A 56,786-nucleotide genomic window follows, 5' to 3' on the forward strand; every position below is an offset into this window, starting at 1 on the left:
CACATCAAGGTCAGCCTCACGCTGACCTTCTTCCGGCTCCTTCACGACATGATCCGTTAAATGTCCCTGGATAACCTGCATCATCATGCCGTTTACCGCACCGCGAATGGCAGCCAGCTGCTGTAGAACCTCTGCGCATTCATGCTCGCGGTTAAGCATTTTTTCCAGCGCGGCGCTTTGCCCCTGAATTTTCTTCAATCGGGTCAATAACATCTTCTTGTGACGAACGGTATGTGACATTTCGCGATCCACTATTTGATTAATCGATCGTTTCCACTAACGACCCTTGTATGCAATCAGAACAGCATAACATGCCCTACTCCCCCGGAGTATTTTTCTACTGGGGGGTAGTATTTATGTACTGGGGGGGAGTAGCATACAAGCACTTTTTAGTTAGGGATCACGTTATGAACGATTTCGCTTCACTCCTGCAGCAGGGCAACGCCTGGCTATTTATTCCCAGCGCGATTCTGCTGGGCGCGCTGCACGGCCTTGAGCCCGGGCACTCAAAAACCATGATGGCGGCATTTATCGTGGCGGTGCGGGGAACATTAAAGCAGGCGGTGCTGCTGGGGCTGGCGGCGACGGTATCGCATACCGCGGTGGTCTGGCTGGTGGCCATGGCAGGTCTGTGGCTCGGCCGCGGCTGGAATGCACAAACGTCGGAACCCTGGTTTCAGCTGATCTCAGGGGGCCTTATCGTACTGATTGCCTGCTGGATGCTGGCGCGTACCTGGCGCGAATCGCGTTCACATACCCATACCCATGACCATACCCATGACCATACCCATGAACATGAACATGAACATGAACATGAACATGAACATGAACATGAACATCATCACGATCGCCACCTTGCGCATCAACATCATCCTCACGCTCACCAACCTTCGCGGGTTGCCGCCGATGACTGGCAGGACGCCCATCAGCGCGCGCATGCGCAAGCGATCAATCGCCGCTTTAACGGCCAGCGGGTCACCACCGGGCAGATCGTCTTGTTCGGACTGACGGGGGGACTCATTCCCTGCCCGGCATCCATTACCGTACTGCTCATTTGCCTGCAGTTGAAAAAGTTCTCGCTGGGGGCAACCCTGGTACTGGGGTTTAGCGTTGGGCTGGCGATCACCCTGGTGGCTTCCGGCGCAATTGCCGCCCTCAGCCTGAAGCACGTGGCAAACCGCTGGCCCGGGCTGAACGATCTCTCGCGCAAAGCGCCGTGGATTTCCGGCACCCTGATTATGGTGGTGGGTTTTTATATGCTGCTGCATGGCTGGAGTCATCTGTAGCGCGTCTATCGCCATCCCCAAAAGCTATGGGGATGGCAAAGATGAATTACTCATCCAGAAGCGGGGCAAAGCCGCCGTATATCATTCGTTTTCCATCAAAGGGCATCGATTCGCCAAACTCTTTCATCCGCGGGTCGGCCATCATTTTGGCATTCGCGGCATCGCGAACCTCTTTAGAGGGATACTCAATCCAGCTGAACACCACCTCTTCATTCTCCTCCGCTTTCACCGCCAGGCGAAAATCGGTCAGCTTGCCATCCGGGACATCATCCGCCCAGCACTCGACCACGCGGAGTGCGCCAAACTCTTTAAATAATGGCGCGGCCTTTGCTGCCATCTCGCGGTATGCCTCCTTATTTTCCGCCGGTACGGCAACGACAAAACCATCAACGTACTTCATGAGTCTGCTCTCCGAAGTGAACAGTACGGCCGGAGAATCCGGCCGTATCTGAATTGATAAGTTTAGTCTCCAGGTCTGATGGCAGCGTAAAATCAGGAGATAGCCTCACCGGGTTTCGCCAGAGCCTTCCGCGCGGCTGGCTGATGAAACCACGGCAGACACAGCTGGATTAGCGGGCCGATAGTTAACGCATAGAGTACGGTTCCCACGCCAAACTTGCCGCCCATCATCCAGCCAATCAGCAGGACCGAAACTTCAATCGCGGTGCGGATACCGCGCAGCGACCACCCCGTACGAGCATGCAGACCGGTCATCAGCCCATCGCGCGGCCCGGGACCAAAGCCCGCGCCAATATACATCCCCGTCGCCAGCGCATTCAGTACGATAGCGCCCGCCAGCAGCAGGCTACGCGCCACCAGCGAATCCAACGGCGGCAGCACGGCTAAGGTCGCGTTTGCCGCCAGCCCCAGCACAATCACGTTGCTCACCGTACCCAGCCCCGGCATTTGCCGTAGCGGGATCCACAGCAGCAGCACTGCCGCTCCCGTCAGGATCATGACCGTACCAAAATCCAGATTAAACTGCTTACCGATCCCCAGATGAAAAACATCCCACGGATCGGCCCCCAGATTGGCATGCACAAATAACGCGGTCGACACGCCGTACAGGACCAGACCAATGTAAAGTTGCAGCAAGCGACGTACCATTTTTCACCTCAGGGCAATTGCGATTTCCCTTATCATCAGTAAAAATGGATTGATAATTAATGGCCAGTTTTTAAAAAGTGGATTGCTATGTTATCTCGTCGCTTTGGTGCACAATCGCTGGTACGGCTGCTCGGTCACTGGCAGGAGTCCACTTCTCGCACGCCTATCTGGCGTCAGCTTGCAGAAGCGCTGCGCCTGCTCATTCTCGATGGCCGCCTGGCGCTGGAAACGCGACTGCCCGGGGAACGTGAACTGGCGGCGGCCCTGAATATCAGCCGCACCACGGTTGCCAGCGCGCTCGGTCAGCTTCGGGAAGAAGGCTATCTCTACAGCCGTCAGGGAAGCGGTTCGCGGATCGCCTTGCCGGAGCGTCCGGTAGAGGCGGCGGCCAAACAAACGGACCCGCTATCGGTGAATCTGGCCGTTGCCGCCCTTAGCGCCGGCCCCGAGATCCATCAGGCCTACAGCCAGGCCTTAAAGATCATGCCTGAACATTTATCCAACACCGGTTACGATCAACAAGGGCTCCCGCTTCTGCGCGAAGCCATCGCCCGCCGCTATAGCGAACGCGGGCTGCCAACCCGCAGCGATGAAGTGATGATCGTCAACGGGGCGCTTAGCGGCTTTGCGCTGGTACTGCGTTTATTCACCGGGCCCGGCGATCGGGTGGTGGTGGATGCGCCAACTTACCCCATGGCGCTTAGCGCGATACAGGGCGCATCATGTCGTCCGGTTAGCGTGGCGTTACCGCAGCAGGGATGGGATTGCGATGGTCTGGCGGCAACGATTGCCCAAACGGCTCCGCGTCTGGCCTGGCTGATGCCGGATTTTCATAATCCCACCGGCCGCTGTATGGATAGCGCAACGCGCCAGCGGGTAGCGGACATCGCCGCACAAACCCGCACCACGCTGGTGGCAGACGAAACGATGGTGGATTTATGGTATGACGCCCCGCCGCCGCCGCCTTTAGCGGCATTTAATCCTGATGCCCCGGTGATAACCATCGGTTCAGCGGGAAAAAGCTTCTGGGGCGGCCTGCGAATAGGTTGGATCCGCGCTTCTTCGCGAACCATTGCTTCGCTGGTTCAGGCCCGCGACTCTCTCGATCTCGGCTCCCCGCTGCTGGAACAGCTGGCCTGCTGCTGGTTGCTTGAGAATGAGAACAGGCTGCTACCGTCACGGCGCGCCATGCTGGCGACTCGCCGGGATATGTGCGGCGCGCTGATGGCGGAATATTTTCCCCACTGGCACTTCACGCCGCCGGAAGGAGGACTCTCTTTTTGGGTGGAATTACCGGGAATGCTGGCGACGCTCTTTTCCGTTCGCGCTGAAAGCCGGGGAATTCACATCGGGACGGGAACTCGCTTTGGCCTGGCCGGCGCGTTTGATCGCTATTTGCGTTTGCCCTTTACCCTTTCGGATGACGAACTGCGCAGCGCGTTTACGACATTGCAGCCGTTGTGGCATAGTCTGACTGAGCAGAAAGAGAGTTTCCGCCTGAGGAAAATCATTTAAGAAAATATCGACGGGCTGGAGCCAGCCCGTCAAAAACCATCATCCATGACGCATATGAGATGTTTTTATAAAATTGCGCTTCAATTTTGTCTTTCTGACGTGTCAGCCCGATGACAAAATTGCAATAGTTTCATTAATGCTGACGCGGGATCGGAAACCCTTTCAGAGAAATAATAAAGCCGTCTTCATCTTTTTTTATTTTTGCCCCTGTGTCACACCAGTCGGAGGCAATGCGAAAGAACTCATCGCTACCGATATTCCAGTTCAGGCGTACGTGCTTAACGTATCCGGAACGCAGCATATCGCAGGCTTCGCTATAGTTGCTGGCTGTAGAGAGTTGTTGTTTCATTTTTTCTTCTTCAGAATTTTACGTAATGCTTTGATTTCTTTAGGGGTTAATGGAGACGCTTCCTCTTCGGTATGCTGGCTATCGATATCTTCTTCCGAAACCCCCGCCTCGTCTGCTGATTCCGCTACCTGAAAGGCCAGCAGCAGCAGTTTCTCCGTAGCTGTTCCTAAATTTTCGTTATTTTCTTCCGCATACTGACGCAGCTTTTCTTTTAACTCGCCATCAATTTTTACGTTCAGAACCACAGTGGTCATAGTCACGCTTCCCGTGAAATAAAATCATCATATAATTAATACACGAAGTTAACATGCTGATCCAGAGATATATTTTTAGCTTATATCAAACAACATTTTCCCATGAATAATCTGCACGTTATATATGACATAAAGATGACAATAATATTTCAGTTAAATTTCAAATTTATGACGTAGTGAATTTTTTGGCATAAAAAATAGAGGGTTTAGAAACCAAAAATACTCACAATATATTTGTGGATATTAAATATGAAGGCTGAGGGAAACCATGGAATGAATGCGAATAGCGAGAGGGTACCCTGAAATGGGTGGGGGCCCTGCCAGCTACATCCCGGCACACACGTCGTCTGCTCTGGCTGCTTCCTTCCGGACCTGACCTGGTAAACAGAGTAGCGTTGCGGGAGAACCAACAGAGCCCCCATTGAGAGCGTTAGTTACCTAACGCGCTGGCGCATTATCCCTGCTGAACCCCTGAATTGCAAGCCGCCGGCGATTGGGTGCTGGTTTATTGCGCAAAGTCGCGTCTACAGCGGCTTCTCACCGTAAAATGGCCCCGATCCCCTTATGAGATTGCGAGCACACTCTCAGCGGAAATCCTCGCCAGCGGCCATAATGAGGCTTATCTACCGTCTTTTTTAATCAACGCACTGTCTCAATGGTATATGAATGAGTGAATCACCGCGTTTAATCACTACCCTGGCGATGCCGGCCATCGCCGAAGTGACCGTTTCCTTCCACGGTTTAAACTTTCTGCGTCCGGAGGTCATCCTCGATTTTGTGACGATTAGCAATAATCAGCTGCTCGCCGTCACCCCGGTCGCGCTGCTCTACTCTACCGTCGGCGTCCTTCAGCACATTGAATTACGTAAACTCCCCATCGACGTCAGCGGTCGCATGGTGTATCCGATATCAACGCTTAAGCTTCCGGCAATGCGCGCAAAGCTGGTGATTAACGCCCAGTCAAAACGCCTGAAGTTTCTTGAAACACTGCTGAGCAATACGGCGAATGAAAATGTTCATGGCATGCAGGTGCTGGGTCTGGCGCTGGAATTTACCATCGTTAAATCGGCCTGACCCGCTATCTGTACAGCCCGTCATACAACGCTTATCCTGAGCCTTTTCCGGCAACAGGACGTACTATGGATTCTCACGATACTTTTCCGCAGCGGGTCTGGCAGATAGTCGCCTCGATTCCAGAGGGATACGTTGCCACCTACGGCGACATTGCTCAGCTGGCGGGTTCACCGCGAGCGGCTCGCCAGGTGGGCGGAGTATTAAAGCGCCTGCCGGAAGGATCGACTCTCCCCTGGCATCGGGTCGTCAACCGCCACGGCGATATCTCCCTTACCGGACCAGATCTGCAGCGCCAACGCCAGGCGCTACTGGCGGAGGGCGTCCAGGTTTCAGGCAGCGGACATATTGATCTGCAGCACTACCGCTGGATTTATTGAAGGCAAAAAAATGCCCCTGTAAAGGGGCATGGTGGGGAGTTACTGGGCAGCAGGGGCGCTGTTGTTCGCCACCGGCACCGCCGTTTGCTGAACCGGCACCAGCACCAGATCGGCCCGGTTACCGCCCTGGTTAATCACCGTCTGCACGGTATCGGTAATAAACATCAGCTGACCGTTAACGGTAATCGCCGCGCTGAGAAGAATGCGGGCATTAGGCTGAATTTGCGCCTGGTTATAGGGCAGGACAAAGTTAAACGGCGCCTGCTTCCCTTCGGTCCTTACCGCTTTTTGCGACAGCACGTGCGCTGGCGCATCGGCCAGAGACGCATCCGACAGGGTTACGGTCAATACCGCGTCCGGCGGTAACGCCACGCGCTGTCGAATATTGATGGTCCCGGATACGTTAGGCTGCTGCTGCGAGGAGCTTAGTGAGGCAATGCCATAAGGATCGGGCGCCGCCTGGTTCGCTGCATTGCTGTTGTGGTTGTTCGCACAGGCAGACAGCGTAGCCGCTACGGCTAAAGCACTTAACATATAGGCAAATTTCATTCTTTTCTCCTTTTCATCCCTTCTTTAACAGGAGTACATCCAGCCACAATCGGGGACAGGACATTAGTATCGTGAATAAGTGTGGCACAGATCTCAGATCTCTTCCTGGAAAAGAGCCCATATTCAGATTATTGAACCCATCGGACCACTTGCGATTCCAGGTTATACTTTGCCTCAATAACGCGCTGCGCCAGGCAGTCATCATTGATTGAGGATAACTATGAGTCAGGCACTAACCCATTTGCTGGCATTGTTAAATCTGGAAAAAATTGAAGAGGGATTGTTCCGCGGACAGAGCGAAGATCTGGGATTGCGACAGGTCTTTGGCGGCCAGGTAGTGGGTCAGGCGCTGTATGCGGCAAAAGAGACGGTGCCCACAGAACGCCTGATTCACTCGTTTCACAGCTACTTCCTGCGTCCCGGCGATAGCCTGAAACCTATCATCTATGATGTTGAAGTCCTGCGCGATGGCAATAGCTTCAGCGCCCGCCGGGTGGCGGCGATTCAAAACGGGAAGCCCATTTTCTATATGACCGCCTCTTTCCAGGCGCCAGAACCCGGCTATGAACATCAGAAAACCATGCCAGCGGCACCCGCTCCGGACGCGCTTCCCTCCGAAACGGATATTGCCCGCAAGCTGGCCCACCTGCTGCCGCCGCAGGTCAAAGAGAAATTTCTCTGCGATAAACCGCTGGAGATTCGCCCGGTCGAATTCCATAACCCTCTGAAAGGACACGTTGCAGAACCAACGCGTCAGGTCTGGATCCGCGCCAACGGCGCAGTGCCGGAAGATCTCCGCACCCATCAGTCTCTGCTGGGCTACGCTTCGGATTTTAACTTCCTGCCCGTTGCCCTGCAGCCTCACGGCGTCGGTTTTCTGGAGCCGGGCATGCAGGTTGCCACCATCGATCACTCAATGTGGTTCCACCGCCCGTTCAACATCAACGACTGGCTGCTGTACAGCGTTGAGAGCACCTCCGCCTCCAGCGCGCGCGGTTTTGTCCGCGGCGAGTTCTACACTCAGGACGGTACGCTGGTGGCTTCCACGGTGCAGGAAGGCGTCATGCGTAATCGCAACGCATAAAAAAGCAGAGCCTCCCCGAGGGGAGGCTCTGCAGCTTCAGGAGATAACTCGTTTTATCAGGCGTTGTAGGCGTTTTCGCCGTGGCTGTTTACGTCCAGCCCTTCACGCTCTTGATCTTCCGGTACGCGCAGGCCAACGGTCATATCGGCAACCTTGTAACCGATAAAGGCGACGACGCCTGACCAGACGATGGTGATACCGATGCTTTCCAGCTGTACCAGAACCTGATGGCCCATGGTGACGCCTTCCGCGTAGCCCACACCGCCCAGAGAAGTCGCGGCGAAGATACCGGTCAGGATGCAACCTACGATACCGCAGACTCCGTGGACGCCAAACACATCGCACGGGTCATCAACGCGCAGCCAGCGTTTCAGAACGGTGACGCCCCACAGACCCGCAAGGCCCGCAGCGATACCCACAATCAGCGAGCCGCCGACGCCAATATAGCCACAGGCCGGAGTGATGCCGACCAGACCGGCAATCGCCCCTGAACAGGCGCCCAGCAGTGACGGCTTGCCGCGGGTTGCCCACTCGCCGAAGGTCCATGCCAGGATAGCCGCCGCCGTTGCAACCACGGTGTTAACGAACGCCAGACCGGCAATTTCGTTCGCCGCGCTTGCTGAACCGGCGTTAAAGCCAAACCAGCCAACGTAGAGGATGGCGGTACCGGTGAAAACCATCGGCAGGTTATGCGGTTTGAACGCTTCTTTACCAAAGCCGACGCGTTTGCCCATCATGTAGGCGCCCACCAGCCCCGCGACCGCGGCGTTGATGTGAACAACCGTACCGCCGGCGAAATCAAGCGCGCCGTGCGTAGCCAACAGACCGCCGCCCCATACCATGTGCGCAATCGGCACATAAGAGAGCGTCATCCATACCACAACGAATATCAGTACCGCCGAGAAGCGAATACGTTCCGCCAGCGCACCGACGATCAGGCCAACGGTAATACAGGCAAAGGAGCCCTGGAAAGCAACGTGGATGTACTGATAGAAGCTCCCCATCAGCGCTTTCAGTTCAATATTTTTCAGCAGTACCCAGTCGAAGTTGCCGAAGAAGCTGCCGCCAGCGCCGAAGGCCAGCGTGTAGCCATAAACCACCCACAGTACGCAGACCAGCGCAAACGTCACGATGACCTGCGTCAGCATGGAGAGAACGTTTTTACCGCGGATCAGCCCGCCGTAGAACAGCGCGATGCCCGGAATCGTCATAAACAGCACCAGCGCGGTGCAAATCATCATAAAAGCGTTGTCGGCTTTGTCCGCGACCGCCGGTGCGGCCATCGCCAGCCCCGGAAGAAGAGCCAACGCTCCCAGACCTGTTTTCATTGTTGCTATCTTCATTGTTTCGTTCCCCATCACTGTGTGGTCTGAAAGTTACAGTGCCGCTTCGTCTGATTCGCCGGTACGGATGCGAATCACGCGCTGCAGCTCGGCGACAAAGATTTTGCCGTCGCCAATCTTTCCGGTGTAAGCCGCTTTACTGATGACATCGACGACTTCGTCCAGCTGATCGTCGGCAATCGCGACGTCAATCTTCACTTTCGGCAGAAAATTGACGCTATATTCCGCGCCGCGATAGAGCTCCGCGTGGCCTTTCTGACGGCCGAACCCTTTAACTTCAGTGACCGTCAGGCCCTGAATACCCATTGAAGATAATGCTTCACGCACGTCTTCCAGTTTGAATGGTTTGATTACCACGGTAACCAGCTTCATAAGTCCCCTCCAGTCAGAATTCGGTAATGGCCGCAGCTAACACGTTTCTAATAAAGCAAGGGCTATGCCAGAAATGAAAAAGGACCGCCAGGCGGCCCTTTTTGAGGAGGAAGGAGAATAATTCGGCGGAAACGAAGCGGCAAAATGCCTCTTTTGCCTGAAACTGCACCATTTCAGTGCGCAGCTTGTGACGATTTTGCACCACCTCAGGCCGCGGCGGCGCCGCTGCCTGTTTATGGTGCATCAGGCGATAAGCGACTCTTCCTGCGCGCTGGCCGCCAGCTCTTCGCCAGCCAGCTGCAGCTGATACATCTGCCAGTAGCGGCCTCTGGCCGCCAGCAACTGCTGGTGACTTCCGCGCTCAACGGCCTGACCGCGGTGCAGTACCAGGATCGTATCGGCCTCGACGATGGTCGATAAGCGGTGCGCAATCACCACCAGCGTGGTGTGCTCGCGCACCCGAGCCAGAGCCTGCTGAATCGCCTGCTCGGTACCGGAATCGATATTGGCCGTCGCCTCATCAAGAATCAGCACCTGCGGCGTATCGACCAGCACCCGCGCCAGCGCCAGCAGCTGTTTCTGGCCAACGGAGAGATTATTCCCCTGCTCGCCCAGCAGCGTATAAATACCGTTTTCCATTTCACGGGCCAGCGCCGCCAGCTGTACCGCTTCCAGCGCTTCCCAGACCTGCTCTTCGCTGATGTCGCGACCGAGGGTGACGTTGGCATAGAAGGTGTCAGCCAGCACCACCGGATCCTGCTGCACCATTGCAATCCCCTGACGCAGCGCGCTGTGGCTTAAGGAAGAAAGCGGACGACCGTCGATGCGAATCTCTCCCTGGGTTAACGGGTAGTAGCCCATCATCAGGCTGGCCAGGGTGCTTTTACCGCTCCCGGTATGACCAACCAGCGCCACAAAGCTGCGGGACGGGATATCGAGATTAATATCCTGCAACACCAGTCTATCGTCGCGGTAGGCAAAAGAGACATGATCGATACTCATCGCCCCGCTGCGCAGCGGCTCGCTATCTTCACCCCACGCCTGACGCGGTTTGTCCATGAGCTCGAAGACGCGCTCGCCCGCCACGACCGCCTGCTGCAGCATTGACTGCTGGGTGGTCAGCTCGATCAGCGGCTCGTTCAGTCGCCCAAGATAGCTAATAAAGGCGTATAGCACCCCGACTTCGATCGTTCCGCTGCTGCTGAAACCAAACAGCATCAGCAGGCCGCAGAGAATTAATGAAGAGAACAGGCTCAGCAGTGGGCGCAGCAGGAAGCCATCAAGACGCAGGGTTTGCATACGCGCCAGATAGTGGGCGTAGCTGGCCTCGCGCATCCGCTCGCCGAACCGCGCCTGCTGGCGGAACTGCTGGATGACGCCCATGCCGTTAATCACTTCATTAAAACCGTCGTTGATGTCCGCCAGCCAGGCGCGAACCCGCCTGACGATGGGCGTGCTGTAGCGCTGATAAATCATCATCACGATCAGCACCGCCGGGAAAATAGCGATAGCCACCAGCGCCATCCGCCAGTCAAGGCTGAACATCGCCACCAGCATCGCGCCAATCAAAGCGGCGCTACGCAGCACGGTCGCCACCACGGTCACGTAGAGATCGCGAATCACTTCGGTATCGTTGGTAACCCGCGAGATGAGCTGCCCGACCGGCTGCGTATCAAACTCGCTGAGCGGCTGACGCAGCGCGGCGTCCATCACATCGCTGCGCAGCTGCTGCACCACGCCGACCGCCGCGCGATTAAACAGCAGCGCCTGGCAATAATGCAGGCCAGCGGCAAGAAGTTGCAGGCCGATATAGGCCACGGCGAGACCGCAGACCAGCTTCAACGGCAGCGAGTGCTTCGCCACCATATTGTCGATAAAGTAGCTGATCAGCAGCGGGCCGCTGACTTCCGCCACCGCCGCAACCCACATCATGGCAACCGCTATCATCAGTGGTTTACGCCACGGGGAGCCGTAGGCCAGCAGGCGCTTTAAGGTCGGCCAGAGTTCAGTGAAACTACGCACCGGCGACCTCCTTATCTTCCTGCGGGACATCATCCAGCGCCGCTTCCAGCTGCTGATAACGGTACATATCCCGATACCAGCCCGGCTGCGCCGCCAGCGCCTCATGGCGACCGCGCTGGGAAATATGCCCGTGCTGCATCACCAGAATTTCGCTGGCCTCGGTCAACGCCGACAGGCGATGGGCGCTAATGATCACCGTCCGCCCCTCTCCCCACTGCCGCAGGTTATGCAAAATCTGGTGCTCCGTTCTGCCGTCCACCGCCGACAGCGCATCATCAAGGATCAGGATCTCCGCCTCCAGCAGCAGCGCGCGGGCGATGGAAATACGCTGTTTTTGCCCACCGGAAAGCATAACGCCGCGCTCGCCGACTTCGGTGTTATACCCCTGCGGCAGGCGCAGGATATCCTCATGCACGCTGGCAAGCCGCGCAACGTGCTCGATTTGCTCCTGCGTGGCGTCCGGTTTACCGAGGGCAATGTTGCTGGCGACGGTATCAGAGAACAGGAACGGTGTCTGATTGACGACCGCCAGACGTGCGCGCCAGCTATCCAGCTGTAGCCGGGTCAGGGGAACGTCGTGGAAGCGGATATCGCCTTCAGTCACGTCAAAGTGGCGCTGAATCAGCGCCAGAATGGTGCTCTTGCCGGAGCCGGTCGGCCCGCAAATCCCCAGCATCTGCCCGGGCTGGAGCGTAAAGTTGACCTTTTCCAGCGAGACCTTGTTCGCCTGCGGGTAGATAAACTCGCGCACGGCGACGCTAAGCGTGCCGCGCCCTTCCGGCGTCGGCTCGCTGCCGTCGTTCACCACCGGCGCCTCCTCCAGCATGGTGCGAATGCGCGCATAGGCCGCGCTACCGCGCTCCACGATGTTAAACATCCACGCCAGCGCCAGCATTGGCCAGATCATCAGGCCGAGGTACATCACAAAGCTGGTGAGCTGACCCAGAGTCAGGCTGCCCTGGATCACCATCCAGCTGCCGCCGCCGATGGCCAGCAGGTTAGCGGTCCCGATAGCGATATAAATCGTCGGGTCAAAGCGGGCGTCGATACGCGCCACGCGCATGTTTTTCGCCCCGGTATCCGCGGCGTCGGCGGCAAACAGCGCCGACTGTCGGTCTTCGAGACCAAAGGCTTTGATCATGCGGATGCTGGTCAGGCTCTCCTGGGTGCGGTCGTTGAGGCTGGAGAAGGCCGCCTGCGCGACGCGAAAGCGTTCGTGTAATGCATCGCCGTTACGCTTAATCGCCAGCGCCATCAGCGGCATGGGCAGCAGCGCCAGCAGGGTTAACTGCCAGCTGATTTGCGTCGACATGACAATCAGCACCGCGCAGCCCATGACCAGCGAGTCAACCAGGGTTAATACCCCCTCGCCGGCGGCGAACACCACCCGATCCACATCGTTGGTGGCGCGAGCGATCAGATCGCCGGTACGGTGGCGCAGGTAAAAGGCCGGATGCTGGCGGCTGAGCTGGCGATAGAAATCCTCGCGCAGTTCGACGGCCAGCTGATAAGAGGCGCCGAAAAGCAATACGCGCCAGACGTAGCGCAGCAAATAGACCATCACCGCAATAACGACCAGCAGGCCGATCCACATCCACACCTTTTCCGCGGTGTAATGTTGTTTTGTTACGCCGTCAACCACGATACCCACCACCTTTGGCGGCACCAGTTGCAGAATGGCAATCACGATCAGCAGAGCAATAGCGCCGAGGTAACGACGCCACTCCCGGCGGAAATACCAGCTAAGTTGGGCAAATAATCGCAAGCAGTTAAATCCTGAGTGTGTAATTCGTAGCGGCTGATGCCGTTAATCAATCGGCAAGGCAGTGGTGTATTTTATCTGTTCCATGGCAAAACTCGAAGTGACATCCGAGAGCCCCGGCACGCTGTTAACCAGGCGTTTATAAAAATCATCGTAGTTCTTCATATCCGCCACCTGGACCCGCAGCAGATAATCATACTCCCCCGCCATACGCCAGAAACCGAGAACCTCCGCCATCTGCGTGACTTCGCTGACGAAGCGGCAATACCAGTCGCTACTGTGATGCTGAGTCTTAATCAGCACAAACGCCGTCAGCCCAAGCCCGACCTTTTCCGCATCCAGCAGCGCGACGCGCCCACGCAGAATACCTTCGTCTTCCAGCCGCTTCAGGCGCTTCCAGCAGGGCGTGGTGGTCAGATTAACGGCATCGGCCAGCGCCTGCAAAGAGAGGGTGCAGTCGGTTTGCAGTAAAGAAAGCAGCTTACGGTCAATTTTATCTAACATAGGGCACCTTGGGAGAAAAATTTACTCCATTCATTGTAATTGAAAGGCTAAATGGCAACAATTTTTCCTTCGATTTCCGCTAAGCTGGGCACAAAATGACAAACAGGAATTTAAGATGAACAGCGCCTGGGTTAAACACGCGATTAGTGAAATTAATGCCGATTATCAGCGTTCCGCCGACACGCACCTTATTCGTCTGGCGCTTCCGGGGTTCCCGGGGATCCAGCTCTACCTGAAGGATGAAAGCACCCATCCAACCGGTAGCCTGAAGCACCGCCTGGCCCGCTCGCTGTTTCTCTATGGTCTGTGCAACGGCTGGATTAAAGAAGGGACAACGATTATCGAATCCTCTTCCGGTTCGACCGCCGTCTCTGAAGCCTACTTCGCCCGTCTCTTAGGCCTGCCGTTTATCGCCGTGATGCCTTCCTGTACGGCAAAACGTAAAATTGAACAAATTGAGTTCTACGGCGGCCGCTGCCACTTCGTCGATAGCGCCTGCGAAATCTATGCCGCCTCCGAAACCCTGGCCCGCGAGCTGAACGGCCATTATATGGATCAGTTTACCTATGCCGAACGGGCGACCGACTGGCGGGGAAACAATAATATCGCCGACAGTATCTTCCGTCAGATGAACCATGAGCCGCATCCGCAGCCGTCGTATATCGTGATGAGCGCGGGCACCGGAGGCACCTCTGCCACCATCGGACGCTACATTCGTAGTCAGGGCTACGATACGCAGCTGCTGGTGGTTGACCCACAAAACTCGGTGTTTATGGACTACTGGCAGAGCCGCGACGCCAGCCTGCGCAGCCCGGTCGGCAGTAAAATTGAGGGCATCGGCCGCCCGCGCGTCGAACCGTCGTTTATTCCCGACGTGGTCGATGAGATGCTGCGGGTACCGGATGCCGCCAGCGTCGCCACCGCGCTATGGCTGGAAACGCTGCTCGGACGTAAGGTCGGCGCCTCCACCGGCACCAACATGTGGGGCGTACTGCAGCTGGCCGTGCGGATGCGCGAAGAGGGGCGCACCGGCTCTCTCGTCACGCTGCTGTGCGACAGCGGTGAACGTTATCTGGAAACCTACTACAACCCGCAGTGGGTAGCGGCCAATATTGGCGATATCTCCTCATGGCAGGCACAAATCGCCGACCTGCTGCAGGCAAAATAAAAGAAGCCAGATATCACAGCATATCTGGCTTGCTGGCAGGGTCTCTTTATTCGGGGGAATAAGGAAGATCGGGATTATCCAGCCAATGAGTCAAAAAGTGGGAGACGGCCTGATGACGGCAGTCGCCAATAACCGGTAGATGTGGGAGTTCCGCTTTCAGCTGATTCATCGCATTGCCCATAATCACGCCGCGCCCGACGCTGCCGAGCATTTCCAGGTCGTTCATGGCGTCACCGAACGCCATACAATCCTGCATCGTCAGCCCCAGATGCTGGCTTAATACCGCCAGCGCCGCGCCTTTGTTACAGCCGCCAGGCAACACTTCAAGGCAATCCATCGCCGAAAAACAGAGATCCGCTCGGCCGCCCAGCGCTTCACTCAGTTGAAGCCTTAGCCGCCGCAAATCGTCATGATCGCCGCAGAAGCAGATTTTAGTGACCTGATGCGCCGGCATTCGCTTTGGATCGTACAGCTGATAACGAAAACCGCTAAAGACGTGCGCTTTCAGTAATTCCGGGATCGCCTGCCCGGTGTACCAGCCGCCGTCGTTAAAGAAATGCATACTGGCCGTGGTTTCCCAGGCGCTGTGCAGCACCTCTTCCGCCACATCGGGAGCCAGATCGCGGCGATACAGCTCCTCACCTTCCAGAGAGTGAATGCGCGTCCCGTTGCCGGTGATTAAAAACGCATCCAGAGAGAACTCGCCGATAACGTGGCGCATTTCCAGAGCATGACGACCGGTGGCGAAAGTCAGGGTGATATCGCGATCGCGCAGACGTTTGAGCGTCGAAAGCGTTTTTTCTCCCAGACGATGGTCCGGCATCAGTAGCGTACCGTCCATATCGAATGCAGCCAGTCTTGCCATCTTCTGCTCCCCAAATCGTGGTGGATTTTGCTTGTGTTGCAGTATTGCCTGAGATATACGGAAGTAATAGTGAATAGATAAATTTTATTGTTCCGGGTTTACCAATCTACGCAGGATTACACAGCGATGAGGCTATTAAACCGTCTGCATCAGTACCAGCGACTCTGGCAGCCCTCCGCCGGAGAGCCGCAGCAGGTAACCGTCGGCGAGCTGGCCGAACGCTGCTTTTGCAGCGAACGCCACATTCGAACCCTGCTGCGCCAGGCGCAAGAGTCAGGCTGGCTAAGCTGGCAGGCCAGCTCCGGTCGCGGAAAGCGCGGGCTACTCCAGTTTTATAAAGCGCCGGAAGCGCTGCGCAATGAGATGATGGAGCAGGCGCTGAATAAAGGGCAGCAGCAAAATGCCCTCGAACTGGCCCAGCTGGCGCCGGTGGAGCTTAAAGCGCTGCTTTCCCCCTTTCTCGGCGGCCAATGGCAGAACAATACGCCGACCCTGCGTATTCCTTACTACCGTCCGCTGGAGCCGCTGCGCCCGGGTTTTATGCCGGGACGCGCGGAGCAGCACCTGGCCGGGGAGATATTTTCCGGTCTGACCCGATTTGATGCGCAGAGTACCTGTCCGATAGGCGATTTAGCCCATCACTGGGAGGTGTCGCCTGACGGCCTGCGCTGGCACTTTTATATTCGTTCTACCCTGTTCTGGCACAACGGCGATCCGATTAAAACCTCACAGCTGCAGCAGCGGCTCCTGATGCTGCTGCAGCTGCCCGCGCTGCGCACGCTGTTCGCCAGTATCAGCGAAATTAGCGTAACCCACTCCCAGTGTCTGACTATCACCCTGCATCGCGCCGATTACTGGCTGCCGTTCCGCCTTGCCAGCTACTGCAGCGTGCTGGCGCATCCTGACGATCCGGCGATCGGCAGCGGACCGTTTCGCCTGAAGCGATTTACTGCGGACCTGGTGCGGCTGGAAAACCATCAGCGCTATCATCTCACTCACCCGCTGCTGCAGGCCGTGGAGTACTGGATCACGCCGCAGTTGTTCGAGCAGGATCTGGGCACCAGCTGTCGTCATCCGGTACAGATAACCATTGGCGATCCTGACGAACTGACCAGACTACGTCAGGTCAGCAACAGTATTAGCCTCGGCTTTTGCTATCTGACGCTGCGCCAGAGCCCTCGTCTTAACAAAGCGCAGGCGCAAAGGCTGGTCTCGCTGATTCATCGCTCCACCCTGTTAGAAACCCTGCCGCTGGATGAGGATCTGATCGCGCCCAGCAACGAAGTATTGCCGGGCTGGTCTATTCCGCAGTGGCCTGAAAATCATAGTACCCCTCTGCCCGAACGGCTTACGCTGCTCTATCACCTCCCCGTAGAGCTACACGCCATGGCGGATCGGCTTCGTCAACGGCTGGCGGAACTGGGCTGTGAGCTGACGATTATTTTCCATGATGCGAAAAACTGGGATGGCTGCCAGCAGTTTGCACAGGCGGACCTGATGATGGGCGACCGCCTGATTGGCGAAGCGCCGGTCTATGCGCTGGAGCAGTGGCTACGCTGCGACGTGCTGTGGCCTAATTTGCTGACCGGGGCGCAATATGCGCATCTCCAGGCGACGCTGGATGCCGTTCAGGCCTTACCGGACGAACGCAGCCGTAGCGAAGCGTTGCGCAACGTCTTTAACAGCCTGATGGACGATGCCATCATGACGCCGCTGTTCAATTATAATTATCGCATCAGCGCGCCGCCGGGGGTCAACGGACTACGGCTAAACGCGCGCGGCTGGTTTGATTTCGCCAGCGCCTGGCTACCGGCCTCTACGCCGTGACGGGGCTGGTGGTCACGTTCATCAGGCGCTACCATATGCGCCTCACTTCGATTGTCAGGAATTACCATGAAACGCGCCGTAGTTGTCTTCAGCGGAGGACAAGATTCGACGACCTGCCTGGTGCAGGCTCTGCAACAGTATGATGAAGTGCATTGCGTCACTTTTGATTATGGCCAACGTCATCGCGCGGAGATTGACGTTGCTCGCGAACTGGCGCTAAAGCTGGGGGCCGTGGCCCATAAAGTCCTTGATGTCACCCTGCTTAACGAACTGGCGGTCAGCAGCCTGACCCGCGATAGCATTCCGGTTCCGGATTATGAACCGGACGCCAGCGGCATTCCGAATACCTTCGTACCCGGGCGCAACATTCTGTTTTTAACCCTGACGGCCATTTACGCGTATCAGGTGAAGGCGGAAGCTATTATCACCGGCGTTTGCGAGACCGACTTTTCGGGCTACCCGGACTGCCGCGACGAGTTCGTGAAAGCGCTGCACCATGCCGTCAGCCTCGGTATGGCGAAAGATATTCGCTTTGAGACGCCGCTAATGTGGCTTAACAAAGCCGAAACGTGGGCCCTGGCCGATTACTGGGGCCAGCTCGACCTGGTGCGCCATGAAACCCTCACCTGCTATAACGGCATTAAAGGCGACGGCTGCGGGCAGTGCGCCGCCTGTAACCTCCGCGCCAACGGGCTGAGCCAGTATCTGGGCGATAAGGTTGGGGTGATGACGGTGATGAAGCAGAAAACCGGGCTCCAGTAACCGGTTACTTCCCGGCGGCGTGGCGGGATCGCAGGCGGCTCACGATGCATAGCCCGGTCAGATACGCAGAAGCGCTTTCGGGGAAGTTCTGCCACTTTCTGTGCGCTTGCTCACGGGGGCGGCGCGATGCGCCTGCCCGCGCTACCGGATCGCAGACAGCTAAGGAAACGTAGCCCGGACAGGTGCGCAGCACCGCCTCCGGGACATCCCCCTCCGGCTGGCCTGTTAGCGAGGCTCAAGCTGCTCCAGCTTCTCCCGCAATTCGCCCTCAAGCGGCAGCGCTTTCTGCGTTTTTAGATCGATACAGACAAAAGTGATAAGCGCATCGGCGACCACTTCGCCATTAGGGTTGAGGGTGACCACCTGGCTTAACGTCCCGCTTTTTCCGTTCAGCTGTTCGAGCTTGCTGGTGACGGTTAACACATCGCTTAGTACCGCCGGTCGGCGGTAGTTGATATTGATATTGACCACCACAAAGGCGATGTTGCGAGCGGTCATCCAGTGGAAGGCCGGGCTGCTTTCCAGGCCATCCCAACGCGCTTCTTCGAGAAACTCCAGATAACGCGCATTGTTAACGTGCTGATAGACATCCAGATGATAGCCGCGAACTTTGATTTGTGTCTGCATAGCGCAAATGCCTTATCTTTAATTGTTGTTTTGAGGTCAGAGGTCACACCACTAGTGTGACCTCTTCAGTCTGGCAAATAATGACGACTGTGCAAACTTTCGCTGAAAATTTACAGCTTCAGATGTGACAGATTTCTCTCTACCAGCGAGTTGCCCATTCCGGGCACCTGCTTAAGATCGTCAACGGTTTTAAATGGCCCGTACTCTTCGCGATAGCTCACTATAGCCTGCGCTTTCTTCAGGCCGACGCCATTCAGCGCCTTAGCCAGCTCTTCCGCGCTGGCGTTATTGATACTCACCCTGGTGCCTTCACTATCCGGCGCATTTAACGCATCCGGCGCTTTTGCCTGCGGCGACTGCACGCTTTCCTTTACCGGCGCCGACGCTTTGCCGGCAGAAGGCGCCGCCTGCGCTATCTGACTCCCCGCCGCGCAAACCAGTACGGCGGCAATAAGCGTTTTCATTCCTCGTTTCATGCTGTTATCTCCTTGTTTGTAGACAGCAAGGTCACGATAGCGACGAAGGAAAAAGAGTACAAAAGGCAAAATGCAGAAATGGAAAAGGCCGCGAAAGCGGCCTTTGAGAATGACATCACGTTACTTGCTTTTGCGAAGCAGCACGTAATTATTGTTGCTGATCGATAATGTCGCCGAGCTTAATTTTCGCCGCTTTACGCAGGTTGCTCATCAGCGCTTCGAAAGCGATCTGGGCGTTATTCTGGGTGATCCCCTGAATCATCGCTTTTTTCTGCTCTTCCGGCATCGTACCCGCTTTCACTTCGTCCAGCGCCAGCAGCACCACGTTGCCCTGCAGATCGGAGCCCACGCCGTAGCTTGGCTTACCCGCCTGCGGCAGCGGAAGTGCAAAGACGGACTGGCTCAGCGCTTCCTGACCGGTGCGTGACAGCGTCTGCGGCGCACCAAAGCTCAGGCCTGCGGCTTTCATCGCTTCATCGCCTTTGCCCTCTTTCAGGGCCGTCAGCAGCTTGTCGGCATCCAGCTTCGCCTGCTGTTCCGCTTTCGTGTGCTTCACAATATCGCTCACCTGCGCTTTCACATCCGCCAGCGGTTTCACCGCTTCCGGTTTATGCTCGCTGATGCGCAGAACAAACGCACGATCGCCGTCGACGGTGATGATATCGGAGTTGCTGCCCGGCGTGCCGTTTTCGCCCACCAGGCCGCCGTTGAAGATAGCTTCAGAGACCGGCTTGAAATTCAGCTCTTGCGGCAGGCTGTCGCGGCCAAACCAGCCGGTTTCAACCACTTTAAGACCGGCAACCTGGGCTGCGCCCGCCAGCGACTCGTTATCGTTGCTCGCCGCGTCGCTCACTTTCTGCTGCAGGGCATAGTACGCATCCAGGGCTTTTTCCTGCTTCACTTTCGCCGCAATATCGTCGCGAACCTCAGCCAGTGGTTTAACCTGTGCTGCCTGAACATCGTCCAGGCGGGCAACCAGGAACCCAACGGAGGATTTAATTACGCCAGAAAGCTGGCCTTTTTCTTTCAGACCGGCCTCTTTCAGCTCTGGCACAGTCGCCGCATCTTCCAGCCACCCCATATCACCGCCGCTGCGGGCAGAGATAATATCGGTTGATTTTTCTTTGGCCAGCGTGGCGAAGTCAGCGCCTTTCTTCAGCTCATCAAGCACCGCCTGCGCATCCGCTTCGGTTTTGGTCTGGATGATGCTGTAGCGGTTACGCTGCGGCTGAGTGAACTGATCCTGATGCTGGTCGTACCATGACTGAATTTCTTCGTCAGAGACGTTTTCCTGCATGCTGGCAGCGTCCAGCTTGATGTAGCTGACGCGGAACTGCTCAGGCGCCATAAAACGCGCCTGGTTCTGCTGGTAGAACGCGTTGATTTCATCGTCGGTAGCGGTTTGCTTTGCCGCCAGCGCGTTCACGTCGAGAGTGGCTTCACGGACGACGCGCTGTTGAGAAACCAGCGCCGCCAGCTGGTCGGATTCGCCCGGCAGCATAAAGTCGGTACCGGCTACGGCGTTGATCAGCTGCTGAGTCGTCAGCTGATTACGAAGCGCCTGCGCGTACTGATCCGTCGTCATCCCCATCTGATTAACAATACGGCTGAAGCGCTCGTTATCAAATTTGCCATCCGCCTGGAAAGCCTGGGTCTGGAAGATAGCCTGCTTCACCTGGTCGTCGCTGATGTTGAGACCCAGCTCACGGGCATACTGATCGAGCAGCGCCTCGTCAATCAGACGGTTCAGCACCTGCTGACGCATGGTCTTCATGTAATTTTCATTGGCCGCCAGTTCTGAGAACTGGTCGCCAAGCTGCTGCTGCATGCGATTACGCTCGCTGGCAACGGCATTTTCAAACTGTGCGCGACCAATCTCCTGGTCATTAACTTTTGCGGCATAGTTGTTACCACCGCCAATCAGGTAACCACTCACCCCGGTCAAAATGAACGAGACGATAATGATACCGAAAATAATCTTGAGCACGACGCTGTTGGCGGCCGTGCGTAGGTTGTCCATCATGGTGTAACAACGCTCCGCTGTAGATGACTTTAGCTCGCGCAGCATAGCATGTGATGGCCGCCGCGCGTGAGGACGTATTTTGACAAGAAAACGGGGTGATTGTCAGCCCACAAGTGCGTATAAAGTCACATTAAGTCTCATTCTGGCAAATAAAAAAGGCACATCTTACGATGCGCCCTTGTACTTCGTCACAGACCCCAGTGGGGAAGTCGATCAGTTTACCGCGTCTTTCAGCGCTTTACCTGCACGGAAACCCGGTACTTTAGCAGCAGCAATGGTGATTTCTTTGCCTGTTTGCGGATTGCGACCGGTACGGGCAGCGCGCTCTTTAACAGCAAAAGTACCAAACCCTACCAGCGCAACGTCATCCCCAGCCTGCAGAGATTCAGTAACAGAAGCGATTAAAGCATCTAACGCACGTCCAGCTGCGGCTTTAGAAATGTCCGCACCGGCAGCAATTTTGTCAATCAGTTGAGATTTATTCACTGTTCTCTTCCTCTCTTTATAATTTATATCGCACCAGAATCCTTCGTGGCGCGACCGCGCAGCAGTTATATCAGGACTGTCATGCCCTTACAACAGAGTTGTAATTGACCCCCCTGCCAGCGATCTAAGTTAGCTACACAAAAAAAGGCTGGCAAGTACGAATTTACTTACCAGCCCTATTTTTCTTAGCGCAATTTGCGCGAAATCACTATTTTGCCGTGACGACTTCCATACCAAACGGCTCGTTCTGCAGTGCAAGTGCCAGAACTTCCTCGATTCGTTTCACCGGATGGATATCTAAATCGGCGATAACGTTATCTGGAATTTCTTCAAGGTCACGTTTGTTTTCATCAGGAATCAGAACAGTCTTAATGCCGCCGCGGTGCGCGGCCAGCAGTTTTTCCTTCAGACCACCGATTGGCAACACCTGGCCACGGAGGGTAATTTCCCCGGTCATCGCCACATCGGCGCGCACCGGATTGCCCGTCAGACAGGAAACCAGCGCGGTACACATCGCGATACCTGCGCTTGGGCCATCTTTCGGCGTAGCGCCTTCCGGTACGTGCACGTGAATATCGCGTTTTTCGTAAAAGTCTGAGTTGATACCCAGCTTATCCGCACGCGAACGCACCACGGTCAGCGCAGCCTGGATGGACTCCTGCATCACCTCACCCAGTGAACCGGTATAGGTCAGCTTACCTTTGCCCGGAACGCAGGCGGTTTCAATGGTCAGCAGATCGCCGCCCACTTCCGTCCATGCCAGACCCGTCACCTGACCCACGCGGTTTTCGCTATCCGCCCGGCCATAGTCATAGCGCTGCACGCCAAGGAAGTCATGCAGGTTGTCGCCGTTAATCTCGATGTGCTTCAGCGATTTATCCAGCAGCAGCTGTTTTACCGCCTTACGGCACAGTTTCGAGATTTCGCGCTCCAGACCACGCACGCCCGCTTCACGCGTGTAGTAGCGGATAATGCCGATAATCGCGCTGTCATCCACCGTCAGCTCGCCTTTTTTGAGCGCGTTACGCTCAATCTGTTTTGACAGCAGGTGGCGTTTGGCGATGTTCAGCTTCTCATCTTCGGTGTAGCCGGAGAGACGGATCACTTCCATACGATCCAGCAGCGGCGCCGGAATGTTCATGGAGTTGGAGGTCGCGACAAACATCACGTCGCTGAGATCGTAATCCACTTCCAGATAGTGATCGTTAAAGGCCACGTTCTGTTCCGGATCCAACACCTCCAGCAGCGCCGAGGCCGGATCGCCGCGCATGTCCGAAGACATCTTGTCGATCTCATCCAGTAAGAACAGCGGGTTTTTAACGCCCACTTTGGCCATTTTCTGGATCAGTTTGCCCGGCATTGAGCCAATATAGGTACGACGGTGACCGCGGATTTCCGCTTCATCGCGCACGCCGCCCAGCGCCATACGCACGTACTTACGTCCGGTGGCTTTGGCGATGGACTGGCCGAGAGAGGTTTTACCGACCCCCGGAGGCCCAACCAGGCACAGGATCGGCCCTTTGAGCTTGTTAACACGGCTCTGCACCGCGAGGTACTCAAGAATACGATCCTTCACGCGCTCGAGGCCGTAGTGGTCGGTGTCGAGGATCTCCTGAGCCTGACGCAGGTCTTTTTTGACCTTGCTGCGGGCGTTCCACGGTACCTGCACCATCCAGTCGATGTAGCCGCGAACGACGGTTGCTTCCGCCGACATCGGGGACATCATTTTCAGCTTCTGCAGTTCCGCTTCGGTTTTCTCTTTTGCCTCTTTCGGCATTTTCGCCGCGTCGATCTTACGCTTCAGCGCTTCGTTCTCGTCCGGGGCGTCGTCCATCTCGCCGAGCTCTTTTTGAATGGCTTTCATTTGCTCATTCAGATAGTACTCGCGCTGAGATTTCTCCATCTGTTTTTTCACGCGGTTGCGAATGCGCTTCTCAACCTGCAGCAGATCGATTTCCGACTCCATCATCGCCATCAGATATTCCAGACGTTCGTTAACGTCGGACATCTCCAGCACGGACTGTTTGTCCGCCAGCTTCAGCGGCATATGCGCAGCGATGGTATCCGCCAGGCGCGCCGGATCGTCAATGCTATTCAGCGACGTCAGCACTTCCGGTGGGATTTTCTTGTTCAGCTTGATGTAGCCTTCAAACTGGCTGATGGCCGTACGAACCAGCACTTCCTGCTCGCGTTCGTCAATGGCCGGCGATTCAAGATATTCAGCCTTCGCCGAAAAATGCTCGCCATTATCTGACAGCGCAGAGATGCGCGCGCGCTGCAAACCTTCGACCAGCACTTTGACAGTACCGTCCGGTAGCTTCAGCATTTGCAAAATAGACGCCACGGTCCCGACGGTGAAAAGATCGTTTACACCCGGCTCATCCGTCGAGGCTTCTTTCTGCGCAACCAGCATGATTTTTTTATCATGATCCATGGCTGCTTCGAGGCAACGGATAGATTTTTCCCGCCCTACAAACAGGGGTATGACCATGTGCGGATAAACCACCACATCGCGCAACGGCAATACGGGGATTTCAATGCGTTCAGAACGCTCAGGATTCATAGAGCTCTCTCTTAGTTTAAAGTCCGCCAGGTAGCCGACGACGCAACTCAACGACGCGTCGCCGTTAATATGTAAACCAGTATATGGGGATGTATTCCATACATTCAACGGCGGGAATGCAGGAAAAATAAAAGGGGAGATAAAATCCCCCCTTTTTGTTAACTGCTTGAGCAAAATGGCTAATTATTCACCAGATGCCTGCTGCGCTTCCGGTTTGCCGTAAATCAGCAGCGGCTTGCTCTGGCCATCGATAACCGAAGCGTCGATGACCACTTTTTCCACGTCTTCCATTGACGGAAGATCGTACATGGTATCGAGCAGCGCGGCTTCAACGATAGAACGCAGACCGCGAGCCCCGGTTTTACGCGCCATCGCTTTCTTAGCGATAGCGTCCAGCGCTTCGTCGCGGAATTCCAGCTCAGCGCCTTCCAGGCTGAACAGCGCCTGATACTGCTTGGTCAGGGCGTTTTTCGGCTCTTTGAGGATCTGAATCAGCGCTTCTTCGCTCAGCTCGCTCAGGGTCGCCACAACCGGCAGACGACCGATGAACTCAGGAATCAGGCCAAACTTGATCAGATCTTCCGGCTCAACCTGAGACAGCAGCTCGCCTTCGCTGGCTTTGTCAGACTTCGCCTTGACCGTCGCGCCGAAACCAATACCTGAACCGGTTTCAACACGGTGGGAAATGACCTTATCCAGACCGGCAAAGGCGCCGCCGCAGATGAACAGGATCTTAGAGGTATCAACCTGCAGGAACTCCTGCTGCGGATGCTTACGCCCGCCCTGCGGCGGAACCGCGGCAACGGTACCTTCAATAAGCTTCAGCAGCGCCTGCTGCACGCCTTCGCCGGAAACATCGCGAGTGATCGACGGGTTATCCGATTTACGGGAAATTTTGTCGATTTCATCAATGTAGACGATACCGCGCTGGGCTTTCTGTACGTCGTAGTCGCACTTCTGCAGCAGCTTCTGGATGATGTTCTCAACGTCTTCACCCACGTAGCCGGCTTCGGTCAGGGTGGTGGCATCCGCCATGGTGAAAGGCACATCCAGCAGGCGCGCGAGCGTTTCCGCCAGCAGCGTTTTACCGGAACCGGTCGGCCCGATCAGCAGAATGTTACTTTTGCCCAGCTCAACGCCGTTGCTGGTGTCGCCATTGCGCAGACGTTTGTAGTGATTGTATACCGCCACCGCCAGCACTTTTTTCGCCGGCTCCTGGCCGATAACGTAATCGTCCAGATGGTGGCGAATTTCGTGCGGCGTCGGCAGCGCGCTGCGCTCGCGATGCGGCGCGACTTCTTTAATTTCTTCGCGAATGATGTCGTTACATAAATCAACGCATTCGTCGCAGATATACACGGATGGCCCGGCGATTAGCTTACGCACTTCATGCTGGCTTTTGCCGCAAAAAGAGCAGTACAACAGTTTGCCCGAACCATCTTTGCGTTTATCTGTCATGAGTCCAAACCTCTTATTAAGTTCTTTGTGCCGCACACGACGACGCAAATGCCATTCTCAGGCGCAAACCGCTGTGAAGCGTTGTGCCGCCCTCTTTCAAACAAGTATAGCGGCACCCTTGCGCCTGGGGCATCAATTACGATGAGTCAAAATAGAGTCAACGAGGCCGTATTCCACTGCTTCTGAGGCAGACAGGAAGCGATCGCGCTCGGTATCGCGCTCGATCTGCTCAAGGGATTGACCCGTATGATGTGCCATCAGTTCATTCATGCGACCTTTCACTTTCAGGATTTCGCGGGCGTGGATTTCGATATCCGTCGCCTGGCCCTGGTAGCCGCCCAGCGGCTGGTGAATCATCACGCGGGAGTTCGGCAGGCAGAAACGCTTGCCTTTCGCCCCGGCGGTCAGCAGGAACGCGCCCATTGAGGCCGCCTGGCCCATACAAATGGTGCTCACATCAGGCTTGATGAACTGCATGGTGTCATAGATAGACATCCCGGCGGTAATCACCCCGCCCGGAGAGTTAATGTACAGATAGATATCTTTTTCCGGGTTTTCCGCTTCCAGAAACAGCATCTGCGCCACGATCAGGTTAGCCATGTGGTCTTCTACCTGGCCGGTCAGAAAAATGACGCGCTCCTTGAGCAGACGGGAGTAAATATCAAATGAACGTTCGCCGCGTGAGGTCTGTTCAATGACCATCGGCACCAGGGCCATATGGGGTGCAAAGTTGTCTCGTTCGCCACTGTATGACATTTCCGTCTCCTGGATTAATTTGAAAAAAACCGCTGCACTGATTGTAACCTTACGGACGGATTATCAGCCAGAATTTCTGCCATAGGGCAGAAGTGCATAGATGCACGCTTCATTACGGCGCATGATTATGCCAATGCAGTTACGTCTCCCGGTTATGGGGATGACGTTGCCATAATTCAAGCATAACAATCTTTTGTCGTAACGCTATCACTGAAATCGCCTTTTCGCACTCATCCTAAGGCTATCATTGCAATAAAAAAACCCGCAGCCTTTCGGCAACGGGTTTTTGCTCAAACCTTAAACCTTGGGGCGAAATTACGCCTGCTGGTTCATCAGTTCGCTGAAGGAAGTGGCTTTTTCAGACACTTTAGCTTTCGCCAGCACGGCTTCAACGGCCTGCTCTTCTAGCGCGACGTTGCGCATGTTGTCCATCAGCTCTTTGTTTTTGCTGTAGAACTCAACCACTTCTTTCGGATCTTCGTAAGCGGAAGCCATCTCTTCGATCAGGCCTTTAACGCGATCTTCGTCAGCTTTCAGCTCGTTGGTACGAATCACTTCGCCCAGCAGCAGGCCAACAACAACGCGGCGTTTAGCCTGCTCTTCGAACAGCTCGCGCGGCAGCTCCAGAGCCTGTTTCTCGTTACCGCCGAAACGCTGAGCAGCCTGACGACGCAGAACGTCGATTTCGCTGTCGATCAGCGCAGCCGGAACGTCGATATCGTTAGCTTTAACCAGACCTTCGATAGCCTGAGATTTAACGCGGTTACGCACGGCGCCTTTCAGCTCGCGCTCCATGTTTTTACGCACTTCAGCGCGCAGCCCGGCTACGGAACCATCTTCAACGCCGAAACGTTTGATGAACTCTTCAGTCAGCTCTGGCAGTTCACGTTCTTCAACTTTCTTCAGGTTGATAACGAACTTGGCCGCTTTACCTTTCAGGTTTTCAGCGTGGTACTCTTCCGGGAAGGTCACGTCGATGGTGAACTCTTCGCCAGCCTTGTGACCTTTGATACCGTCTTCAAAGCCCGGGATCATACGACCCTGGCCCATCGCCAGTACGAAGTCAGAGGCTTTGCCGCCTTCGAACTCTTCGCCGTCAACGGAACCGGTGAAATCAACGGTAACGCGATCTTCTGCATCAACAGCGCCGTCTTTGTCTTTCCAGTTCGCCTGCTGCTTGCGCAGAGTATCCAGCATGGTGTCAACGTCAGCATCGGTCACTTCAACAACCGGTTTTTCAACTTCGATCGCTTCCAGACCCTGCAGTTCAACTTCCGGATAAACTTCGAACTCTACCGCGTAGGTGAAGTCTTCACCCAGCTTGTATTCGCCCGGAACGTAGTTCGGCGCGCCGGCCGGATTAATTTTTTCTTTGATGATCGCGTCAACGAAGTTACGGCTCATCAGGTCACCCAGCACGTCCTGGCGAACAGATGCGCCATAACGCTGAGCAACAACATTCATCGGCACTTTGCCTTTACGGAAGCCGTCAATGCGAACTTTTTTCGCTACGTTGACCAGCTCGCTTTTGACAGCATTCTCGATGCTGTCAGCGGCGATAGTAATCGTTACACGGCGCCCAAGGCCCTGAGTGGTTTCAACTGAAACTTGCATCTTGTTACCTCAAAAAAATCACAGTGCTCGGTCAACTCTGGAAGCGCGAACAGGTTGCTTCGCAGAACCGGGATGCCCTCTTCAAATCAGAAACACATTCCCTGTCGTCAGAATCATCCCGAAGACATTCATAATAAAAGACGCGGCATTATAGCGGCATCACTTTTGTGAGTCGAGAACGGTTGTCGCCCACTGCTGCGGCTTTTTTCACATTTCCCGAGCAAATTTGCCTGTAAATATGCGTGAATTGCACATTTTTCAGGCAAAACAAAACGGCCCGCAGGCCGTTTTCTCATAAATCTTCACGCAACATACTGGAAAAGCTCCAGCGGTTGCAAATGCGATTTCTACGCGATACTTCCAGCCCCGCGACAAGGAGGAGAAGCAAAGACGGTATCCTGTAGCCCTTCCCACTCTTTGATTGTATAGGTATGCAACGCCAGAGCGTGCACGGTGCTTGATAGTTCCTCAGTCAACGTTCCGTAAATCATACGGTGACGATTAAGAAAACGCTCGCCAAGGAAGCGATCGCTCACCAACACCACTTTAAAATGACTTTCAGAGCCCGCAGGAACGTTGTGGCGATAGCTTTCATCCACGACTTCAAGATACACCGGGTCGAACGCTGCCCTAAGTTTTGCTTCGATCTGTTCACGTATCATCATGAATTTTCTCCTCCGACAACGCTGTATTGCCGCCATTCCCTTTAAATGTTAGCCGCTTTTACCGCTTCCATTGGGCGAAAACAACAAAAAATTAGCATTCCTCTGATATTTTCATGCAAAAGTATCGGCTTTAGTGGTTCGGTGTCCTGAAAGCCCTGCCTGCGTTGCGATAAGAGATGCAGTCAGGACAGAAAACGCACAAGGCGATGAATTTACATGCGTTGCCACTTCCCCTTGCCGTTGGCGATGTTATGATGGCGGGAATTTTCCTCATTACCACTCCACCATGCGTTGAGACCCTGAACATGTTTAAGAAAATTCTTTTTCCTTTGGTCGCGCTGTTTATGCTGGCCGGATGCGCCACTCCGCCGACCACCATTGATGTTTCACCGAAAATCACCCTGCCACAGCAGGATCCCAGCCTGATGGGCGTGACCGTCAGCATTAACGGCGCCGATCAGCGTCCGGATCAGGCGCTGGCGAAAGTCACCCGCGATAACCAACAGGTTACGCTCACCGCCTCCCGCGACCTGCGCTTCCTGTTGCAGGAAGTGCTCGAGAAACAGATGACCTCGCGTGGCTATATGATTGGCCCGAACGGCGCCGTGGATCTGCAAATCATTGTGAATAAACTGTACGCCGACGTTTCTCAGGGCAACGTGCGTTACAACATTGCGACCAAAGCCGATATTGCGATCGTTGCCACTGCCGCCAACGGCAATAAGATGACGAAAAACTATCGTGCCAGCTACTCTGTTGAAGGCGCCTTCCAGGCCTCGAATAAAAATATCGCCGATGCGGTTAATAGCGTCATGACCGATACCATTAGCGATATGGCGCAGGACACCAGCATTCACGATTTCATCAAGCAAAACGCGCGTTAATTTAAGTCGCAGACCCGGCTTCGCGCCGGGTCTGCACGACATGCCATGTCTAATCATTACTTACGCATTTTCACGCAGCCAAAATCAGCTATCCTGCTGATCCTCGGTTTTGCCTCGGGATTACCGCTCGCCCTCACCTCCGGCACGCTGCAGGCGTGGATGACCGTTGAAAACATCGATCTGAAAACTATCGGTTTTTTCTCGCTCGTCGGCCAGGCCTACGTCTTTAAGTTCCTCTGGTCGCCGGTGATGGACCGCTATACGCCGCCGTTTCTCGGCCGTCGTCGCGGCTGGCTGCTGGCGACCCAGTTACTGCTCCTTATCGCCATTGCGGCGATGGGTTTCCTTGAACCGTCCACGCAGCTGCGCTGGATGGCGGCGCTGGCGGTGGTCATCGCCTTTTGTTCCGCCTCTCAGGATATCGTATTTGACGCGTGGAAAACTGACGTGCTGGCCGCGGAAGAGCGAGGCACCGGAGCGGCAATCAGCGTGCTGGGCTATCGTCTGGGGATGCTGGTCTCCGGCGGGCTGGCGCTCTGGCTGGCCGATCGCTGGCTGGGTTGGCAGGGGATGTACTGGCTGATGGCCGCGCTGCTGATCCCCTGCATTATCGCCACGCTGCTGGCGCCGGAACCCAGCGACGTTATTCCGGTGCCGAAGACGCTGGAGCAGGCCGTCGCCGCACCGCTGCGCGACTTCTTCGGCCGCAATAATGCCTGGCTTATTCTGCTGCTGATCGTCCTTTATAAGCTTGGCGACGCGTTTGCCATGAGCCTGACCACCACGTTCCTGATTCGCGGCGTCGGTTTCGATGCGGGTGAAGTGGGAATGGTGAATAAAACGCTCGGCCTGTTCGCCACGATTATCGGCGCGCTTTACGGCGGCGTGCTCATGCAGCGCCTGACGTTGTTCCGCGCGCTGCTGATTTTCGGCCTGCTGCAGGGGGTATCCAACGCCGGATATTGGCTGCTCTCAATTACCGATAAACACCTTTTCTCCATGGCGACGGCGGTGTTTTTCGAAAATCTGTGCGGCGGGATGGGCACCGCGGCGTTCGTCGCGCTGCTGATGACGCTGTGCAATAAATCGTTTTCAGCCACCCAGTTTGCCCTGCTCTCAGCGCTCTCTGCCGTTGGGCGCGTGTACGTTGGGCCTATCGCCGGCTGGTTTGTTGAAGCCCACGGCTGGCCTACCTTCTATCTCTTTTCCGTCGTCGCCGCGGTGCCGGGGATTTTGCTGCTGTTAATTTGCCGGCGTACGCTGGAACACACTCAGCGCTCAGAAAGCTTTATGCCGCGCACGCGCTTTCCGCAGACCTACGGGCTGGCATTAATTATTCTGGCTGCTGGCTGCCTGATGCTGGCGATTTGGCTGCTGCTGCTGGCGCTCAACGCGCTGGATTACACCAACTTCTCCTTCCTTGCCGGCCTGCTTGAGATCGCCGTACTCACCGCCGTCGCGGGTATTTTACTCGGCGCCTTCCTTGACTATCTGGCATTACGTAAAACCGAGCTGATTTAAATCAGCGCAGAAACGTACGTGGACGTTGTAATTACTAAACGTAATTATAACGTCTTATTAACGATTTTATATTCATCGTAGCCGATTTGTTGTTTTGTGCGTTTTAGATTTCTGGAAATTATTGACAATTTTCATGCGAATCTTTAAATAATTTAACCGATTCAGCTCTGCAGGTTTTATTTTCCGCTTTTACGATGTCTTTTATTTGATAATTAATTGTTAATTATTTGTGTTGTTTTGCGGGTAGTTATGCTCATTCTCTTATAAAGCCTTTCGTTCTTATCCCTTTCGTTATCAATCCCGCCTAAATCAAGGTTTGCAAGCGATAATGTCACACTCCGTAACATATGTGACAGGGCAAGCAGAAGCCGCTAACATAGAGCAGACACAGCTCCAACTATGTTTACAGTAATGCAACCTTCCCGTAAAATGCCCGTACACTTTAAGCGCCACCAGATTCCGTGGAATTGAGGTCGTTCAATGAGACTTAGGAAATACAATAAAAGTTTGGGATGGATGTCATTAATCGCAGGCACTGTATTACTCAGTGGTTGTGATTCTGCACTCCTCGACCCAAAAGGACAGATTGGACTGGAGCAACGCTCTCTGATTCTGACGGCCTTCGGCCTGATGATGATCGTCGTTATTCCAGCCGTCTTGATGGCAGTAGGATTTGCCTGGAAGTATCGTGCGAGCAATAAAGATGCGAAGTATAGCCCGAACTGGTCACACTCCAACAAAGTGGAAGCTGTGGTCTGGACGGTTCCTATCCTGATCATCCTGTTCCTGGCCGTTCTGACCTGGAAAACCACTCACGCATTAGAGCCGAGCAAACCGCTTGCTCACGATGAAAAACCTATCACTATCGAAGTCGTTTCGATGGACTGGAAATGGTTCTTCATCTATCCGGAACAAGGTATTGCTACCGTCAACGAAATCGCCTTCCCGGCGAACGTACCGGTACACTTCAAAGTGACCTCCAACTCCGTGATGAACTCGTTCTTTATCCCACGTTTAGGTAGCCAGATTTACGCAATGGCCGGGATGCAGACTCAGCTGCACCTCATCGCGAACGAAGCTGGTACTTACGACGGTATCTCCGCCAGCTATAGCGGCCCGGGCTTCTCAGGAATGAAGTTCAAAGCTATCGCCACGCCGGATCGTGCAACCTTCGATCAGTGGGTAGCGAAAGCCAAACAGTCTGCGAACGCCATGGACTCCATGGAAACGTTCGACAAACTGGCTGCGCCTAGCGAATACAACAAAGTGGAATACTTCTCTAACGTGAAACCAGATTTGTTTAAAGATGTTGTTAACAAATTTATGTCTCACGGTAAGAGCATGGATATGACCCAACCTGAGGGCGAGCACGCAGCGCACGAAGGAATGGAAGGCATGGACATGAGCCACGCGGAAACCGCTCACTAAGGGGCCGAGGAAGAAAACGATGTTCGGAAAACTTACACTGGATGCAGTGCCCTACCATGAACCCATTATTGTGGTTACGGTGGCTGCAATTATCATTGGGGGACTGGCGCTTCTGGCGGCCATCACTTACTTCGGTAAGTGGTCCTACCTTTGGAATGAGTGGCTGACTTCGGTTGACCACAAACGTCTCGGTATCATGTACGTTATCGTAGCAATCGTCATGTTGCTGCGTGGCTTCGCTGACGCCGTTATGATGCGTAGCCAGCAGGTGCTGGCCTCGGCCGGGGAAGCAGGCTTCCTGCCGCCTCACCACTACGATCAGATCTTTACCGCCCACGGCGTTATCATGATCTTCTTCGTAGCGATGCCGTTTGTTATCGGTCTGATGAACCTGGTGGTTCCGCTGCAGATCGGCGCGCGCGACGTTGCCTTCCCATTCCTTAACAACCTGAGCTTCTGGTTCACCGTTGTGGGCGTGATTCTGGTTAACCTCTCTCTGGGCGTCGGTGAATTCGCGCAGACCGGTTGGCTGGCCTATCCGCCGCTCTCGGGAATTGAGTACAGTCCGGGCGTCGGGGTCGATTACTGGATCTGGGCTCTCCAGCTATCCGGTATTGGTACAACGCTCACCGGTATTAACTTCTTCGTAACGATTATCAAGATGCGTGCCCCTGGCATGACCATGTTCAAGATGCCAGTGTTTAGCTGGGCATCTCTGTGCGCCAACATCCTGATTATCGCCTCCTTCCCAATTCTGACCGTCACCGTCGCGCTGCTGACCCTGGACCGCTACCTGGGCACCCATTTCTTTACCAACGATATGGGTGGCAACATGATGATGTACATCAACCTGATTTGGGCCTGGGGTCACCCGGAAGTGTACATTCTGGTTCTGCCGGTATTCGGTGTCTTCTCCGAAATCGCCGCAACCTTCTCACGTAAGCGTCTGTTTGGCTACACCTCGCTGGTATGGGCAACAGTGTGTATTACCGTTCTGTCGTTCATCGTTTGGCTGCACCACTTCTTTACTATGGGTGCGGGCGCGAACGTAAACGCCTTCTTCGGTATTACGACCATGATCATCGCTATCCCGACCGGGGTTAAGATCTTCAACTGGCTGTTTACCATGTACCAGGGCCGTATCGTCTTCAACTCAGCAATGCTGTGGACGATTGGCTTTATCGTGACCTTCTCCGTAGGGGGTATGACCGGCGTACTGCTGGCGGTACCGGGCGCAGACTTCGTGCTGCACAACAGCCTGTTCCTGATCGCGCACTTCCATAACGTCATCATCGGCGGCGTGGTGTTCGGTTGCTTCGCAGGTCTGACCTACTGGTGGCCGAAAGCCTTTGGCTTCACCCTGAACGAAACCTGGGGCAAACGCGCTTTCTGGTTCTGGATCATCGGCTTCTTCGTCGCGTTTATGCCGCTGTACGTACTGGGCTTCATGGGCATGACCCGTCGCCTGAGCCAGCAGATTGACCCGCAGTTCCACCCGATGCTGGTTGTTGCAGCCTGCGGTGCGGCGCTGATCGCTTGCGGTATTCTCTGCCAGCTGATTCAGTTCTACGTGTCTATCCGCGATCGCGAGCAGAACCGTGACCTGACCGGCGACCCGTGGGGCGGCCGTACGCTGGAGTGGGCAACCTCTTCTCCTCCGCCGTTCTACAACTTTGCTATCGTTCCTGTCGTTCACGAGCGTGACGCGTTCTGGGAAATGAAAGAAAAAGGCGACGCGTATAAGAAACCGGCTGGCTATGAAGAGATTCATATGCCGAAAAACAGCGGCGCGGGCATCGTGATTGCTGCTTTCGCAACGGTGTTTGGTTTCGCAATGATCTGGCATATCTGGTGGATGGCGATTGCAAGCTTCGTCGGTATCCTGGTGACCTGGATTATTAAGAGCTTTGACGAGGACGTGGATTACTACGTGCCGGTTGCAGTAGTCGAAAAACTGGAAAATCAGCATTTCGATGAGATTAACAAAGCAGGGCTGAAAAATGGCAACTGATACTCTTGCGCATAACGCCCACGCGCACGAACACGGGCACCATGATACAGGACCGATGAAGGTATTCGGTTTCTGGATCTACCTGATGAGCGACTGCATTATCTTCGCCACTCTGTTCGCTACCTATGCCGTTCTGGTGAACGGCACGGCGGGCGGTCCGACCGGTAAAGATATTTTTGAACTGCCGTTCGTTCTGGTTGAAACCGCGCTGCTGCTGTTCAGCTCCATCACCTACGGCATGGCGGCTATCGCCATGTACAAAAACAACAAGAGCCAGGTGGTTTCCTGGCTGGCGCTGACCTTCCTCTTCGGGGCTGGGTTCATCGCGATGGAACTCTATGAATTCCATCACCTGATTGTTGAAGGTATGGGCCCGGATCGCAGCGGCTTCCTGTCAGCGTTCTTCGCGCTGGTCGGCACCCACGGTCTGCACGTGACCTCTGGTCTGATCTGGATGGCGGTGCTGATGGTTCAGGTTTCTCGTCGCGGCCTGACCAGCACGAACCGCACCCGTATCATGTGCCTGAGCCTGTTCTGGCACTTCCTGGACGTCGTGTGGATCTGCGTGTTCTCTGTTGTTTATCTGATGGGGGCGATGTAATGAGTCATTCTACCGATCATAGCGGCGCTTCTCACGGCAGCGTGAAGAGCTACATGACAGGTTTCATCCTGTCGATCATTCTGACGGTTATCCCGTTTGCAATGGTGATGAGTGGATCTGCATCGCATGCGGCTATTCTGGGAACCATCCTGGTCACTGCGGTTGTGCAGATTGTGGTACACCTCGTGTACTTCCTACACATGAACAGTAAATCGGACGAAGGTTGGAACCTGACCGCATTTATCTTCACCGTAATCATCATTGCTATCGTAGTTGTCGGCTCCATCTGGATTATGTGGAACCTGAACTACAACATGATGATGCACTAAGAGCGGCGAGTATGTTTAAGCAATACCTGCAAGTAACGAAACCAGGCATTATTTTTGGCAACCTGATCTCCGTGATTGGCGGTTTCCTGCTGGCCTCCAAGGGCCACATCGACTATCCGCTTTTTATCTGGACGCTCCTCGGAGTATCCCTGGTGGTCGCCTCGGGTTGTGTTTTCAACAACTATATCGACCGTGATATCGATCGTAAGATGGAACGGACGAAAAACCGGGTGCTGGTCAAAGGGCTGATCTCGCCAGAAGCTTCGCTGGTATACGCCACCCTGCTGGGTATTGCTGGCTTCATGCTCCTGTGGTTTGGCGCGAATCCCCTGGCCTGCTGGCTGGGGGTGATGGGGTTCGTGGTTTATGTCGGCGTTTACAGCCTGTACATGAAGCGCCACTCCGTCTACGGCACGCTGATTGGTTCTCTCTCCGGCGCTGCGCCGCCGGTGATTGGCTACTGCGCGGTTACCGGTGATTTTGACAGCGGTGCCGCGATTCTGCTGGCGATTTTCAGCCTGTGGCAGATGCCTCACTCTTACGCTATCGCGATTTTCCGCTTCAAGGATTATCAGGCAGCGAACATTCCGGTACTGCCGGTAGTGAAAGGCATTTCGGTAGCGAAAAACCATATCACCGTTTACATCATCGCTTTCGCCGTTGCCACGCTGATGCTCTCCCTGGGCGGCTACGCTGGATATAAATATCTGGTTGTCGCTGCGGCGGTGAGCGTCTGGTGGCTCGGAATGGCGCTGCGCGGTTATAAAGTGGCGGATGATAAAGTCTGGGCGCGTAAGCTGTTCGTCTTTTCCATCGTAGCCATTACCGCGCTGTCGGTGATGATGTCCGTCGACTTTATGGTGCCGGATTCACACAACCTGCTGACCATGGTCAGATAGTGTCTCTCAATGGCGTATCGCACGATACGCCATTACTTATTTCCCCCTGTTAATCTCGCATCGCCGATGGTTGTAAATCATTCTCCCCACCCTATTATTCTGAGATTGTGCCCTCAACCCTCTCAACGCTTTCTCTGCCCCTGGCTAAATTCCGCTTCAGCGTCCTCGATCAAAGACGCCCCCCGTACATGCCTTTCTCCGCTTACTGCCGGAACGCGTTTAGCCATACTGATGCGATAATAGTCACGCAGTACTGCCAATTCGTTTCGACAAATAGCCGCATCAGATTCATCAGCAGCAATTCATTATCCTGCAGCCATCGTTTATTTAGATGAATTAAAATTGGTTTTAACGCTGGTACTGTCAATAAAATGAGCACTATATACCGGCTAATGATTCCGTTGTTTAACGAATCATCGCTAAGCACGGTTTTCCCACTGCGGTCGGCAATGGTATCTTTGAGATATGAATCCCGCCGCCGCGCTACCCCGTACGGCGCCGAGTGGTTTAGCTGCATATATACGGTAAATAAATTTATTGTGCGCAAAATAGTATAAGAGATATATCGCGAAATTTTTGTTTCGTCGAACGCTGACGTCATTCGGGTTAGCAAACCATAGACAGGCTCTCGTTCATTCAGCGGGCTGCGCTTCCTTCATTCCCGGTGGGCGAATGTGAAATCGAAAATTAACATATTAACGTGAGGTATGGTGCCAGGGTGATGTTCTCATGCCCTCCCCTCCTCCGCACGAACAGGCGGTCTTTTGCCATGAATATTTTTCTCTCCGGTTCATATAGCATCTCTATTGAACAATAGTAAAGTTTTCAATGAAAAAAAAGCTGTCCGTCTTATTTCCGCCTGCAACCACTTTCAGCGCGTTTTTCTTTATAAGGCCCTCATGCAATTTCACATTAAAGCCAGATGTGCCGAATAAAAAATTCATACTCATGGCTTACGCCGTTATCTCTGAAGAAAACTTCATTTTATTAAATTTGTATGAAATTGAATATTTCACATATTAATACTCTGGATTAACATAATTTAAGAGTGTTAGTATTTCTTCCGTGGGTAAGAGACCCACTAATAAAAATTAATCAAACTTAACAAGGAATACCAATGAAAGAATTAACTATTGGCGAAATGGAATCTATTTCTGGTGGTTTTAATGTGTTCGGCAGCATTGCTAACAGCATTTCCAGCATTATTAATAATACAGCAAGCCATCTGAGCGATTTTATTACCTCCGCAGGTGCTACCATCGCCAATGCCATCGTTAACGATACCATTGCGTTCGGTGATTACCTGAGCGGCACATCTACGTGGCAGGATTTCGTTGCCTCAAGCAACGAAAACTGGAGCAATTCTGTGCACGACCTGTCGGGCGAGTGGAACACTTTCACTAACAGCATCACCGCCTAATATCGGTTCGTCATTCTCAGGGCAGGATTCTTCCTGCCCTTTTTTTTGCCTACCGTAAGCTCTCTCGGCACGAGGATGAGTGAATCGTCTGCGCCTTTGGTTTTAACCCACCAGCATCGCCTGAGCGCTATAGAGCAAATCCAGATGATCGCGGCATAGTGCCTCAATCGAGGTTCTTGACTGATGGCTGGTTAAACTCAGCGCTCCCCAGTAAAGCCCTTCCCGATCTGACAGCGGCACGGCCAGGACCAGCATGCCAATTTCAAACTCCTGCTCAATCGCGGCGTATCCCTGGCGACGAACCTGAGCGATCTTTTCCATTAACGCCGCCACGTCCGTCACCGTATAGGGCGTACGCTGCTCGCGGCGGATCCGCTGCAAAACGGTTTCACACTCGGTTTCCGCTAAGGAAGCCAGCCATAGTCGCCCTCCGGCGGTACAGTAAATCGGCACTCTCTCCCCCAGACGCACTGAAGTCGAGTTAAACGGCGTGTGTTTACTGCGGGCGATATACACCAGCTCGTCATCATCTATCACGCCGACCGAAGCGTGCTCTTCCGTCCGACTGGCGATGTACTCCACGATCGGTCGTACCATGCGTGGGAACTGCGCCGAATCGACATACGCCTGCCCCAGCCTTAACGCTTTAGGCGTTAGCCAGTAATAACGTCCGTCGGTTTGCAGATAGCGCTCGTGCAGCAGGGTAAGGAAAAAGCGCCGCGCGGCGCTTTGCGTCAGGCCGCTCATTTTCGCCGCCTGCGGCACGGTGAGCCGGGGGAACTCTTTTGAAAATAGCTGGATCAGCGCCAGCCCTTTTTGCAGGCCGACGATCAGATCGCGGGTATGAATCTGGTTTTGCATACTTGTTCACACTTTCGCAACAATACAATCAGTTTAGCGCGATTATCGCAGTGGTAGTGCGATTAACAACCAGTATGGCCGAATTCTGCGTTGTCGCTCTCAGCTTCCGCTGAAATACTTTCACAACATTCATTTAACAAAATGAGGTTTGAAATGGTCAGTGGATTCACTCAGGTCGTCGCCGTCATCGGCCACCCGATTACCCAGGTTAAGTCGCCGGAGAATTTCAACCGCTTCTTTGCTGACCAGCAGTTGGACAGCGTGATGATCCCGGTTGATATCGCCCCCGAAGCCGTTGCTGACTTTCTGCAGGCCCTGCGCGGCTGGCACAACATGAGCGGCGTCCTGGTCACCGTTCCGCACAAACAGCGGGCCGCCGCCCTGGTCGACGAGTTAACCCCGCGAGCTCAGCACCTCAATGCCATTAACGTCATCCGTAAGCTGGCCGATGGCCGTTTACAGGGCGATATGCTCGACGGCGTCGGTTTTCAGCTTGCCGCAGAGGCGCACGGCTTTAGCGCCGCCGGTAAAAAGGGGCTGCTCTCCGGCTGCGGCGGTGTGGGCAGCGCTATCGCGTGGGGGCTTTGCGAAGCGGGTATCCGCCAGCTGGCCCTTTATGATCAGAATCCCGCCACCCTTCAGCTGCTGCATAACCGGCTGGCCACCCATTTTCCGCACGTTCATCTCGTCGACCTGCCCGCTACGCTTGCCGGCCTGGATTTGCTGGTGAATGGTTCCCCGGCGGGAATGGCCGGTTTCGAGCCGTTGCCGCTGCCGCAGACGCTGCTGGAAACCCTTCCGCTATCCACGCATGTCGCCGACGTGGTGACCGCCCCGCTCATCACCCCGCTCCTCGCCTTCGCCCGGGATCGCGGCTGCGCGATCCAGACCGGGCCGGAGATGGCGCTGGCGCAGATGAAACTGATGGGGCAATTCATCGGCGCCATTGCGCAGGAACAAGGAGCGGCAGCATGAAAAGCTGGGATGTCATCGTTATCGGCAGCGGCGCCGCAGGTTTTGCCGCGGCGGTGACCGCCAGCTGTAAGGGACTGTCGGTGCTGATGCTGGAAAAAGCCCCGCAGTTTGGCGGCACCTCCGCCATTTCCGGCGGCGCGGTGTGGATCCACGATAGCGATCAGGCGCGGAAAATGGCCGTGGGCGGCAGCCCGCAGGCTATCGAAACCTATCTGCGGACGATTATCGGTGAGCCTCATTATCGTCAGGATCTGGTGGATGCCTTTATCGCTTCAGGGCGCGAGGCGCTGGCATTTCTTGAAAAAGAGGGCGCGGTGAAATATAGCCTGCGCCCGCTCTCTCCGGATTATTACCCGGATGAGCCCGGCGCCGTCGATGTCGGGCGGGCGCTCGAGGTGGTGGAGTTTGACGGACGGGAACTGGGTGCGCATTTTCGCGACCTCCGCTCTCCCCCACCGGGAATGCTGCTGTTTGGCGGGATGATGGTTAACCGGGTTGATATCCAGCACTTTCTCGATATGCGCCGCTCCCCGCGCTCGTTCGCGCACTGCGGCAGACTGCTGCTGCGCTTCGGTCGCGATCGCCTGCGGTACCCTCGCGGTACCCGCCTGGCGATGGGCAACGCGCTGATCGCCCGCATGGCGACGCTCGCCTTTCGCAAAGGAATGCAGCTCAGGCTCAACGTCAACGTGCTTTCGCTGAGCGAACGCAATGGCGAGGTGACCGGCGTAGAAATTGAGCACGAGGGTCAAAAGCAGGCTCTTGAAGCCCGCTGCGGGGTGGTACTGGCGGCGGGTGGTTTTGCCGCAGGCAGGCTGGCTGAACGCTATCGCCCCCAGACCCGCGAGCACTACACCATGTCCCCCGCCGCCAACGACGGCGCCGCGCTGCGCCTTGCCGCCGCGGTCAATGCCCGGGAAGGGGCTGACCTGCCGTCTAACTTTTTCTGGGCGCCGGTCTCGGTTTTACAGCATCCCGACGGTACGCAAGAGCGCTTCCCTCATCTGGTCACCGATCGCGCCAAACCCGGAGTGATTGCCGTCAACCAGCGCGCGGTGCGCTTCGTGAACGAATCTAACTCTTATCACCACTTCGCCAGCGCCATGCAAAGCCGGGCAGAAAATGCGCCCTGCTTTCTGATTTGCGACGCCCTGGCCATGAAGCGCTACGGCCTCGGCCTGGCGCGCCCTGCCCCGGTCAATAATGACGCGCTGGTGAAAGCGGGCTATCTGCATAAGGCCGATACGCTGCCTGAACTGGCGCAGCGGCTCGGCCTGGATCCGCAGACGCTCACTGACACGGTGGCTCGCTACAACCGCGACGCCGCTCAGGGCCTCGATCCGGCGTTCACCAAAGGCGGCAACAGCTATAACCGCGCGATGGGCGACCCCGGCCACCGGCCAAACGCCTGTAACGCTCCGCTGACCCGCGCGCCGTTTTATGCCGTCACCCTCTATACCGGCGATCTCGGTACCTCGCGCGGCCTGGTCACTACCGCCGATGCTCAGGTCATTAACCAGCACGGTGAACCGATTAAAGGCCTCTATGCCGTGGGTAATGATATGGATTCGATGATGGCCGGAACCTACCCCGGCCCAGGTATTACGCTCGGCCCGGCGCTCACCTTCGGCTATCTCTCAGCCAGCCATATGGCGCAACAACACGCACTATAAACAGGAGAAAATCATGATCTATGAAAAACGCACCTACACCATCAATCCGCTGAAAATGGCCGACTGGCTGGCGCTGTACAAAAGCGATGCTTACGCCGTGCAAACCGAGCACCTCGGTAAGCTCATCGGCTTCTTTTTTACCGAAATTGGCGTGGTCAATCAGGTGGTGCATATCTGGGCCTATGAAAGTCTGGACGATCGCCTGGCGCGTCGGGCGCGCATGGCGCAGGACGAACGCTGGCTGACGTTCTCGCGCAAAAACCGCGAGCTGGCCGCCGTCGAGCGTCTGGAGTCGGTGCTTCTGCGCCCCACTGATTTTTCACCACTGCAATAAGGAGAGGGTCATGAGCGGGCAGATGAACGTGGATGTTCTGGTCGTCGGCTCCGGCGCGGCGGGGCTCTCTGCCGCCGTCACCGCCGCGCTCGGCGGCGCCAGCGTACTGGTTGCGGAGAAAGAGTCGGTCATTGGCGGCACCAGCGCCTGGTCCGGCGGCTGGCTGTGGATCCCGCGTAACCCGCTGGCTCGTGAAGAAGGGATTGAAGAAGAGCCGGGCGCGCCGCTCGCTTATTTACGCCATGAAATGGACGGTGAGCCTGCCGATGCGCGTCTGCTTGCCTTCTTACAGTACGGACCGGAGATGATCGACTTTTTCCGCCGCCGTACCGCCGTGCAGTTTCTTTCCGGCAGCAAAATGCCCGATTTTCACGCTTCACCGGGCGCTGCGCTGGGCGGCCGCTCGGTCACGGCGCAGCCTTTTGACGGACGGCTGCTGGGCGACTGGCTGCATCGCCTGCGGCCTCCGCTGGAGACCATCAGCCTTGCGGGTATGGGCATTGCCGGCGGCACGGACATGGCGCACTTTTTCAACGCGACCCGCTCACCGGGCTCGGCGCTGTATGCGACCCGCCGCCTGCTGCGTCACGGCTGGCAGCGGCTACGCGCCGGTCGCGGACAGCATCTGGTTAACGGCAACGCGCTGGTCGCCCGCCTGCTGCGTTCGGCGCTGGATGCGGGGGTTAATTTTCAGCTTAACGCGCCGGTAGAACGTCTGCTTGCCGACAACAACGGCGTTGCAGGCGCGATATTACGCAGCGACGGCGGCGCGCTGAAGGTTCGCGCCGGCGCGGTGATCCTCGCCTGCGGAGGCTTTCCTCACGATAGGCAGCGTCTGGCCGAAAATGTGCCGCACGCCGCCAGCGGCTACGGCCACTTCTCCGCCGCGCCCCCGGGCAATCAGGGGGATGGCATTCGGCTCGGCGAAGCGGTCGGCGGCCAGTTTGATACCTCACTCAGGCACGCCATGGCCTGGGCGCCGGTGTCGCGCGTTACCCTCGCCAGCGGACTGCAGTTGCCGTTCCCGCATCTGGTTGAGCGCGCTAAGCCCGGCTTTATTGCCGTGTTGCCTAACGGTAAACGCTTCACCAATGAAGCCGACTCTTATCATGATTTTATTGCCGCGCTGCTGGACGCGACGCCGTCGGGCGAAACGCCGCAGGCGTGGCTAATTGCCGACGGCCGTGCGCTGCGGCGCTACGGATTGGGCCATGCTCGCCCCTTCCCGTTTACCCCCGAGGCCTGGCGACGGACCGGCTATCTGTACGTCGGTGAGACGCCGGAAGCGCTGGCGAAAACATGCGCCATCAATCCGCAGCAGCTAACGGAAACGATCGCCCGGTTTAACGGCTTTGTAGACCAGGGAGAGGATAAGGATTTTCAGCGCGGCGCCTCGGCCTATAACCGCGCGCAGGGTGACGCCAGCCGCTCGCCCCACCCCACGCTCGGGAAACTCAGCCATGGGCCTTTTTATGCGGTACGTATATTGCCCGGCTCGCTGGGTTCCTTCAGTGGACTAATCACCGATGAAAATGCCCGTGTTCTCAACGCGCAGCGGCAGCCGATCCAGGGGCTTTTCGCCATCGGCAACGATATGTCGAGCGTGATGCGGGGATTCTATCCCAGCGGCGGTATCACGCTGGGTCCGGCCATGACTTTTGGCTATCTGGTCGGAAAAAACCTGGCAGAAAATCTCAATAAAACAACGCAGTAAAAGCATTCCACCAGGGACGGCAATACGCATAACAACAATCACCTGCAACTGTACTGGAGTCCTTTATGAACATGCGAACCCTCTCACTCGCCGCGCTTACCCTCCTCGACGTTCCGCCGCCGGAACAGGTACGCATTGCGGCCCAGACCGGATTCACCCACGTTGGTCTGCGCCTGCTTCCCGCAACCCCGTCAGATCCGGATTACGACATGCTCGGCGACACCGCCGCCGTACGCGATACCCTGGCGGCGCTGATGGAAACCGGCGTTCGCGTTTCGGACGTTGAGATCGTCCGCCTGACGCCCGATTTTTCAGTGGACGCTCGTTTGCAGCTTTTTCTTACTACCGCCGCGCGCCTTGGCGCAAAGCAGGTTTTAGTGGCAGGAAACGATGATAACCGCGCGCGCAGCGCGGAAAATCTCGCCCGGCTTGCCGAAGCCGGCCAGGAGCATGGATTAACCATGAACCTGGAGCCCATGCCCTGGACCCACCTGCGCACCATTGCCGAAGCCCGGGCGCTAATCACCGCCAGCGGCCGCAGCGATATCGGTATTTTGATTGACGCTATTCACTTCTGGCGGGCCGGCGAATCCCTGTCCACGATCGCGGCGCTACCGCAAAATTGCCTCAACTATATGCAGCTTTGCGATGCCTCACCGCAACCCCCCGCGGACGAGCAGGAGCTGATTTACCAGGCCCGCGCCGCGCGCCAGGTCCCCGGTGAAGGCGGACTCGACCTGCACGGTCTGATGGCGGCGCTTCCGGCCACGCTGCCGGTATCCATCGAGGTCCCGCTAAGCGGCGCTCGGGGTGCGCTGCCGGCGCTCGCTCGCGCTCAGCTGCTGTTTAACGCCGCGCAGTCCTACCTGCGCCCTTGCGCATAAGGAGAGTCCCATGACACAGACTCAACGCCTGGACGTCAGGGAGTTAATCAACGCCAATCCGCTAAGCCGCTTTCAGAAGCTGGTGGTGTTTTTAGGCTTCTGCGTTATCGCGCTGGACGGCTTTGATATCGCCATCATGGGATTTATCGCCCCGACGCTGAAGCAGGAATGGGGAGTAAGCAATCACCAACTCGGTTTTGTCATCAGCGCCGCGCTGATAGGCCTGGCGCTGGGGGCCATTTTCTCCGGGCCGCTCGCCGACTGGCTGGGACGGAAAAAAATTATCATTAATAGCGTCTTTTTCTTCGGCTTCTGGACCATCGCCACCGCCCTTTCACAAGATATTGAGCAGATGATGGTTTTCCGCTTCCTGACCGGGCTGGGATTAGGCGCCGCCATGCCGAATATCGGCACCCTGGTGTCAGAGTATGCGCCGGAGCGCCAGCGCTCGTTCCTGATTACGATTATTTTTTGCGGCTTCACCTTTGGCGCGGCGGCGGGCGGTTTCTCCGCATCCTGGCTAATCCCGCAGTTTGGCTGGCACTCTCTGATGCTGCTTGGCGGGATCCTCCCGCTGCTGTTCGCTCCGGTCCTGATCTGGCTGTTACCGGAATCGGTGCGTTTTCTGGTCGTTAAGCGCGCGCCTGCCGAACGTATTCGGCGGATTATGCAGCGCCTCTATCCGGGACAAATCCCCGATGAGGCCGAGTTCAGCCTCCCGGCCCAGCCCGTTCAGGCAAATGCCATGCGCATCGTTCTCTCCCGCCAGTATCGCTTCGGTTCGATGATGCTCTGGCTGGTTTACTTTATGGGGCTTTTTTTGGTTTACCTCCTCGGCAGCTGGCTACCGACGCTGGTAAAAGAGGTGGGCTTAACGGTCGGCCAGGCGGCGGTAATGACCGCAATGTACCAGGCGGGAGGAACCCTTGGCTCGCTGTTTGCGGGCTGGCTAATGGACCGGATCAACCCACATCGGGCGCTCGGGCTGATTTACGCGGTTGGCGGCCTGTTTACGATGGCGATGGGCTATGCCGCTGCAAGCTTTGCGCTCATCTGCCTGCTGGCGTTTATCAGCGGAGCCTGCTTAAACGGCGCCAATACCGGCATGAACGCGCTCTCCGCCCGCTACTATCCTACCGAAGCACGGGCTACCGGCTCCAGCTGGATGCACGGCGTTGGCCGCATGGGCGCGATCCTGAGCGCCTTTGCCGGAGCGGAGATGCTGGCGCTGAATATCAGCTTCGAAAGCGTTTTCCTGATCCTTGGCATTCCCGCCGCGATAACCGTCGCCGGGCTGGCGGCCAAAGGTATTTTCGCGGCTGGCCCGACGACAAGAGCCACCGCGTCAACCGCGCCCGTCAGAAGTACCTTTTAAACGTTGACGCTAAGGCAGGCGTGTTTCAAAAACACGCCTGCCAAAAAAGAAAAATTAATTTCATTTAAATGAGCAATGAAAAATAAAAATGCCATGCAGTATCGATTCACTTCACAAAATCACAGCGCAAAATCATTAAATCCATACAATAAACAAATCAAATATCGTTCAGAAAAACACTTAATAACCTTATCAATCAGAATGGCTTGATAGCTGTAGCCAAAAAATTTACGGCTCAATTTTTACGGTTTTTCGATCCGCCTCGCATATACAGAAATTAAATTCCAAACAAACATTGAAATGAAATAAATATTTCCTTATGTTCTGGCTGATATTCAGGATAAGGTCGTGCCGGTGGAACTGGCGCAGAGGTCCTGACTTGTCCTTCCAGACAAAGGAATTGACCATGAGTGAACAGCAGATTCTTCTCTCTCCCGCGGCAGCACGCGGCGATAAGCTAAGCTGGGCTACCCGAATCGCTTACGGCGGCGGCGATACCGCCTGTAACGTCGTGTTCGGCATGATCGGCACGGTTTTAACCCTGTTTTATACCGACTATGTCGGCATCAGCATCGCCACCGTTGGCCTGGTGATGCTGATCTCACGTCTGTTTGACGGCGTTTCCGATGTCATCATGGGCCTGATGGTGGAACGTACAAACTCTCGCTGGGGTAAATCACGCCCCTGGCTGCTGTGGATGAGCGTGCCCTACGCCGTATCGGCAATTTTACTGTTCACCGTCCCGCAGACCACCGGCACGCTGCAGTTTCTCTATCTGCTGGTCGCCTATAACTTCTGCACCACCGTGTGCTATACCGCCATCAACCTCCCCTACGGCAGCCTCTCTGCGATGATGACCCGCGCCTCCTGGGAAAGGGATATGCTCAGCATCACCCGAATGTCGATGTCGCCTTTTGGTCGTATTCTCGCCGTTGCCTGCACTTTGCCGCTGGTGAAGTACTTTGGCGACGATCAGGCCGCGTGGATCAAAACCATGTCTATTTGGGCTTTTCTGGCGCTGCTGTTGCTGCTGTTTTGCTTTTATAAATGCGAAGAGAAGGTGGTCATCAAAGCGCGAGAAAAACAGGGAAACGTACCGGTAAAAACCCAGCTTTCCGCGCTTTTTCGTAACCAGTACTTCTGGGCCAGCGCCATCCTGTGGACCGCGCAAAGCGTGTACTACACCGTGGTAGGGATCGCGCTGCCTTACTACTGCCGCTACGTGCTCGGTGACGATACCTTCTATAGCTCCATTTTCGTTGCCGAAACCGCCTGCATTATTATTTTCACCTTCCTGAGCTCCGTGCCCATCCGCAAATACGGTAAACGCAACGTTGCCCTCTGCGGCATCGTGCTGGCGACCATCGGCCAGGTGCTGTTTATGTTTAACTCTGATGATTACCACTGGGCGCTGGCAAACGCGATTATTCGCGGTATTGGCTTCGCCCCGCTGAACGCCGTGCTGTTCGGATTCTGCGGCGATGCCGTCGAATTCGGCCAGTGGAAAACGCGCGTCAGACAGGAAGGGATGATCTTCTCCGCCGGTTCCGTTGGGACGAAACTCGGCGCAGGTATTGCCGCCGCGGTTATCTCCGGCCTGCTGAGCATGGCGGGTTACGTCAGCTCCAGCAGCGGATCCGGCGTTCAGCCGCAAAGCGCTATCGACATGATTAACCACGTTTATCTCTACGGCTCTTTCTTCCTGTGGATCGTGGTCATTATCACCCTGCTGTTTTATCGCCTGGATAAGCAATACCCGCAGATCATGCATGACCTGAAAGAACGCGAAGCCCGTGGCGAGATGTAAAACCTTAGAACCAGGCCCGCGCTCGGCGAGCGCGGGTACACAGAAGAACATCTGAAATCCGTAGGATCTCTATCATTGAGGAGTGCACCATCATGTTAAACGGCATGAAACCCTTATCCCGCTCCCTGCGCTGGGGCATGGTCGGCGGCGGCGGCACCAGCCAGATTGGCTACAGCCACCGCTGTGCGGCGCTTCGCGACAACGTCTTTACTCTGCTCGCCGGCGCGCTTGATATCGATGCCGAGCGCGGTCGTCAATTCGGCGAGCAGCTCGGCATCGCTCCTGAACGCTGCTACGCCGATTACCAAACGCTGTTCGCGGAGGAGGCCAAACGCCCTGACGGCATTGAAGCCGTATCGGTCACTACGCCGAACAATACTCACTTCGCCATCACTAAAGCGGCGCTTGAAGCCGGGCTGCACGTTATTTGCGAAAAACCGCTGTGCTTTACCGCCGACGAAGCGCGCGAGCTGCTGGCGCTAAGCAAAAAGCAGAATAAAATTATCGGCGTCACGTACGGCTATGCCGGGCACCAGATGATCCAGCAGGCGCGGCAGATGATAGCGGAAGGGATGCTCGGCGAGATCCGCATTATTAATATGCAGTTCGCCCACGGTTTTCATAATGAAGCCGTTGAGCTACAGGCTGAATCCACCCGCTGGCGGGTAACGCCCAAATATGCCGGCCCTAGCTATGTGCTGGGGGATCTGGCGACCCATCCGCTATTTATTGCCGAGACGATGGTGCCGAACCTGAACATCACCCGCCTGATGTGCGCGCGTCAAAGCTTCGTCAAATCTCGCGCGCCGCTGGAAGATAACGCCTTTGTGCTGATGGAATATAACAACGGCGCCGTTGGCTCACTGTGGACCAGCGCGGTCAACAGCGGCGCGATGCACTCGCAAAAAGTCCGCGTTATTGGCGAAAAAGCCAGCATCGAATGGTGGGATGAGCGTCCAAATCAGCTCAGCTATGAGGTACAGGGCGAACCGGCCCGCGTCCTCGAGCGCGGAATGCCCTATCTCAGCCAGCAGGCGCTGGCGGACGACCGCATTGGCGGCGGTCACCCTGAAGGGCTGTTCGAGGCGTGGGCCAACCTCTATCGCCGCTACGCTATCGCCATCGACGCGATGGATCGCGGGGACCAGGCGTTCCTGGAGACCTTCTGGTATCCGGACGTCGAAGCCGGTCTTCACGGCGTTTACTGGGTTGAGCAGTGCGTCAAATCCGCCGACGCAGGCGGCCAGTGGGTTGACTTTAACTGCCAATAACCGCTGAACACCAGTGGAGGCCCCTCCACTGGTTTTTTCTTTCTACCGTACTCACCTCATCATGCAACACAGTCGTAATATCTGTTAAACAAACATTTATTTACGCTTCTGTTTCCCCCCACTACACTATGCGCAGTTTTTATATTGAGGTGGTAATGAACGATAATAAAATGACGCCAGGCGAACTGCGTGCGACCTGGGGTTTGGGGACCGTATTCTCTTTGCGCATGCTCGGCATGTTTATGGTCCTGCCGGTTCTGACCACTTACGGCATGGCGTTACAGGGCGCAAGCGAAGCCCTTATCGGACTGGCAATTGGAATTTACGGGCTGGCCCAGGCGCTATTCCAGATACCTTTCGGGCTGCTTTCTGATCGCATTGGCCGTAAGCCGCTGATCGTCGGCGGCCTGTTAATCTTCGTTGTCGGCAGCGTTATCGCCGCGCTTTCTGACTCTATCTGGGGCATTATTCTTGGCCGCGCGCTGCAGGGCTCCGGGGCGATTGCCGCCGCGGTCATGGCGCTGCTTTCCGATTTAACCCGCGAGCAAAACCGCACTAAAGCCATGGCGTTTATCGGCGTTAGCTTTGGCGTCACCTTTGCTATCGCCATGGTTCTCGGGCCTGTCGTTACCCACCAGCTCGGCCTGCACGCCCTGTTCTGGATGATTGCTGTTCTGGCGACGCTCGGCATCCTGCTGACGCTATGGGTGGTGCCGAACAGCCAGAATCACGTGCTGAACCGCGAGTCCGGTATGGTGAAAGGCTGCTTCAGCAAAGTTCTTGCTGAGCCAAAACTCCTGAAGCTCAATTTCGGCATTATGTGCCTGCATATCATGCTGATGTCCACGTTTGTCGCTCTGCCGGGCCAGCTTGAGGCCGCCGGTTTCCCCGCCGCCGAGCACTGGAAAATCTATCTGGTCACCATGCTGGTCTCATTTGTCGCGGTGGTGCCGTTTATTATCTACGCCGAAGTGAAGCGCAAAATGAAGCGCGTCTTTCTGCTGTGCGTCGCCATCCTGCTGATTGCTGAAATCGTACTCTGGGGTGCCGGAGGCTATTTCTGGGAGCTGGTCGCCGGCGTTCAGCTATTTTTCCTCGCGTTTAACCTGCTGGAAGCGCTGCTGCCGTCGTTAATCAGTAAAGAATCACCGGCCGGATATAAAGGCACCGCGATGGGCATTTACTCCACCAGCCAGTTCCTTGGCGTGGCCATCGGCGGAGCGCTCGGCGGCTGGGTGGATGGCTTTTTTGATTCGCAAACCGTCTTCCTGCTCGGCGCCCTGCTGGCGATGCTGTGGCTGCTGGTGGCCAGCACCATGAGCGAGCCGCCGTACGTTAGCAGCCTGCGGGTCGAGATCCCGGAGGATATCGCCGCGGACAAAATGCTCGAAGCGCGCTTACGGGCTAAAGAGGGCGTCAAAGAGGTGCTGGTGATTAGCGAAGAGCGTTCGGTGTATATCAAAATCGACAGCAAGATCACTAACCGCTTTGAAATTGAGCAGGCAATCAAAGGGATATAAAAACGAGCACCTTTGTTCAGGCAGGCAAAAACGGTTCTGAGCGGAGCTTTGTGTCCTGCCGGGCGGCGGCTAACGCCGTGCCCGGCCGACAGACGGGACTCTTTTAATCGCGGAAGTTTTTGAACTGGAACGGCTGGCCTAAATCACCGCCGCGCACCAGCGCCATAACCGCCTGCAGGTCGTCGCGAGATTTACCGGTAACGCGAATCTCTTCGCCCTGGATCTGCGCCTGTACTTTCAGCTTGCTGTCTTTAATCAGCTTGACGATTTTTTTCTGCGTCGCGCTCTCAATGCCCTGCTTCAGCTTCGCATCGACAAACCAGGTTTTACCGCTGTGCACGAACTCGTCCGGCACTTCGATAGAACTGCCCTCAATTCCGCGTTTCAGCAGCTTGGCGCGCAGAATATCCAACAGCTGGTTAATCTGGAAATCAGACTCGCTGAGGACCTTGATGGTCTCGTTTTTTTCGTTCAGCTCAAAGCTCGCTTCGACGTTACGGAAATCAAAACGCGATTCAACTTCGCGGGTCGCGTTCTCTACGGCGTTTCGAACTTCCTGAAGATCGACTTCAGAGACAATATCGAAAGATGGCATCTTTTCCTCTCCTTCAGTTTCTTTTGCGTTGCATAATACCCTCAACGCGACATAACTCAACTTGTTATCCCGAAAGGATAACTGATAACGCTATACTTTAGCCATGAGCACCTGATGCAGCACTCACAGGTGAGGAGGAATAATGAAAGTAACCGTACTCGGATGCGGTGCACTGGGACAGTTATGGCTAACTGCGCTGTACAAACACGGACATGAAGTCCAGGGCTGGTTACGCGTCCCACAGCCATTCTGTAGCGTCAATGTGATTGAAACCGACGGCAGCGTGTTTAATGAATCGTTTACCGCTAACGATCCTGATTTTCTCGCCAGCAGCGACCTGCTGCTGGTCACCCTCAAAGCCTGGCAGGTCTCTAACGCGGTAAAAAACCTGAGCGCCATCCTGCCGTCGTCAGTACCTGTTCTGCTCATGCACAACGGTATGGGTACCGTTGACGAGCTTAAGAGCCTCAAACAGCCGCTGCTTCTGGCTTCGACAACGCAGGCGGCCCGCCGCGACGGCAACGTAATCGTCCACGTCGCCAACGGCACCAGCCATATTGGCCCAGCGAAAGCCTACCCTGAGGATTATAGCTATCTCGCTGATGTACTGCAGAGCGTGCTGCCCGACGTCGCCTGGCATAACAATATCTACCCCGCGACCTGGAGCAAGCTGGCGGTAAACTGTGTGATTAACCCGCTGACGGCGTTAAAAAACTGTCAGAACGGCGATTTACGCGAATACCCGCAGGAGGTCGCCGCGATTTGTTATGAAGTTGCGGCGGTGATGGATCGCGAGGGGATGCATACCTCGCCGGAAAACCTGTTATTCTATGTACATCAGGTTATTGAAAGTACGGCAGAAAATACCTCCTCCATGCTGCAGGATATTCTCGCCCAGCGCCATACGGAAATCGACTATATCACCGGTTATCTGTTAAAACGCGCCCGAGCCCACGGTATCGCCGTACCTGAGAATACCCGCCTGTTTGAGCTGGTAAAGCGTAAGGAGAATGAATATGAGCGCGTCGGCACTGATTTGCCTCGCCCCTGGTAGCGAAGAGACCGAAGCGGTCACCACCATTGATTTACTCGTTCGCGGCGGCGTAAAGGTCACGACCGCCAGCGTTGCCAGCGATGGCAGCCTGACCATTGTCTGCTCGCGCGGCGTTAAGCTACTGGCCGATGCGCCGCTGGTCGAAGTGGCCGATGGCGACTTCGATATCCTTGTTCTGCCCGGCGGCATTAAGGGTGCGGAGTGCTTTCGCGACAGCCCGCTGCTGGTTGAAACAGTACGTCAATTCCATCTTTCCGGGCGCATCGTTGCGGCGATTTGCGCCGCGGCGCCGACCGTGCTGGTGCCGCACAACCTTTTCCCCATCGGCAATATGACCGGCTTTCCGGCGCTGAAAGAACGCATCCCCGCCGAGCAGTGGCAGGATAAGCGCGTCGTCTGGGACGCTCGCGTTAAGCTGCTCACCAGCCAGGGGCCGGGAACCTCAATTGATTTCGCCTTGAAGATGATCGACCTGCTGGTTGGACGCGAAAAAGCGCACGAAGTCGCTTCACAGCTGGTGATGGCGGCAGGAATTTATAACTACTACGAATAAATGCAAAACGGCAACCCAGGGTTGCCGTTTTCATGATTGCGCCTTGCTCCTGAAGAACTAGGGGCGATATACCTTCACGTTTTCAAAGCCCTGCTCGCGCAGATACAGCGCCTGCAGGCGGCTCATCACCCCACGCTCGCACCACAGCAGCCAGGTTTTACTCTGGTCGAGATCGCCAAATTTGGTGCTCAGCTTATAGAACGGCAGAGAAACCACGTCCACGCCTTCCACCTTCAGCGGCTTATCGTCCTGCTCGTCGATAGAGCGGATATCGAGGATCGCGTCGTCAGGGCCAAAACCGCTGACGGTTTCCACTTCCACTACGTCCTGCTCGGTCTGCTGAGCGATATCGCGGATATCAATGTTGCTCGCTTCCGCCACCACTTTCTCAAGGATGCTGAAATCGAAGTGCTCTTCTTCCGCCTCGATCTTCGCCTTCACCGCTTTCACGGTGGGGCTCTTCGAGATAACGCCGCAGTATTCCGGCATGGTGCGGGCAAAATCTTCAGTGCCGATTTCACGCGCGAGGTCAATAATGTGCTCTTTATCGTGCGAAATCAGCGGACGCAGAATCAGCGTATCCGAGACGTTGTCGATCAGGCGCAGGTTGGTCAGCGTCTGGCTGGAAACCTGGCCTAACGCCTCGCCGGTGACCAGCGCCTGGACGCCGTAGCGCTCGGCGACTTTTGACGCCGCGCGCACCATCATGCGCTTGAGCACCACGCCCATCTGACCGTCGTCGACTTTCTCAAGGATCTCACCCACCACCGGCTCGAAGTTAATCGCCACGAAGCGCACGCGGTGTGAGCTGCCGAAGCGGTTCCACAGATAGTGCGCGACCTGACGCACGCCGATTTCATGGGCCGCGCCGCCGAGGTTAAAGAAGCAGTAATGCACGCGGCAGCCGCGGCGCATCAGCATATAGCTGGAAACGCCGGAGTCGAAACCGCCGGAAATGAGCGACAGCACGTCTTCCTGGGTGCCGATCGGGAAACCGCCGATACCTTCGTAGCGCCCTTTAACCAGCAGCAGGCGATCGTTTTCGATCTCGAGGTTAACCGTCACATCAGGGTCGGTCAGCTTCACTCGCGCCGTTTCAATATGCTGGTTCAAACCGCCGCCGACGTAGCGCTCCACTTCGATTGAGGTAAACTCATGCTTACCGCGACGCTTAACGCGCACGCAGAACGTTTTACCTTCCAGCGCGTCACGCCACAGCGGCAGCGTCTGCTCGAAAATATCGTGCAGAGAGGTATAAGGAACGTCTTCGACTTCCAGAATATGGTGGATACCGGGGATACGGGTCAGGGCATCGCGAATAGCCGGACGCTGGTTTTCATCCTTCGCCCGGACCTCGATATGATCCCAGTGACGAACGACGGCAAGCGTCTCATCATAGTTTTTGAGAACGTTACGAATGTTCCCGGTTAAAATTTTAATGAAGCGCAATCGCACAGATTGGCTTTTGATGGTGATTTCCGGGAACAATTTAATGATAAACTTCATGGCGACACTATTCGTTGGCAAGCCCGTCGTTGGCTAGCCCGACGGGGCTTTAAGCATAAAAAGTTGTACAGGCGCGACTGGCGTCTGCATCCAGGGCGCGGAGTATACCACTATTGGACGCTTTTCACCTGGCATTGCGCGTTATTTGATTAACCGCGCGACTTCGTTACCATATTGATAGCCATCGAGACATTACAAGAGTCTATATTCACTATGCCAAAGAAAAATGAGGCCCCGGCCAGCTTTGAAACCGCCCTGGGCGAGCTGGAGCAAATTGTTAATCGTCTGGAAAGCGGCTCGCTGCCGTTAGAAGAAGCGCTCGGCGAATTCGAGCGCGGGATCCAGCTGGCGCGCCAGGGGCAGGCAAAGCTGCAGCAGGCCGAACAGCGCGTACAAATTCTGCTGGCGGATAGCGAAGACGCGCCGCTTACCCCTTTTACGCCGGACGCTGAATAAATGGACTTCCCGCAACAGCTACAGACGTGCGTCGAGCAGGCTAACGAAGCGCTGCGCCGTTTTATCGCTCCGCAGCCCTTTCAGAACACTCCGCTGGTCGAAGCCATGCAGTATGGCGCACTATTAGGCGGCAAACGCCTGCGCCCGTTCCTGGTTTACGCGACCGGCGATATGTTTGGCGTTAGCCGCGCTACGCTGGATGCCCCTGCCGCCGCCGTCGAATGCATCCATGCCTATTCGCTGATGCACGATGATCTCCCGGCGATGGACGATGACGATTTACGCCGCGGCCAGCCGACCTGCCATATAAAATTCGGCGAAGCGAACGCAATTCTTGCCGGAGACGCCCTACAAACGCTGGCGTTTTCTATACTGAGTGATGCGCCGATGCCGGAAGTGCCGGATCGCGATCGCCTGGCGATGATTTCTGAGCTGGCCCAGGCCAGCGGCATCGCGGGTATGTGCGGCGGTCAGGCGCTGGATCTGGAAGCGGAAGGCCATCAGGTTGATCTGACGTCGCTGGAGCGAATTCACCGCCATAAGACCGGCGCGTTGATTCGCGCCGCGGTACGAATGGGCGCGCTGAGCGCAGGTGAAGCCGGACGCAGGGCGCTACCCGCTCTCGATCGCTACGCCGAGAACATCGGTCTCGCCTTCCAGGTCCAGGATGACATTCTCGACGTGGTAGGGGATACTGCCACACTTGGCAAACGTCAGGGAGCCGACCAGCAGCTGGGCAAAAGTACCTACCCCGCCCTTTTGGGACTCGAGCAAGCCCGGAAAAAGGCCTTTGACCTGATTACCGACGCCCGCCGGTCGTTAACTGAGCTGGCCGCGCAATCTCTGGATACCACGGCACTGGAAGCGCTCGCGAATTACATAATTCAGCGTGATAAATAAACAATAAATGAGTCTCTGATGAGTTTTGATATTGCCAAATACCCGACCCTGGCGCTGGTGGATTCCACCCAGGAGTTGCGTTTGTTGCCGAAAGATAGCCTGCCGAAACTGTGCGACGAACTGCGGCGTTATCTGCTGGACAGCGTCAGCCGCTCTAGCGGACACTTTGCCTCCGGGCTCGGTACGGTAGAACTAACCGTGGCGCTGCACTACGTCTACAACACGCCTTTCGATCGCCTAATCTGGGACGTCGGCCACCAGGCTTACCCGCATAAAATTCTGACCGGACGCCGCGATCGGATCGGCACCATCCGCCAGAAAGGCGGGCTGCACCCCTTCCCGTGGCGCGGAGAAAGCGAGTATGACGTCCTGAGCGTCGGCCACTCGTCGACCTCCATCTCTGCCGGAATCGGCATAGCTATCGCCGCAGCCAAAGAGGATAAGCAGCGCCGCGCGGTTTGCGTAATCGGCGACGGGGCGATAACCGCCGGGATGGCGTTTGAAGCGATGAACCACGCTGGCGATATCAAACCCGATCTGCTGGTGGTGCTCAACGACAACGAAATGTCGATCTCCGAGAACGTCGGTGCGCTAAACAATCATCTGGCGCAGCTGCTCTCCGGCAAACTCTACTCCACGCTGCGCGAAGGCGGCAAAAAGGTCTTCTCTGGCGTGCCGCCGATTAAAGAGCTGCTCAAACGCACCGAGGAACATATCAAAGGGATGGTGGTTCCGGGGACCCTGTTTGAAGAGCTGGGCTTTAACTACATTGGGCCGGTGGACGGTCATGATGTTATCGGTCTGGTAAATACGCTGAAGAATATGCGCGACCTGAAAGGGCCGCAGTTCCTGCATATTATGACCAAAAAAGGCCGCGGCTATGAGCCCGCCGAAAAAGACCCGATCACCTTCCACGCGGTGCCAAAATTCGATCACACCAGCGGCGTGCTGCCGAAAAGCAGCGGCGGCCTGCCCTCTTACTCGAAAATCTTTGGCGACTGGCTGTGCGAAACCGCCGCGAAAGATGACAAGCTGATGGCCGTCACGCCAGCGATGCGCGAAGGTTCAGGGATGGTCGAGTTCTCGAAAAAATACCCCGACCAGTATTTCGACGTGGCCATTGCCGAGCAGCACGCGGTGACCTTTGCCGCCGGCCTGGCGATCGGCGGCTATAAGCCGGTGGTGGCGATCTACTCCACCTTCCTGCAGCGCGCCTACGATCAGGTGATTCACGATGTCGCCATCCAGAAGCTGCCGGTGCTGTTCGCTATCGACCGTGCGGGTATCGTCGGCGCCGATGGGCAAACCCATCAGGGCGCGTTTGATA

The 56,786-nt window shown here is 55.8% G+C and carries 55 protein-coding genes and 1 other RNA gene (2 of these 56 only partly in view); 30 read left to right on the plus strand and 26 right to left on the minus strand.

Annotated elements, in window-relative coordinates; genetic code table 11:
- Positions 1-240, minus strand: the 5' portion of a protein-coding gene (locus tag ABLU67_RS10225) for a metal-sensing transcriptional repressor (protein WP_004129869.1). It extends 33 nt beyond the left edge of the window; the window shows 240 of its 273 coding nt (coding positions 1-240); the start codon lies at positions 238-240; its stop codon lies off the left edge, out of view.
- A gap of 167 nt (positions 241-407) precedes the next feature.
- Between ABLU67_RS10225 and ABLU67_RS10230 the strand changes: the two genes are divergently transcribed.
- A complete protein-coding gene (locus ABLU67_RS10230; RefSeq protein ID WP_200913806.1) occupies positions 408-1,286 on the plus strand; it encodes a nickel/cobalt efflux protein RcnA in 879 nt (292 codons plus the stop codon).
- Positions 1,287-1,332: 46 nt separating this feature from the next.
- Here ABLU67_RS10230 and ABLU67_RS10235 read toward each other — a convergent pair whose 3' ends face one another.
- Together ABLU67_RS10235 and ABLU67_RS10240 are read right to left on the minus strand one after the other, a co-directional pair.
- Complete coding sequence (locus ABLU67_RS10235; RefSeq protein ID WP_064379682.1) at positions 1,333-1,686, minus strand: DUF1428 family protein; 354 nt, start codon at positions 1,684-1,686, stop codon at positions 1,333-1,335.
- Between the two features lie 92 nt (positions 1,687-1,778).
- The gene (locus ABLU67_RS10240) at positions 1,779-2,393 is read right to left on the minus strand and encodes a membrane protein (RefSeq protein WP_014228193.1); all 615 of its coding nucleotides are present in this window, start codon (positions 2,391-2,393) and stop codon (positions 1,779-1,781) included.
- Between the two features lie 87 nt (positions 2,394-2,480).
- Here ABLU67_RS10240 and ABLU67_RS10245 point away from each other — a divergent pair, with 87 nt between their 5' ends.
- Entirely contained in the window at positions 2,481-3,908 is a 1,428-nt protein-coding gene (locus ABLU67_RS10245; protein WP_032748270.1) for a PLP-dependent aminotransferase family protein, read from the plus strand.
- 133 nt (positions 3,909-4,041) lie between these two features.
- Here ABLU67_RS10245 and ABLU67_RS10250 read toward each other — a convergent pair whose 3' ends face one another.
- The 3 genes from ABLU67_RS10250 to ffs all read right to left on the minus strand — a co-directional run bounded on the left by ABLU67_RS10250 (position 4,042) and on the right by ffs (position 4,923).
- Entirely contained in the window at positions 4,042-4,257 is a 216-nt protein-coding gene (locus ABLU67_RS10250; RefSeq protein ID WP_004129860.1) for a hypothetical protein, read from the minus strand.
- A complete protein-coding gene (locus ABLU67_RS10255) occupies positions 4,254-4,511 on the minus strand; it encodes a hypothetical protein (protein WP_004848294.1) in 258 nt (85 codons plus the stop codon). The genes ABLU67_RS10250 and ABLU67_RS10255 overlap by 4 nt, the downstream gene beginning before the upstream one ends.
- A gap of 315 nt (positions 4,512-4,826) precedes the next feature.
- Positions 4,827-4,923: signal recognition particle sRNA small type (gene ffs, locus ABLU67_RS10260), an RNA gene on the minus strand.
- 254 nt (positions 4,924-5,177) lie between these two features.
- On the opposite strand from ffs, the gene ABLU67_RS10265 reads away from it, so the two are divergent.
- Both ABLU67_RS10265 and ABLU67_RS10270 read left to right on the plus strand, forming a co-directional pair.
- Positions 5,178-5,585 (plus strand): dTDP-glucose pyrophosphorylase, encoded by a 408-nt coding sequence (locus ABLU67_RS10265; protein WP_348852287.1) that lies wholly within the window; start codon positions 5,178-5,180, stop codon positions 5,583-5,585.
- Between the two features lie 65 nt (positions 5,586-5,650).
- The gene (locus ABLU67_RS10270) at positions 5,651-5,962 is read left to right on the plus strand and encodes an MGMT family protein (protein ID WP_004848290.1); all 312 of its coding nucleotides are present in this window, start codon (positions 5,651-5,653) and stop codon (positions 5,960-5,962) included.
- Between the two features lie 39 nt (positions 5,963-6,001).
- Here the strand turns inward: ABLU67_RS10270 and ABLU67_RS10275 are convergent, their stop codons facing one another.
- Positions 6,002-6,511, minus strand: a complete 510-nt coding sequence (locus ABLU67_RS10275; RefSeq protein WP_004848288.1) for a YbaY family lipoprotein — start codon at positions 6,509-6,511, stop codon at positions 6,002-6,004.
- 220 nt (positions 6,512-6,731) lie between these two features.
- Here ABLU67_RS10275 and tesB point away from each other — a divergent pair, with 220 nt between their 5' ends.
- Positions 6,732-7,595 carry an acyl-CoA thioesterase II gene (tesB, locus tag ABLU67_RS10280; RefSeq protein WP_014228190.1) on the plus strand — a complete coding sequence of 288 codons (864 nt, stop codon included), beginning with the start codon at positions 6,732-6,734 and terminating at the stop codon, positions 7,593-7,595.
- Positions 7,596-7,651: 56 nt separating this feature from the next.
- Here tesB and amtB read toward each other — a convergent pair whose 3' ends face one another.
- Genes amtB through ABLU67_RS10310 form a run of 6 tightly spaced genes read right to left on the minus strand, consistent with a single transcriptional unit; the run spans position 7,652 to position 13,598 of the window.
- Positions 7,652-8,938 carry an ammonium transporter AmtB gene (gene amtB / locus ABLU67_RS10285; RefSeq protein WP_004848284.1) on the minus strand — a complete coding sequence of 429 codons (1,287 nt, stop codon included), beginning with the start codon at positions 8,936-8,938 and terminating at the stop codon, positions 7,652-7,654.
- A 33-nt stretch (positions 8,939-8,971) separates the two neighbouring features.
- The gene (glnK, locus tag ABLU67_RS10290; protein WP_004099573.1) at positions 8,972-9,310 is read right to left on the minus strand and encodes a P-II family nitrogen regulator; all 339 of its coding nucleotides are present in this window, start codon (positions 9,308-9,310) and stop codon (positions 8,972-8,974) included.
- Positions 9,311-9,323: 13 nt separating this feature from the next.
- The gene (locus tag ABLU67_RS10295; RefSeq protein WP_025107158.1) at positions 9,324-9,554 is read right to left on the minus strand and encodes a hypothetical protein; all 231 of its coding nucleotides are present in this window, start codon (positions 9,552-9,554) and stop codon (positions 9,324-9,326) included.
- On the minus strand, positions 9,554-11,332 hold the full coding sequence (locus ABLU67_RS10300; RefSeq protein ID WP_348852288.1) for a SmdB family multidrug efflux ABC transporter permease/ATP-binding protein: 1,779 nt from the start codon (positions 11,330-11,332) through the stop codon (positions 9,554-9,556). The genes ABLU67_RS10295 and ABLU67_RS10300 overlap by 1 nt, the downstream gene beginning before the upstream one ends.
- Entirely contained in the window at positions 11,325-13,097 is a 1,773-nt protein-coding gene (locus tag ABLU67_RS10305; protein WP_025107160.1) for a SmdA family multidrug ABC transporter permease/ATP-binding protein, read from the minus strand. Before ABLU67_RS10305 ends, ABLU67_RS10300 begins: the two co-directional genes overlap by 8 nt.
- Positions 13,098-13,139: 42 nt before the next feature.
- On the minus strand, positions 13,140-13,598 hold the full coding sequence (locus tag ABLU67_RS10310; RefSeq protein ID WP_004135994.1) for an Lrp/AsnC family transcriptional regulator: 459 nt from the start codon (positions 13,596-13,598) through the stop codon (positions 13,140-13,142).
- 115 nt (positions 13,599-13,713) lie between these two features.
- Between ABLU67_RS10310 and ABLU67_RS10315 the strand changes: the two genes are divergently transcribed.
- Positions 13,714-14,766 carry a PLP-dependent cysteine synthase family protein gene (locus ABLU67_RS10315; RefSeq protein ID WP_201435090.1) on the plus strand — a complete coding sequence of 351 codons (1,053 nt, stop codon included), beginning with the start codon at positions 13,714-13,716 and terminating at the stop codon, positions 14,764-14,766.
- A 46-nt stretch (positions 14,767-14,812) separates the two neighbouring features.
- On the opposite strand, the gene cof is transcribed toward ABLU67_RS10315, so the two are convergent.
- Entirely contained in the window at positions 14,813-15,631 is an 819-nt protein-coding gene (cof, locus tag ABLU67_RS10320) for an HMP-PP phosphatase (protein ID WP_014228185.1), read from the minus strand.
- Positions 15,632-15,757: 126 nt separating this feature from the next.
- Between cof and ABLU67_RS10325 the strand changes: the two genes are divergently transcribed.
- Together ABLU67_RS10325 and queC are read left to right on the plus strand one after the other, a co-directional pair.
- A complete protein-coding gene (locus tag ABLU67_RS10325; protein WP_348852289.1) occupies positions 15,758-17,458 on the plus strand; it encodes an SgrR family transcriptional regulator in 1,701 nt (566 codons plus the stop codon).
- A 66-nt stretch (positions 17,459-17,524) separates the two neighbouring features.
- Complete coding sequence (gene queC / locus ABLU67_RS10330) at positions 17,525-18,220, plus strand: 7-cyano-7-deazaguanine synthase QueC (protein WP_014228183.1); 696 nt, start codon at positions 17,525-17,527, stop codon at positions 18,218-18,220.
- A 225-nt stretch (positions 18,221-18,445) separates the two neighbouring features.
- Here queC and ABLU67_RS10335 read toward each other — a convergent pair whose 3' ends face one another.
- From ABLU67_RS10335 to bolA, 9 genes are all read right to left on the minus strand, one after another.
- On the minus strand, positions 18,446-18,847 hold the full coding sequence (locus tag ABLU67_RS10335; RefSeq protein ID WP_057173996.1) for a YbgC/FadM family acyl-CoA thioesterase: 402 nt from the start codon (positions 18,845-18,847) through the stop codon (positions 18,446-18,448).
- A gap of 110 nt (positions 18,848-18,957) precedes the next feature.
- Positions 18,958-19,323, minus strand: a complete 366-nt coding sequence (locus ABLU67_RS10340; protein WP_004848263.1) for a helix-hairpin-helix domain-containing protein — start codon at positions 19,321-19,323, stop codon at positions 18,958-18,960.
- 148 nt (positions 19,324-19,471) lie between these two features.
- The gene (gene ppiD, locus ABLU67_RS10345) at positions 19,472-21,346 is read right to left on the minus strand and encodes a peptidylprolyl isomerase (RefSeq protein WP_004848261.1); all 1,875 of its coding nucleotides are present in this window, start codon (positions 21,344-21,346) and stop codon (positions 19,472-19,474) included.
- A 213-nt stretch (positions 21,347-21,559) separates the two neighbouring features.
- Complete coding sequence (gene hupB / locus ABLU67_RS10350; RefSeq protein WP_002444653.1) at positions 21,560-21,832, minus strand: nucleoid-associated protein HU-beta; 273 nt, start codon at positions 21,830-21,832, stop codon at positions 21,560-21,562.
- A 208-nt stretch (positions 21,833-22,040) separates the two neighbouring features.
- Complete coding sequence (lon, locus tag ABLU67_RS10355) at positions 22,041-24,395, minus strand: endopeptidase La (RefSeq protein WP_004099539.1); 2,355 nt, start codon at positions 24,393-24,395, stop codon at positions 22,041-22,043.
- 183 nt (positions 24,396-24,578) lie between these two features.
- Complete coding sequence (gene clpX, locus ABLU67_RS10360; RefSeq protein WP_004099538.1) at positions 24,579-25,853, minus strand: ATP-dependent protease ATP-binding subunit ClpX; 1,275 nt, start codon at positions 25,851-25,853, stop codon at positions 24,579-24,581.
- Positions 25,854-25,985: 132 nt separating this feature from the next.
- The gene (gene clpP / locus ABLU67_RS10365; RefSeq protein ID WP_003021624.1) at positions 25,986-26,609 is read right to left on the minus strand and encodes an ATP-dependent Clp endopeptidase proteolytic subunit ClpP; all 624 of its coding nucleotides are present in this window, start codon (positions 26,607-26,609) and stop codon (positions 25,986-25,988) included.
- A 315-nt stretch (positions 26,610-26,924) separates the two neighbouring features.
- A complete protein-coding gene (tig, locus tag ABLU67_RS10370) occupies positions 26,925-28,223 on the minus strand; it encodes a trigger factor (RefSeq protein ID WP_004848255.1) in 1,299 nt (432 codons plus the stop codon).
- Between the two features lie 347 nt (positions 28,224-28,570).
- Positions 28,571-28,888, minus strand: a complete 318-nt coding sequence (bolA, locus tag ABLU67_RS10375; RefSeq protein WP_004133447.1) for a transcriptional regulator BolA — start codon at positions 28,886-28,888, stop codon at positions 28,571-28,573.
- 305 nt (positions 28,889-29,193) lie between these two features.
- On the opposite strand from bolA, the gene ABLU67_RS10380 reads away from it, so the two are divergent.
- From ABLU67_RS10380 to ABLU67_RS10415, 8 genes are all read left to right on the plus strand, one after another.
- The gene (locus ABLU67_RS10380) at positions 29,194-29,772 is read left to right on the plus strand and encodes a lipoprotein (RefSeq protein WP_004848253.1); all 579 of its coding nucleotides are present in this window, start codon (positions 29,194-29,196) and stop codon (positions 29,770-29,772) included.
- A gap of 45 nt (positions 29,773-29,817) precedes the next feature.
- Positions 29,818-31,293, plus strand: a complete 1,476-nt coding sequence (gene ampG / locus ABLU67_RS10385; protein WP_049081034.1) for a muropeptide MFS transporter AmpG — start codon at positions 29,818-29,820, stop codon at positions 31,291-31,293.
- 480 nt (positions 31,294-31,773) lie between these two features.
- The gene (gene cyoA / locus ABLU67_RS10390; RefSeq protein WP_004848249.1) at positions 31,774-32,721 is read left to right on the plus strand and encodes a cytochrome o ubiquinol oxidase subunit II; all 948 of its coding nucleotides are present in this window, start codon (positions 31,774-31,776) and stop codon (positions 32,719-32,721) included.
- 19 nt (positions 32,722-32,740) lie between these two features.
- Complete coding sequence (gene cyoB, locus ABLU67_RS10395) at positions 32,741-34,732, plus strand: cytochrome o ubiquinol oxidase subunit I (RefSeq protein WP_004848247.1); 1,992 nt, start codon at positions 32,741-32,743, stop codon at positions 34,730-34,732.
- Positions 34,722-35,333 (plus strand): cytochrome o ubiquinol oxidase subunit III, encoded by a 612-nt coding sequence (locus ABLU67_RS10400; RefSeq protein ID WP_004099525.1) that lies wholly within the window; start codon positions 34,722-34,724, stop codon positions 35,331-35,333. The genes cyoB and ABLU67_RS10400 overlap by 11 nt, the downstream gene beginning before the upstream one ends.
- Entirely contained in the window at positions 35,333-35,662 is a 330-nt protein-coding gene (locus tag ABLU67_RS10405; RefSeq protein WP_004099523.1) for a cytochrome o ubiquinol oxidase subunit IV, read from the plus strand. The genes ABLU67_RS10400 and ABLU67_RS10405 overlap by 1 nt, the downstream gene beginning before the upstream one ends.
- An 11-nt stretch (positions 35,663-35,673) precedes the next feature.
- The gene (cyoE, locus tag ABLU67_RS10410) at positions 35,674-36,561 is read left to right on the plus strand and encodes a heme o synthase (protein ID WP_004129778.1); all 888 of its coding nucleotides are present in this window, start codon (positions 35,674-35,676) and stop codon (positions 36,559-36,561) included.
- A gap of 1,117 nt (positions 36,562-37,678) precedes the next feature.
- A complete protein-coding gene (locus ABLU67_RS10415) occupies positions 37,679-37,981 on the plus strand; it encodes a hypothetical protein (RefSeq protein ID WP_048261420.1) in 303 nt (100 codons plus the stop codon).
- 102 nt (positions 37,982-38,083) lie between these two features.
- Here the strand turns inward: ABLU67_RS10415 and ABLU67_RS10420 are convergent, their stop codons facing one another.
- A complete protein-coding gene (locus ABLU67_RS10420) occupies positions 38,084-38,842 on the minus strand; it encodes an IclR family transcriptional regulator C-terminal domain-containing protein (RefSeq protein ID WP_201435087.1) in 759 nt (252 codons plus the stop codon).
- Between the two features lie 153 nt (positions 38,843-38,995).
- On the opposite strand from ABLU67_RS10420, the gene ABLU67_RS10425 reads away from it, so the two are divergent.
- The 9 genes from ABLU67_RS10425 to ABLU67_RS10465 all read left to right on the plus strand — a co-directional run bounded on the left by ABLU67_RS10425 (position 38,996) and on the right by ABLU67_RS10465 (position 50,395).
- Positions 38,996-39,817, plus strand: coding sequence for a shikimate dehydrogenase (locus tag ABLU67_RS10425; RefSeq protein ID WP_201435086.1), 822 nt, complete (start codon positions 38,996-38,998; stop codon positions 39,815-39,817).
- Positions 39,814-41,490 (plus strand): FAD-dependent oxidoreductase, encoded by a 1,677-nt coding sequence (locus ABLU67_RS10430; RefSeq protein ID WP_201435085.1) that lies wholly within the window; start codon positions 39,814-39,816, stop codon positions 41,488-41,490. The genes ABLU67_RS10425 and ABLU67_RS10430 overlap by 4 nt, the downstream gene beginning before the upstream one ends.
- Positions 41,491-41,503: 13 nt before the next feature.
- Complete coding sequence (locus ABLU67_RS10435) at positions 41,504-41,824, plus strand: NIPSNAP family protein (RefSeq protein ID WP_004133454.1); 321 nt, start codon at positions 41,504-41,506, stop codon at positions 41,822-41,824.
- A gap of 10 nt (positions 41,825-41,834) precedes the next feature.
- Positions 41,835-43,538: an FAD-dependent oxidoreductase gene (locus tag ABLU67_RS10440; protein WP_201993801.1), complete on the plus strand. Its 1,704-nt coding sequence runs from the start codon at positions 41,835-41,837 to the stop codon at positions 43,536-43,538.
- Positions 43,539-43,603: 65 nt separating this feature from the next.
- Complete coding sequence (locus ABLU67_RS10445) at positions 43,604-44,422, plus strand: TIM barrel protein (protein WP_185219581.1); 819 nt, start codon at positions 43,604-43,606, stop codon at positions 44,420-44,422.
- 10 nt (positions 44,423-44,432) lie between these two features.
- The gene (locus ABLU67_RS10450) at positions 44,433-45,797 is read left to right on the plus strand and encodes an aromatic acid/H+ symport family MFS transporter (RefSeq protein ID WP_064379702.1); all 1,365 of its coding nucleotides are present in this window, start codon (positions 44,433-44,435) and stop codon (positions 45,795-45,797) included.
- A gap of 406 nt (positions 45,798-46,203) precedes the next feature.
- Positions 46,204-47,604, plus strand: a complete 1,401-nt coding sequence (locus ABLU67_RS10455) for an MFS transporter (protein ID WP_004129763.1) — start codon at positions 46,204-46,206, stop codon at positions 47,602-47,604.
- Positions 47,605-47,696: 92 nt separating this feature from the next.
- Complete coding sequence (locus tag ABLU67_RS10460; protein WP_047724313.1) at positions 47,697-48,875, plus strand: Gfo/Idh/MocA family oxidoreductase; 1,179 nt, start codon at positions 47,697-47,699, stop codon at positions 48,873-48,875.
- A gap of 155 nt (positions 48,876-49,030) precedes the next feature.
- Positions 49,031-50,395, plus strand: coding sequence for an MFS transporter (locus ABLU67_RS10465; protein ID WP_004848226.1), 1,365 nt, complete (start codon positions 49,031-49,033; stop codon positions 50,393-50,395).
- A 103-nt stretch (positions 50,396-50,498) separates the two neighbouring features.
- On the opposite strand, the gene ABLU67_RS10470 is transcribed toward ABLU67_RS10465, so the two are convergent.
- Positions 50,499-50,990, minus strand: a complete 492-nt coding sequence (locus ABLU67_RS10470) for a YajQ family cyclic di-GMP-binding protein (protein WP_004129715.1) — start codon at positions 50,988-50,990, stop codon at positions 50,499-50,501.
- Between the two features lie 142 nt (positions 50,991-51,132).
- Here ABLU67_RS10470 and panE point away from each other — a divergent pair, with 142 nt between their 5' ends.
- Together panE and yajL are read left to right on the plus strand one after the other, a co-directional pair.
- Positions 51,133-52,044 carry a 2-dehydropantoate 2-reductase gene (panE, locus tag ABLU67_RS10475; protein ID WP_004848223.1) on the plus strand — a complete coding sequence of 304 codons (912 nt, stop codon included), beginning with the start codon at positions 51,133-51,135 and terminating at the stop codon, positions 52,042-52,044.
- Positions 52,007-52,597: a protein deglycase YajL gene (gene yajL, locus ABLU67_RS10480; RefSeq protein WP_004848222.1), complete on the plus strand. Its 591-nt coding sequence runs from the start codon at positions 52,007-52,009 to the stop codon at positions 52,595-52,597. Before panE ends, yajL begins: the two co-directional genes overlap by 38 nt.
- Before the next feature lie 57 nt (positions 52,598-52,654).
- Here yajL and thiI read toward each other — a convergent pair whose 3' ends face one another.
- Positions 52,655-54,103, minus strand: a complete 1,449-nt coding sequence (thiI, locus tag ABLU67_RS10485) for a tRNA uracil 4-sulfurtransferase ThiI (protein ID WP_014228166.1) — start codon at positions 54,101-54,103, stop codon at positions 52,655-52,657.
- A gap of 213 nt (positions 54,104-54,316) precedes the next feature.
- On the opposite strand from thiI, the gene xseB reads away from it, so the two are divergent.
- The 3 genes in view from xseB to dxs are tightly spaced (at most 18 nt apart) and all read left to right on the plus strand, a layout consistent with a single transcriptional unit that may run on beyond the window.
- Positions 54,317-54,559: an exodeoxyribonuclease VII small subunit gene (gene xseB / locus ABLU67_RS10490; protein ID WP_004099468.1), complete on the plus strand. Its 243-nt coding sequence runs from the start codon at positions 54,317-54,319 to the stop codon at positions 54,557-54,559.
- Positions 54,560-55,459, plus strand: a complete 900-nt coding sequence (gene ispA / locus ABLU67_RS10495) for a (2E,6E)-farnesyl diphosphate synthase (protein ID WP_064358655.1) — start codon at positions 54,560-54,562, stop codon at positions 55,457-55,459.
- Between the two features lie 18 nt (positions 55,460-55,477).
- Positions 55,478-56,786, plus strand: partial view of a 1-deoxy-D-xylulose-5-phosphate synthase gene (gene dxs / locus ABLU67_RS10500; RefSeq protein ID WP_004129698.1) — the 5' portion only. Its footprint extends 554 nt past the window's final position; 1,309 of the gene's 1,863 nt are visible here — the first part of the coding sequence; the start codon lies at positions 55,478-55,480; its stop codon lies off the right edge, out of view.

Source organism: Klebsiella sp. GN_Kp190 (assembly GCF_040061795.1).
Lineage (GTDB): Bacteria > Pseudomonadota > Gammaproteobacteria > Enterobacterales > Enterobacteriaceae > Klebsiella > Klebsiella michiganensis.

Bases quoted from the DNA above. Each gene is read 5' to 3' on its own strand.
- ABLU67_RS10230 (WP_200913806.1), top strand. From the start codon at position 408: ATGAACGATTTCGCTTCACTCCTGCAGCAGGGCAACGCCTGGCTATTT.
- ABLU67_RS10235 (WP_064379682.1), bottom strand. From the start codon at position 1,686: ATGAAGTACGTTGATGGTTTTGTCGTTGCCGTACCGGCGGAAAATAAG.
- ABLU67_RS10240 (WP_014228193.1), bottom strand. From the start codon at position 2,393: ATGGTACGTCGCTTGCTGCAACTTTACATTGGTCTGGTCCTGTACGGC.
- ABLU67_RS10245 (WP_032748270.1), top strand. From the start codon at position 2,481: ATGTTATCTCGTCGCTTTGGTGCACAATCGCTGGTACGGCTGCTCGGT.
- ABLU67_RS10250 (WP_004129860.1), bottom strand. From the start codon at position 4,257: ATGAAACAACAACTCTCTACAGCCAGCAACTATAGCGAAGCCTGCGAT.
- ABLU67_RS10255 (WP_004848294.1), bottom strand. From the start codon at position 4,511: ATGACCACTGTGGTTCTGAACGTAAAAATTGATGGCGAGTTAAAAGAA.
- ABLU67_RS10265 (WP_348852287.1), top strand. From the start codon at position 5,178: ATGAGTGAATCACCGCGTTTAATCACTACCCTGGCGATGCCGGCCATC.
- ABLU67_RS10270 (WP_004848290.1), top strand. From the start codon at position 5,651: ATGGATTCTCACGATACTTTTCCGCAGCGGGTCTGGCAGATAGTCGCC.
- ABLU67_RS10275 (WP_004848288.1), bottom strand. From the start codon at position 6,511: ATGAAATTTGCCTATATGTTAAGTGCTTTAGCCGTAGCGGCTACGCTG.
- tesB (WP_014228190.1), top strand. From the start codon at position 6,732: ATGAGTCAGGCACTAACCCATTTGCTGGCATTGTTAAATCTGGAAAAA.
- amtB (WP_004848284.1), bottom strand. From the start codon at position 8,938: ATGAAGATAGCAACAATGAAAACAGGTCTGGGAGCGTTGGCTCTTCTT.
- glnK (WP_004099573.1), bottom strand. From the start codon at position 9,310: ATGAAGCTGGTTACCGTGGTAATCAAACCATTCAAACTGGAAGACGTG.
- ABLU67_RS10295 (WP_025107158.1), bottom strand. From the start codon at position 9,554: ATGCACCATAAACAGGCAGCGGCGCCGCCGCGGCCTGAGGTGGTGCAA.
- ABLU67_RS10310 (WP_004135994.1), bottom strand. From the start codon at position 13,598: ATGTTAGATAAAATTGACCGTAAGCTGCTTTCTTTACTGCAAACCGAC.
- ABLU67_RS10315 (WP_201435090.1), top strand. From the start codon at position 13,714: ATGAACAGCGCCTGGGTTAAACACGCGATTAGTGAAATTAATGCCGAT.
- cof (WP_014228185.1), bottom strand. From the start codon at position 15,631: ATGGCAAGACTGGCTGCATTCGATATGGACGGTACGCTACTGATGCCG.
- ABLU67_RS10325 (WP_348852289.1), top strand. From the start codon at position 15,758: ATGAGGCTATTAAACCGTCTGCATCAGTACCAGCGACTCTGGCAGCCC.
- queC (WP_014228183.1), top strand. From the start codon at position 17,525: ATGAAACGCGCCGTAGTTGTCTTCAGCGGAGGACAAGATTCGACGACC.
- ABLU67_RS10335 (WP_057173996.1), bottom strand. From the start codon at position 18,847: ATGCAGACACAAATCAAAGTTCGCGGCTATCATCTGGATGTCTATCAG.
- ABLU67_RS10340 (WP_004848263.1), bottom strand. From the start codon at position 19,323: ATGAAACGAGGAATGAAAACGCTTATTGCCGCCGTACTGGTTTGCGCG.
- ppiD (WP_004848261.1), bottom strand. From the start codon at position 21,346: ATGATGGACAACCTACGCACGGCCGCCAACAGCGTCGTGCTCAAGATT.
- lon (WP_004099539.1), bottom strand. From the start codon at position 24,395: ATGAATCCTGAGCGTTCTGAACGCATTGAAATCCCCGTATTGCCGTTG.
- clpX (WP_004099538.1), bottom strand. From the start codon at position 25,853: ATGACAGATAAACGCAAAGATGGTTCGGGCAAACTGTTGTACTGCTCT.
- clpP (WP_003021624.1), bottom strand. From the start codon at position 26,609: ATGTCATACAGTGGCGAACGAGACAACTTTGCACCCCATATGGCCCTG.
- tig (WP_004848255.1), bottom strand. From the start codon at position 28,223: ATGCAAGTTTCAGTTGAAACCACTCAGGGCCTTGGGCGCCGTGTAACG.
- bolA (WP_004133447.1), bottom strand. From the start codon at position 28,888: ATGATGATACGTGAACAGATCGAAGCAAAACTTAGGGCAGCGTTCGAC.
- ABLU67_RS10380 (WP_004848253.1), top strand. From the start codon at position 29,194: ATGTTTAAGAAAATTCTTTTTCCTTTGGTCGCGCTGTTTATGCTGGCC.
- ampG (WP_049081034.1), top strand. From the start codon at position 29,818: ATGTCTAATCATTACTTACGCATTTTCACGCAGCCAAAATCAGCTATC.
- cyoA (WP_004848249.1), top strand. From the start codon at position 31,774: ATGAGACTTAGGAAATACAATAAAAGTTTGGGATGGATGTCATTAATC.
- cyoB (WP_004848247.1), top strand. From the start codon at position 32,741: ATGTTCGGAAAACTTACACTGGATGCAGTGCCCTACCATGAACCCATT.
- ABLU67_RS10400 (WP_004099525.1), top strand. From the start codon at position 34,722: ATGGCAACTGATACTCTTGCGCATAACGCCCACGCGCACGAACACGGG.
- ABLU67_RS10405 (WP_004099523.1), top strand. From the start codon at position 35,333: ATGAGTCATTCTACCGATCATAGCGGCGCTTCTCACGGCAGCGTGAAG.
- cyoE (WP_004129778.1), top strand. From the start codon at position 35,674: ATGTTTAAGCAATACCTGCAAGTAACGAAACCAGGCATTATTTTTGGC.
- ABLU67_RS10415 (WP_048261420.1), top strand. From the start codon at position 37,679: ATGAAAGAATTAACTATTGGCGAAATGGAATCTATTTCTGGTGGTTTT.
- ABLU67_RS10420 (WP_201435087.1), bottom strand. From the start codon at position 38,842: ATGCAAAACCAGATTCATACCCGCGATCTGATCGTCGGCCTGCAAAAA.
- ABLU67_RS10425 (WP_201435086.1), top strand. From the start codon at position 38,996: ATGGTCAGTGGATTCACTCAGGTCGTCGCCGTCATCGGCCACCCGATT.
- ABLU67_RS10430 (WP_201435085.1), top strand. From the start codon at position 39,814: ATGAAAAGCTGGGATGTCATCGTTATCGGCAGCGGCGCCGCAGGTTTT.
- ABLU67_RS10435 (WP_004133454.1), top strand. From the start codon at position 41,504: ATGATCTATGAAAAACGCACCTACACCATCAATCCGCTGAAAATGGCC.
- ABLU67_RS10440 (WP_201993801.1), top strand. From the start codon at position 41,835: ATGAGCGGGCAGATGAACGTGGATGTTCTGGTCGTCGGCTCCGGCGCG.
- ABLU67_RS10445 (WP_185219581.1), top strand. From the start codon at position 43,604: ATGAACATGCGAACCCTCTCACTCGCCGCGCTTACCCTCCTCGACGTT.
- ABLU67_RS10450 (WP_064379702.1), top strand. From the start codon at position 44,433: ATGACACAGACTCAACGCCTGGACGTCAGGGAGTTAATCAACGCCAAT.
- ABLU67_RS10455 (WP_004129763.1), top strand. From the start codon at position 46,204: ATGAGTGAACAGCAGATTCTTCTCTCTCCCGCGGCAGCACGCGGCGAT.
- ABLU67_RS10460 (WP_047724313.1), top strand. From the start codon at position 47,697: ATGTTAAACGGCATGAAACCCTTATCCCGCTCCCTGCGCTGGGGCATG.
- ABLU67_RS10465 (WP_004848226.1), top strand. From the start codon at position 49,031: ATGAACGATAATAAAATGACGCCAGGCGAACTGCGTGCGACCTGGGGT.
- ABLU67_RS10470 (WP_004129715.1), bottom strand. From the start codon at position 50,990: ATGCCATCTTTCGATATTGTCTCTGAAGTCGATCTTCAGGAAGTTCGA.
- panE (WP_004848223.1), top strand. From the start codon at position 51,133: ATGAAAGTAACCGTACTCGGATGCGGTGCACTGGGACAGTTATGGCTA.
- yajL (WP_004848222.1), top strand. From the start codon at position 52,007: ATGAGCGCGTCGGCACTGATTTGCCTCGCCCCTGGTAGCGAAGAGACC.
- thiI (WP_014228166.1), bottom strand. From the start codon at position 54,103: ATGAAGTTTATCATTAAATTGTTCCCGGAAATCACCATCAAAAGCCAA.
- xseB (WP_004099468.1), top strand. From the start codon at position 54,317: ATGCCAAAGAAAAATGAGGCCCCGGCCAGCTTTGAAACCGCCCTGGGC.
- ispA (WP_064358655.1), top strand. From the start codon at position 54,560: ATGGACTTCCCGCAACAGCTACAGACGTGCGTCGAGCAGGCTAACGAA.